The sequence below is a fragment of the Mesonia profundi genome, assembly GCF_031085155.1.
Taxonomy (GTDB): domain Bacteria; phylum Bacteroidota; class Bacteroidia; order Flavobacteriales; family Flavobacteriaceae; genus Mesonia; species Mesonia profundi.
Genome location: NZ_JAVHUL010000009.1, coordinates 1 through 57,671 on the forward strand (window position 1 = coordinate 1; position 57,671 = coordinate 57,671).

The window sequence follows — 57,671 nt, forward strand, 5'->3', positions numbered from 1 at the left end:
ATGAATCTGAGGACATAGAAATCTTTATTTCAAAGTTCCCTAATTTTTAGTTACTCCACAACTTTTTGTGTTGAGCCAAGATTTCTATAGGCAAGATTTCTTTTCAGTTTAATATCGATACTAACTTTACATTACCTAATCACTCCGTTATGGAATAGTTTTCCGAAATTAACCTGTTCAGTTTCTCAATTTCAATTTAGTTTTGAGGCTTCGCTTAATCTAAAAACTAAATTGGAAACAATTGGAAGCATTTCTTTTATTGGCATAGGAATTGTCCTATATACTTTTCGTATGAGTATACGTACCTAAAAGTAAATAAGGATTAAAATTATAAATAGAAGGCTGTCTTTTACTGACAGTTTGACCAAACATAAAACATGGGAAAATCAAATATATTTAGTATGGACAATTTGTCACTGCAAGATATCAATGAAGATGCGGAATTAATTCCGTTAATGACACCAGAAGATGAAGAAGAAATTGATCGCGAGGACTTGCCTCAAGAATTAGCCATACTTCCTTTAAAAAATACGGTTCTTTTTCCGGGAGTAGTGATTCCAATCACTGCGGGAAGAGATAAGTCTATTACTCTAATTAATGATGCCAATAACGGTAACAAAACAATAGGAGTAGTTTCTCAAAAGGATGGCGAAGTAGAGAATCCTGAAGCTAAAGACATTAATAAAGTTGGTGTTGTAGCCAAAATTTTAAGAGTTCTTAAAATGCCCGATGGGAATACTACCGTGATCATTCAAGGGAAAAAGAGATTTCAGATCGAAGAGATTCTTCAGGAGGAGCCTTATTTAAAAGCTAGAATTTCTTCCATTAAAGAAGAGAAACCAGCTAAGGATAATGAAGAGTTTGGTGCGATTGTGGAATCTATTAAAGACTTGTCCCTACAAATTATTAAGGACAGTCCTTCTATTCCTTCAGAAGCATCTTTTGCCATTAAGAATATAGAGAGTCCTTCCTTTTTAATCAATTTTGTTTCCTCTAATATGAGTCTTTCCGTTAAGGAAAAGCAAGAATTATTAGAAATGACCGATTTGAGAAATAGAGCCTTGTCTACCTTAAAATTTATGAATACCGAGTTTCAAAAGCTAGAGCTTAGAAACGATATTCAATCGAAGGTGCAAAGTGATATGAGTCAGCAGCAGCGGGACTATTTTCTTCATCAGCAAATGAAAACTATCCAAGAAGAACTTGGAGGGGTTTCTGCGGAAACGGAAATAGAAGAAATGCGTCAGCTTGCGAAGAAGAAAAAATGGAACACGAAGATTGCGGAACATTTTGATAAGGAACTTAAAAAAATGCAACGCATGAATCCTCAAGTGGCTGAATACTCTATTCAGCGTAATTACTTAGATTTATTTTTAGAATTGCCTTGGGACAAATTCAGTAAGGATAAATTCGATCTAAAAAGGGCTCAGAAGATATTAGATAGAGATCATTATGGGCTGGAGGAAGTAAAGCGTAGAATTATAGAATACCTTGCTGTACTCAAGTTGCGTAATGATATGAAATCGCCTATTCTTTGTTTTTACGGACCTCCAGGAGTAGGGAAAACTTCTTTGGGAAAATCTATTGCGGAAGCTTTAGGAAGAGAGTATGTTCGTATTTCGTTAGGTGGACTTAGAGACGAAGCCGAAATACGAGGTCACCGTAAGACCTATATTGGTGCTATGCCGGGACGAATTATTCAGAGTTTAAAAAAGGCAGGAACAAGTAATCCGGTTTTTGTATTGGATGAAATCGATAAATTAAGCAATAGCCATCAGGGAGATCCCTCTTCGGCGTTGTTAGAAGTATTGGATCCAGAGCAAAACTCTGAGTTTCATGATAATTTCCTAGAAATGGGATTTGATCTTTCTAAAGTAATGTTTGTTGCTACGGCAAATAGCTTGAACACCATTCAACCTGCACTTAGAGATAGAATGGAAATTATTAACATGACGGGTTATACTATTGAAGAAAAAGTAGAAATCGCTAAACGTCATTTATTACCTAAACAAATTACAGAACACGGACTAAAACCTGCTCAAATTAAATTGGGGAAATCTCAACTAACTAAAGTAGTTGAAGGTTATACTAGAGAATCTGGAGTTCGTGGGTTAGAAAAGCAAATTGCAAAAGTGGTGCGTTATGTTGCTAAGAGTATAGCGTTAGAAGAAGAATATAATATAAAAATAAGCAATGAGGATATTGTAGCGATTCTTGGTCCTGCGCGATTAGAAAGAAATAAATACGAAAATAACGAAGTTGCTGGTGTGGTAACGGGTCTTGCTTGGACACGAGTAGGAGGTGATATTTTATTTATTGAATCTATTCTTTCTAAAGGAAAAGGAAATCTTAATGTGACCGGAAATTTAGGGAAGGTGATGAAAGAGTCGGCTACGATAGCAATGGAATACATTAAATCTAATGCGGAAGAGTTTGGAATTGATCCCGATGTTTTTAGTAAGTATAATGTTCATATTCACGTACCAGAAGGAGCTACCCCAAAAGATGGACCTAGTGCTGGTATAACGATGCTGACCTCTTTAGTGTCTTTATTTACGCAACGTAAAGTGAAGAAAAGCTTGGCAATGACGGGTGAAATTACACTCCGTGGGAAGGTATTGCCTGTAGGCGGAATCAAGGAAAAAATACTTGCTGCCAAACGCGCGCATATCAAAGAAATCATTCTTTGTGAAGAGAATAAAAGAGATATTGAAGAAATTAAAGAAGATTACTTGAAAGGTTTGACTTTCCATTATGTTTCAGATATGAAAGATGTGTTGGAAAAAGGACTTACCAAGCAAAAAGTGAGCAACGCTAAAAAACTGTAACCTTCTTCTTTTTAACGCAAAAATAAAACCCCAAGATAATTCTTGGGGTTTTGCTTTTTTTAGTAAAATGGAAGCTTATTTATCTACTTTCATTTTCTCTTTGGTTACTTCTCCGTCTTCCTTCTTTACCTTATACTTTGAGTTTTCGGTCTCAATTTTCTTTTTCTCGATGTTTCCGTCTTCATCTTTTTTGATTTTAACTTCGGTTTCACCGTCTTCAATTTTTATTTTTTCACCATCGTCGCTAACATCTATATCAGCGTCTTTGCTTACTTCCACACCTTCTAAGGTTTTAGTCTCCTTATTCTCATCTCTACAACTTGTAAGAGATACACTTAAGATTGCAGCTACAGCTAGAGTTCTTACTACTTTTTTCATAATATAATAATTTTGGTTTATCCAAAACTACGTGAATAAACTGACTTATAAAAGATTTTAAGTTTTCTATAAGAGTTATTTTAAACTTTTTAGGCTTTGGTTGATGGCTTCAATTTTTGCTTCGGCATCTGCTTGCTTTTGTTTTTCTATAGCCACTACTTTCTCTGGTGCGTTGTCTACAAAGCGTTCATTAGAGAGTTTTTTCGTTACAGATTTTAAGAAACCTTGTTGGTAATTTAATTCCTCGGTGAGTTTCTTAATTTCCTCTTCTACATCAATAGCTCCTATCATAGGAATGAAATACTCATTTGATTTTACACGGTAAGACATACTATTTGCTAGTTGCTCTTCCACGTAAGTGATCTCCTCTATATTTCCTAATTTAGCGATGATGCTATCATAAGAAGTGCTTAGTTTTTCATTATTGATCACACTCATTTGAATGCTATCTTTAAAAGAGATATTTTTTTCTTTTCTGATGGTTCGAACCCCAGAAATGATTTCTTTTACCGTTTCGAAATCTTTAATAAAAGCTTCATCTGCCCAAGTTTGCTTGGGCCATGCTGCAATGATCAAGGCTTCTTCTTTATTCCTCTCGCTTATATTTTGCCAAATCTCTTCAGAAATAAAAGGAACGAAAGGGTGTAAAATCTTTAGGTTATCTTCTAAAAGCGTCACAGCACTTTGGTAGGTAGTAGCATCTATTTTTTCTCCAAAAGGAGGTTTGATCATTTCTAAAAACCAAGAACAAAAATCATCCCACACCAATTTATAGGTGGTCATTAGGGCATCGCTAATTCTATATTTGTTATAATGGTCCTCCAGTTCGGCCAAAGCTTTTTGGAACTTAGCTTGATACCAAGCGGTAGCAGTTTTGCAGTATGCTGGTTGTGGTTTGTCTTGATCTACTTCCCAGTTAAGAATAAGTCGGGAAGCATTAAAGATTTTATTTACAAACCCGCTTCCTTGTTTACATAGATCCTCTTCAAACATCAAATCGTTTCCTGCAGGCGAAGAAAGTAGCATTCCTACTCTTATTCCGTCGGCTCCGTATTTATCAATCAACATTAAAGGATCTGGAGAGTTTCCTAAAGATTTACTCATTTTACGGCGTTGCTTGTCTCTTACAATTCCAGTAAGATAAACGCTGTTAAATGGTTTTTCTCCGCGATATTCGTATCCTGCGATGATCATTCTGGCTACCCAGAAAAATAAAATTTCTGGTGCCGTTACTAAATCATTGGTAGGGTAGTAGTAATTAATTTCCGTATTATCGGGCTCTAAGATCCCGTTAAAAACACTCATAGGCCATAACCAAGAAGAGAACCAAGTATCTAAGGCATCTTCATCCTGAGTTAAATCGGCTAGGCTTAGATTGTCATTATTGGTTTTTGATTTGGCTAGACTTAAAGCTTCTTCTTTGCTTTCAGCCACCACATAATCTTCTTTCCCGTCTCCGTAGTAGTAGGCCGGAATTTGGTGTCCCCACCATAACTGACGAGAAATATTCCAATCCCGAACATTTTCCATCCAATGGCGATAGGTGTTGATAAATTTTTCAGGAACAAGAGCTACCTCTTTATCTAAGACCGCGTCTAAGGCTGGTTGCGCCAATTCTTTCATCTTTAAGAACCATTGATCGCTCAACTTAGGTTCAATAACCGCGCCGGTACGTTCGCTAGTTCCTACTTTATTAATATGGGTTTCGGTTTTGGTTAACACCTGAAGTGTTTCCAATTCCTTTACAATATCTCTACGAGCATCAAACCGATCTTTACCTTCATAATGTAAGCCGTAGCTATTTAGGCTGGCGTCATCATTAAAAATATCAATCACTTCTAATTGATGCTTATCTCCTAAATTCTTATCATTTTCATCGTGTGCCGGAGTTACTTTTAGACAACCGGTACCAAATTCTAGATCTACATACTCGTCTTCTATGATAGGAATCACACGGTTGCAAAGAGGAACAATGGCTTTTTTGCCTTTTAGGTGGGTAAAACGCTCGTCATTTGGATTAATACAAATGGCAGTATCTCCAAAAATGGTTTCGGGTCTGGTGGTAGCAATGCTTAATACGTCATCACTACCTTCAATCGCGTAATTTAAGAAATAGAGTTTTCCTTCTTTTTCTACGTGAATTACTTCCTCATCACTTAGGGTCGTTTTGGCTTTCGGATCCCAGTTCACCATTCTATACCCGCGATATACGTGTCCTTTTTGGTGAAGGTCTACAAAAACTTTAATCACCGATTTAGATAAATCCTCATCCATGGTAAATTTGGTACGTTCCCAGTCACAAGAAGCGCCTAGCTTTTTTAATTGCTCAAGAATAATACCTCCGTGTTTATGAGTCCATTCCCAAGCGTGATCTAAAAACTCTTCTCTGCTGAGATCATTTTTATTAATTCCTTCTTCTTTTAGCTTGTTCACTACTTTAGCTTCGGTAGCAATAGAAGCGTGATCTGTACCCGGTACCCAACATGCATTGTAACCTTTTAGTCTAGCTCTACGAATGAGAACATCTTGTATGGTATTATTAAGCATATGGCCCATATGCAGGACTCCTGTAACGTTAGGAGGAGGAATTACAATGGTATAAGGTTCTTTTTCGTTTACTTCTGAATGGAAATAATCGTTTTCCATCCAGTACGAATACCATTTATCTTCCGTTTCTTTAGCGTTATAGGTAGCAGCAAAAGCCATTTTGGTCTAATTTTTGAATTAAGAATACAAAAGTACTTATATAAACACTATTTTAAAAGATTATAATTTGTTAATATTATTATTTGGTTTAATTGAAAATATCTTTTAATTTGGCCGTAAATTTAAAAATTATGAAAAATCTTATTGTATGTGCAATTGCACTCTTTACTTCCATGGCCGTTAGTGCCCAAGCAGAGATTAAATTTGATCAAGAAACTGTAGATTACGGTACTATTGAATACGGAAGTGATGGCGTTAGATCTTTTACATTTACTAATGTAGGTGATGAGCCTTTAGTTATTAGTGATGTGAAGTCTACGTGTGGCTGTACAGTACCAGAAAAGCCAAAAGATCCTATTGCTCCAGGAAAAACAGGTGTGATTAAAGTAAAATATGACACCAAAAGACCAGGGCCAATTAGAAAGACCATTACCGTTTATGCGAATGTGGAGAGCTCTCAAATTCCTTTAAAGATTAAAGGATATATCAACAAAAAAGATACAAAGAGCGTCTTAGAGAAATAAACGAGACAAAAATTTTGAAAGCCCTTTTTTAAAGGGCTTTTTTTATATCCAATCGTGAAGGAATTTCTTTTATTTTTTGCAAATTTGCGTAAAAATATAATTATGCCTTCAATATCTTCCAAAGGTCTGGCGATGCCAGAATCTCCGATTAGAAAATTAGTTCCTTATGCTGATGAAGCTGCCAAAAAAGGAAAAGAAATATTTTACCTGAATATTGGCCAGCCCGATATTAAAACCCCACAAGTAGCTTTAGATGCCGTTAAGAATAATGATTTAGAAATCGTTTCTTACAGTCACTCTGCAGGTTTCTTAAGCTATCGAGAAAAACTTGCCAAGTATTATCAAAATATAGGATTGCCTATAGAGGTGGAAGATATCATTATCACTACAGGTGGTTCTGAAGCTTTATTATTTGCTATGGGAAGTGTAACCGATCCTGGGGATGAAGTTATTATTCCAGAACCTTTTTATGCTAATTATAACGGATTTGCTACTTCTGCGGGAGTAAAAGTGCTTCCGGTACAAGCAAAATTTGAGGATGGTTTCGCCTTACCTCCAGTATCTGAATTTGAGAAATTAATTACCGATAGAACTAAAGCGATTATTATTTGTAACCCAGGAAATCCTACAGGTTACTTGTATACCAAAGAGGAGATGGATCAGCTTTCTGCTTTAGCGAAAAAGTATGATTTATTTTTAATGGCCGATGAAGTGTATAGAGAATTTGCTTACGAAGGTTTAAAACACCACTCGGTGATGAACCAAGAAGGTTTAGAGGAGAACGCGATTATGATCGATTCTGTTTCTAAACGTTATAGCATGTGTGGCGCTAGAATAGGCTGTATGGTCTCTAAAAACAAGGAGTTGATTGCTACCGCGATGAAATTTGCGCAAGCAAGATTAAGTCCGCCAACCTTTGCTCAAATTGCCAGTGAAGCTGCTTTAGATACGCCGCAATCTTATTTTGATGATGTGATTGAGGAATATGTAGATCGTAGAGATACCTTGATTGAAGGATTAAGAGCTATCGACGGAGTGAAAGTAGCGAAACCAAACGGAGCTTTTTATTGTATCGCAGAATTACCTATTGCTGATGCCGATCATTTTGCAAAATGGTTGTTAGAGAGTTACGATAAAGACGGTAAAACGGTCATGGTAGCTCCGGCTGAAGGTTTTTATTCTACTCCAAAAACGGGAATGAACCAGGTGAGAATCGCTTACGTTTTAGAAAAAGAACACCTTTTGGAAGCCATAGATATATTAAAATCTGCGTTGACAACGTACAATAAGCTTGATGGAGCATCATAAAAATTTTTCTTTAAAAGATTACAATACGTTTGGTATTGATGTTTCTGCCAAGGCATTTGTTTCGGTGAGTAGTGTAGAGGAACTCAAGGAAGTTCTTCAGCAAGTCTATGCTCATGAACTATTTGTTTTGGGTGGAGGAAGCAATATTTTACTTTTAAAAAACATCGATCAAACGATTCTACATATCAACCTAAAGGGGAGAGTCCTAGAGCGGGAAGATGAAAATTATGCCTACGTACGCGCTCAGGCTGGTGAAAACTGGCATGAGTTTGTACGTTGGTGTATTGCTCATAATTTTGGAGGTTTAGAAAACCTATCTTTAATTCCTGGGAATGTAGGGACGAGTCCTATTCAAAATATAGGGGCTTATGGGGTAGAACTCAAAGATTCTTTTGTGAGTTGTGAGGCAATCCATAAGCAAACTTTACAAACCAAAATCTTTACTAAGGAGGAGTGTCATTTTGGGTATCGAAACTCTACTTTCAAGAATGAGAATAAAGATAAGTTTATTATTACGAGTGTCTTATTCCGGTTAACAAAAAAACAGCACCAATTACATACCGGTTATGGTGCTATTTTAGCTGAATTGGAAAAAGAAAACGTTGATAACCCAAGTATTGAAGATGTTTCTGATGCGGTGATTGCTATTCGACAATCCAAACTTCCTAACCCCAAAGAATTAGGGAACAGCGGAAGTTTCTTTAAAAATCCTATTATTCCTAAGCTTGCTTTTGATAAGCTAGTGGAGAAATTTCCGGAGATGCCTTCCTATCCTGTTTCAACAAATGAAATAAAAATTCCTGCGGGTTGGTTAATAGAAAAGACGGGGTTTAAGGGGTGTAGAAGAGAAGATGCTGGTGTACATAAAAATCAAGCTTTAGTACTTGTAAATTATGGTAAAGCAACGGGAGAAGATATTTACAGGCTTGCTCAAGAAATACAAAAGAAGATTTGGGATGTTTTTGATATTCATCTAGAGATGGAAGTTAATGTAATTAAATAAAAAAAAGCAGGTTTTGAATTTTCAAAACCTGCTTTTATCTTTCGTAGCTTACTAATTATTTTCTCATCAATACCGCATCAATAGAATGTACGTACCCATTAGATCCTTTCATATCTGCACCAGTAATGTGTGCTTTGTTTCCTTTGGCATCGGTTAGTACTACTTTTCCATCTTCGATGGTAGCATCTATTTTGCCGTCATTGGCTGTTACCAAAGTATATTTGTTGTTTTCGCTAGATTTGATCAAATCCATCAATTTTGAAGAATCTACAGCACCAGGAATAATATGGTAACTTAATACATCTTCTAATTTTTCCTTATTATCTGGTTTCATTAAACCTTCAACGCTTCCTTTAGGAAGCTTATTAAAAGCATCGTTGGTTGGAGCCAAAACAGTAAAAGGTCCTTCAGACTCTAATTTAGCAACCATTCCGGCCCCTTGTAGAGCAGATACTAGAGTGGTGTGTTTTTCAGAATTCATCGTGACTTGCGATAAATTCATTTCGGTGGTTTCAGTTTCCTTGTCTGCATCTGTAGTTGCATCGTCATTGTTCATGTCGTCTGCATCCATAGTATCATCCATTTCAACTTCATCCATGTCCTTCTTATTCTCCTTTTTCTCGTCTTGACAAGAAGTAAAAGTAAAAATAGACATTAAAGCTAATAGTACTAATTTGTTCAATTTCATAATTATGATTTTTTAGTTGAATATGGAGCTAAGGTATATGTTTAACAAGTATGTATATTTTTTAATCCCCTAAACTTTAGTTAAATAGTGTAAATTTTTTATTAAATAAATGAAGAGCTTTTCTTTGAGCTCGTAATGTTGTATTTTTGTAGTATGAAATTACTTATATTAACAATCGTATTGTTGGCAATCGCCTTCGCGGGAATTGCTATTAAAATTTGGGCAAAAAAAGATGGAGAGTTCGCAGGAACTTGTGCCAGCCAAAGTCCTTTCCTTAATAAAGGAGGAGAGCCTTGTGGTTTTTGTGGTAAAATGCCAGATGAAGCCGAATGTGGTAAAGAAGAAAACTCATAAGTATAAAGATTAATGTTGCAAATTCTATTCATTGCCTTTCTGTGCATTGCAGCGATTAACTTTTTATATTTTTTTTTCTTCGGAATCTTTTTGTTCTCCAAAAAGAAAAAAGTTACTGAGCCAAATCAAAATTGTATCCCCGTTTCTTTGGTTATCTGTGCAAAGAACGAAGCTTCGTCTTTAAGGGAAAATCTACCTTTATTTTTAAACCAATCCTATCCTAATTTTGAGCTTATTTTAGTAAACGATACTTCCTCTGATGAGACTTTAGAAGTGATGGAAGAGTTTCAGAAAAAAGATGCTAGAGTTAAAATTGTTAATGTTCAAAATAATGAACGCTTTTGGGGGAACAAGAAGTATGCACTTACCTTAGGAATAAAAAAAGCTATTCATTCTCATTTAATTTTCACTCAAGTCGATTGTAAGCCAGAAACCAACGAGTGGTTATCACTAATGGCTTCTCAGTTTAGTGTCACCAAAGAATTGGTGTTGGGCTACGGTACTTATGACACCATAAAGAACTCTTTTCTCAATAAAATGATACGCTACGATAGTTTGCTAACAGCTACTCAGTATTTTTCTTATGCCTATTGGGGTTCTGCTTATATGGGCGTAGGGAGAAATTTGGCGTATACCACTTCACTTTTTTATAAGCACAACGGCTTTGTGCCTCATATGGATATTTTATCAGGAGCCGATGATTTATTTGTAAACGCAGCAGCTAACTCAAAAAATGTAGCTTTGGTATTAGAGAAAGAAGGTTTTACGAAGACTGAGCCTACAACGAATTGGAAGGAGTGGTACCTAGAAAAAAGAAGTCAAATTGCTACTGCGAAAAACTATAAATCTAAGGATAGATTTCTTTTAGGTCTTTATTTTACAAGTCAGATTTTATTTTGGTTTCTGGGAGCAGTAATATTAATTGCTGATTTTAGTTTTATATATTGGGTTGCAGCACTTGTTCTTTTTAAAATTATTCTTCAGTATGTAGTGATAGGAAAAGCAACAAAGACTTTAAATGAAAAAGGTCTATTGTGGCTTTTGCCTGTACAAGAAATAGTGTTGCTTGGGACACAATTAAGTGTCTTTGTCCATAATGCCATCTCAAAACCCATACATTGGAAGTAATCATTTGACAGAAATCGAAGAACATATCGCTAAAGCTAAAGTCGGGAATCAAATTTCTTTCCTCTTTTTATTAGACTTTTTTTGGAACGATGTATATAGGTTTCAGCTAAAGAAAACCAATAATGAGTACGAGGCAGAAGAAATTACCATACAAACCTTTAGTCGGGCGTTTGATAAAATTGCCACTTATAATGAAGAGTATAAGTTTAAAACTTGGTTGATCACCATTTCAAAAAACATTCATATCGATTCTAAAAGAGTGAAGTCACTACCTACTATGCGCGTAGACAAGTCACTTGAAAAGAATATCGTAGATGAGACTCCTTCCGTAGAAGATCAATTAATTACCGAGCAAAATTTAATCAGCTTACTGTTTCATATCAAACAACTAAAACCTCATTATCAAGAAGTGATACGCTATCGTTTTTTTGAAGAGATGTCCTACAAAGAAATTGCTGAAGCTCTAGACGAGCCTATTAATAACATCAAAGTGAGGCTTTTGCGCGCTAAAAAATTATTGGCAGAAAGCATTCAAGAACGCGAATAAAGCTTCCCGGTGGTTTAAACCCTTCCAGAGGGTTTTATTGCTCGAGACCGCCTAGAATTTTAAAATATTTTCCTATTCATACCTTGTGAGCCTGTCTAACGACAAAGGCAGACTTGCCGCGAGGTTCTTGATTCTTAAAAAGCAATCAATAAGAAGCGATTTACATTTCTTTTAGATTCAAATTTCTTTATCTTTGTGGTATAAATTTACATCTATGTCTGTTGAAACTCTAGTAAAAGAGAACACAAAACGAACGCCAAAACCTAAATGGTTACGTGTAAAATTGCCTACTGGTAAAAAGTATACCAACCTTAGAAAATTGGTAGATAAGTATGACTTACATACCATTTGTACTTCGGGAAGTTGTCCTAATATGGGCGAATGTTGGAGTGAGGGTACGGCTACCTTTATGATTTTAGGAAATGTGTGTACGCGTAGTTGCGGATTTTGCGGAGTTAAAACCGGTCGTCCAGAAAACGTTGATTGGGATGAGCCCGAAAAAGTGGCGCGCTCCATTAAGTTGATGGAAATTAAACATGCAGTGGTGACCAGTGTAGATCGAGACGATTTAAAAGATATGGGTTCTATCATTTGGCAAGAAACCGTAAAGGCTATTCGAAGAATGAACCCTAATACGACCTTAGAAACTCTTATTCCAGATTTTCAAGGAGTAGAAAAAAATATAGATCGCATTATTGCGGTCAAGCCAGAAGTGGTTTCACATAATATGGAAACGGTAAAACGTCTTACTAGAGAAGTACGTATACAAGCGAAATACGATAGAAGCTTAGCCGTATTAAAGTATTTAAAAGACCAAGGAATAGAAAGAACCAAGTCGGGGATTATGTTGGGTCTTGGGGAGCGAGAAGAGGAAGTAATCCAAACGCTTAAAGATTTGAGAAGTGTAGGTTTAGATATTGTTACCATAGGACAATACCTTCAGCCTAGTAAAAAACATTTACCGGTACAGCAGTTTATCACTCCAGATCAATTTAAAAAATATGAAGAAATTGGTTTAGAGTTAGGCTTTAGACACGTAGAAAGCGGCGCCTTGGTTCGTTCTTCTTATAAAGCTCAAAAGCACTTAACTTAAGCCTAAACTAAAAAATGGCGCATAAAATTAAAATCGGGATTAATGGTTTTGGAAGAATAGGGAGAGGCCTTTTTAGAATTCTATTGAAGCATCCTAACATCGAGGTCGTGGCTATAAATGATTTAGCCGATGCCAAAACTTTGTCGCACTTGCTTAAATACGACAGTATTCACGGAGTTTTACCTGCGGAAGTAAGCCATAAAAGCGATACTATTTTAGTAGATAAGAAAGCTTATAAGCTTCTTAATGCCACAAAGCCTAAAGATATTTCTTGGCCACAAGAGGTAGAGCTCGTAATAGAATCTACCGGTAAGTTTAAAAAACGATCAGAGTTAGAAAGACATCTTAAAAATAATGTAGAACACGTTATTCTTTCGGTGCCACCTATAGACGATGATATAAAAACAATTGTTTTTGGCGTTAATGACCATTTAATTTCGAAAGACGATCGTATAATTTCCAACGCAAGTTGCACCACCAATAATGCAGCTCCCATGCTTAAAGTGGTTCACGATGCTTTTCAAGTTGAGCAAGCGTATATTACAACCGTGCATTCTTATACTTCAGATCAAAGCTTGCATGACCAGCCTCACCGAGACTTACGAAGAGCTCGTGCGGCAGCGCAATCTATTATTCCTACCACCACGGGAGCAGCAAAAGCACTGACAAAAATATTTCCAGATTTAGCCTCGGTAATTGGAGGATGCGGAATTCGAGTTCCTGTGCCTAATGGTTCCTTAACGGACATGACTTTAAATGTAAAGCATAAAACTTCTATAGAAGAGATTAACCAGCTTTTTAAAATTGCTTCGGAAAGTCATTTTAAAGGGGTGTTAGAATATACAGAAGATCCTATTGTCTCGATAGACATTATAGGAAGTCCTTATTCTTGTACTTTTGACGCTCAAATGACTTCTGTCATCGACGGACATTTGGTGAAGTTAATAGGCTGGTACGATAATGAATATGGGTATAGTCATAGAATTATTGACATGATTTTAGCATTGAGGAGTTAAAATTTAATTTCTGAAATTCTCATTCTTATAAATCACAATTCATTTCACAATAAGTAAGCTGTGATTTGATAGTTTAAACTTTCCCAGCAAAACGTATAATTTCCTGATCAAACTCTTCTTTAGCATCTAAAAACACTGTTTTAATAGGAAGATAAAACAGTTTCTCTGGCGGGAAATAATCTTTTAGTCGCATAAAATCTTTTTCGGTAGTGACCAAAAGCGATTCTTTTCTTAAGGTTTCTAATTCCTTTTCGGTAAATAAATGATGATCTGGATAGGAGAAATGCTTCGCGTCCAATCCGTTTTCTTTTAAATGATTTACGAGCGGTTTTGGTTTGGCAATTCCGGTAACGAGATTAAACTCTTTCATCAACTGAATAGGGATTTGCTGCACGCCATTGGTAAAATAATCCTCGTAATAAATGCCAGTAAAAAATAGCTTTTGATGTGCTTTAATGGCCAGAGATTTGCTGATTTTGTTCTTTTCTTCTTCAGAAATAGTTAGAGGACATTTGGTTACAATAACCACATCGGCGCGATTGGCACCAAAAGCAGGCTCTCTTAAATTTCCTGCGGGTAAAATCATGTCTTTGGGGTACAGCTCATGGTAAGCGGTAAGCAAGATAGAAAACCCCGCTTTTACCTTTCTATGTTGGTAAGCATCGTCTAAAAGAATCACTTCAGGAGGGGTTTCTAAGCTTCTTAATGCTTTAATTCCGTTTTGTCTGTCTTCATCTACCGCGACCAAGACTTCGGGGAATTTACGCTTAAATTGAAGAGGTTCATCTCCCACCTCCTTAGCTTCATTCTTAACGTCTAACAGTAAAAAACCTTTTGTTTTTCTTTTGTAGCCTCGGCTTAAAGTACCCACTTGGTAGTTAGGTTTCAGCAAATCTATGAGGTATTCAATCATAGGAGATTTTCCCGTACCTCCCATACTTAAATTCCCTACCGTAATGACTGGGAAATCGTAAGAAGCCGATGCTAAAATTCCCCAATCAAAAAACTTGTTGCGTAAGCCTACAATAATTCCGTAAAGAATAGAAAAAGGAAAGAGTAATTTTCTTAGTATTTGCATAAGACGAAGGTATAATTTTTATATTTACCTTCTAAAGAAATTTTTATGAACGTAAAAGAGATTACTCAAAGTCTGGAGCAATTAGCGCCGCTCGCTTATGCGGAAGATTTTGATAACGTAGGCCTTTTAGTAGGAGATGATCAGCAAGAAGTAAGCGGAGTTCTGGTAAGTCTGGATTGTCTAGAAGTTACGGTAGCCGAAGCCATAGAGAAGAACTGCAACCTGATTGTTGCTTTTCATCCCATTATCTTTGGAGGTTTAAAATCTCTCACGGGGAAATCTTACGTAGAACGGGTGGTGATTAAAGCCATACAAAACGATATTGCCATTTATGCCATTCATACCGCTTTAGACAATTGCTTTAAAGGCGTTAATGATATGATTTGCGAGCAACTCAACTTAACGAATCGGCAGGTTTTAATTCCGCAAATCAACACGATTAAAAAGCTGACTACCTATGTACCTAGAAAAGATGCAGACAAAGTATTAGAGGCCTTATTTAAAGCAGGAGCAGGCAATATTGGTAACTATGAACATTGCAGCTTTGCTTTGGAAGGAAAAGGCAGCTTTTTGCCTAATGAAGAAGCCAATCCTGTAGTAGGTAAAAAAGGAGAATTGCAAATAGAAGAAGAAAAGCAATTGCATGTTACTTTTGGGAAGCACGTACAGCATCAGGTTTTAGCTGCTTTAAAAGCGAGTCACCCTTATGAAGAAGTAGCCTATGAACTTACCAGTTTAGAGAATACAAATCAGCATATAGGCATAGGAATGATAGGAGAATTGGAAAGTGGAATGGAAGAAAAAACCTTTTTAAAACACATCAAGGAAGTTTTTAAAACGGGAGCTGTGAGGCATTCTCATGTACTAGGAAAAGAAATTAAGAAAGTTGCGGTGTTAGGAGGAAGTGGAGCCTTTGCAATTTCGGCTGCCAAAGCGGCGGGAGCAGACGTTTTTATCACTGCCGACTTAAAATACCATGATTTTTTTAAGGCTGAAAATAAAATTCTTTTAGCCGATATAGGACATTATGAAAGTGAACAGTACACAAAAAACTTATTACATTCTTATCTTACGAAAAAATTCCCTAATTTTGCAATCGTTTTATCACAAAAAAATACCAACCCAATTCAATATAGTTGATTATGGCAAAGAAAAAAGAGGTTACCGTAGAGGAAAAGCTTAGAGCATTATACGATTTGCAATTAATAGATGCTCGTATTGATGAAATTAGAAATGTACGAGGCGAGTTACCTCTAGAAGTGGAAGATTTAGAAGATGAAGTAGCTGGACTCAATAAAAGACTAGAGAAACTAAGTGCAGATCTAGAAAAAGTAGATGTAGATATTAAGGGAAAGAAAATCTTAATTGAAGAGTCTAACGGCTTAATTAAAAAATATACGGAGCAGCAAAAGAACGTTCGTAACAACCGTGAGTTTAATGCGATCTCTAAAGAAATTGAATTTCAAGAACTAGAAATTGAGTTGGCAGAAAAGCACATCAAAGAATTCTATGCTCAAATTGAACAAAAGAAGGAAGTGATTGAAACGACCAAAGAGAAGATGGAACAAAGACAGTCTCACTTAGGTCATAAGCAAAGTGAACTGAACGAGATTTTAGAAGAAACAGAAAAAGAAGAAAAAGCGCTAATCAAAAAATCTGATGAATTCAAAAAAGACATCGAAGAGCGTTTGGTAAAAGCGTATACTAGAATTAGAGATAATGTGAAGAATGGATTAGCGGTAGTGCCGATTGAAAGAGGTGCTTCTGGAGGGTCTTTCTTTACTATTCCACCACAAATACAAATGGAAATTGCTGGACGTAAAAAAGTAATTACCGATGAGCACAGTGGAAGAATCTTGGTAGATCAAGAATTAGCGGAAGAAGAAAAATTAAAAATGCAAGCTTTATTTTCTAAGATGTAAGTTGTAGATACTTTATATCAAAGCCTCTCTGTTTTCAGAGAGGCTTTTTTTATTAACATAATATTGAGAACTCTTTTTTCTTCTTTCTCGTAAATTTATAGCAACAAAACCTTAAGGCTATGAGAAAATTAATGTTCATATGTTTACTCGCGATGAGTGTATTCGCTTGTCAAAACGATAAAAAATCCTCTTCAGAAGAGTTTGAAAGGGTGGAAGCTGCAAAAGAAGGAGTAAATGTTAGTATACAAGATCAGGACCTTGAGAGAGAGGAGGTAGTGAAGGGAGAAGACGTTTCTTCTCAATTAGAGAATGATCGCCCTGGGCCTTCTGCCCGATGGAGCGGAGAATTTATTAAAACCAACGCACTTAACACCGATGGAGCTTGCAGCTGTAATTGTTTAAGTATCGACTTTAATGCTACCAGAACGCTTTGTTTAGATGAAAAATCTGGGATAGATATTCAAGTCAATTATGTACTTAAAGAAAACCTCGTTCAAGTAATTTACCTTAACGGAAAAGGAAATATAGACGATAAAAATCCAATTCCTTGGTCAGACTTTGACAAAAATAGCGTTGTAGCAGAGATTTCTACGGCCAACAATCAAATGCAACTAGACTGGAAAGGTTTTACCATAGATAACAAATTAGCAACTGATTATGCCATTTTAGGAAAGAAAACCCTAGAAGGAAATTATAAAAGAAAATAAGTTATGAAGTTATTTATAGTGGCTTTTGCAAGTGTATTCTTGATGAATTGCCAAAATCACAATGCCCAAGAAAAAAAGAATGAACAACTCACTACTGCGACTCCGGTGGAGGTCAACACAACCGAGCAAGGCTATGAAAAAGCTTATTTTGCAAGTGGATGTTTTTGGTGCGTAGAAGCAGTTTATGAAAGTGTTGAAGGAGTAAAAGAATCGGTTTCTGGCTATGCTGGCGGACATACTAAAAACCCAACTTACGAAGATAGCAATACGGGTAGAACAGGACATGCAGAAGCGGTAGAGATTATTTACAATCCTAAGCAAGTAAGTTTTTCGACCTTGGTAGATGTGTATTTTGGATCTCAAAATGTAACGCAGCAAAACGGACAAGGCCCTGATAGAGGTTCACAATACCGTTCTATTATCTTTTATCAAAATGCGAAGCAAAAAGAAGTGATAGAGACTAAAATAGGAGCCTTACAAAAAGAGTATAAAGATCCCATTGCCGCGGAAGTGATGCCATTTCAAAAATTTTGGGAAGCCGAAGACTATCATCAAGACTATAAGAAAAATAATCCTAATAATTCTTACATTAGAAATGTATCCAATCCAAGATTTGAGCGATTTAAAGCTAAATTTCCTGAGCTTTTAAAATAAAATTTAAAAGAATTTAATGCTTAATGGGTAGGATGTCGATTCCCCATTATTGGCTTTGATTGCATTGATAATTGGAAATACAAAAGCGACAATCCCTACAACTGCCAGGACTAAAAAGCCTAACCCAAATAAGAAAATTAAAGGAACGCTAAGAATAGCGTATATGAATATACTAATTCTAAAATTGATAATTTGTTTTCCTTGTTCATCCATTTCAAGAACATTCTCTTTTTGGGTAGCCCAAATAATTAGTGGAACAATCAGACCTCCAATCCCGGTTATGTAATCTAATAATTGACTTAGGTGAGTCAGCATTAAAAGCTGACGGTCTTCTCGTTTTTCAGTTATAATTTCCATAATAGATGATTTTAGTGGTCTATATGTAAGACGATTAAAAGCATCTATTGTTACACTAATTTTTCTTGATTTCACTTTAGTTTTCAAGTTTTTTTTTGCTAACTGCTAATTGCGAAGCGGCCAGCCCGAACGTGCCTTTTCGGCACGGGTGGGTCTTTAGTCTTAATAGGTCCCGAGTATTTTTTTATTTAAACTGCTTCAGGTTTATTATCTTTGCCGCATGATTTTAGAAGACACTATTGTAGCCTTAGCGAGTGCCCCAGGAAGTGGAGCCATTGCACTCATCCGCGTTTCTGGTCCAGATGCCATTCATTTTACAGCACCTGTTTTTGAAGCTAGAAATAAAGTGAGTTTAAATGATCAAGCTTCACATACTTTGCAGTTAGGATTCATTAAAAAAGACCAGCGCATTATAGATGAAAGCTTGGTTTCTGTTTTTAGAGGAACCCGTTCTTACACGGGAGAACCTACCGTAGAAATCTCTTGCCATGGGAGTCCGTTTATTCAACAAGAAATCATCAACCTTTTACTTCAGCAAGGCTGTAGAGCTGCGCAAGCAGGAGAATTTACGCTGCGTGCTTTCCTTAACGGAAAAATGGAACTGAGTCAGGCGGAAGCGGTAGCCGATTTAATTGCGAGTGATAATGCTGCCAGCCATCAATTGGCGATGCAACAAATGCGTGGAGGCTTTGCGACCGAAATTAAAAATTTACGCCAAGAGCTGCTTAATTTTGCTTCTTTAATTGAATTGGAGCTCGATTTCTCTGAAGAAGACGTTGAGTTTGCCAATCGGGATCAATTTCAAGCCCTTATTTTAAAAATCCAAAAAACACTTTCTCGGCTTATCGATTCTTTCGCCGTAGGAAACGTGCTTAAAAACGGAATCCCGGTTGCTATTGTAGGAGAGCCCAATGTAGGAAAATCTACGCTTTTAAACTCTCTACTCAATGAAGACCGCGCGATTGTAAGTGCGATTGCAGGAACGACGAGAGATACCATTGAAGATGAGATTTCTATAGGAGGAATAGGTTTCCGGTTTATAGATACGGCCGGAATCAGGGAAACCAACGATGAAATTGAAGGTCTGGGAATAAAAAAAACCTTCCAGAAAATGGAACAAGCACAAATTGTGGTGTATTTATTTGATGCACAAAAAGTAAAGAATGAAAATTTGAGCTTGCAACAGATTAGAACTGAAGTTGAAAAAATTAAGAATCAATTTCCGGGGAAACCGCTATTGATCATCGCCAATAAAACCGATGTCTTAGATGAGAGTTTAAAAGTAGAATTCTCTCAAGCATTACCCGAAGTATTATTGCTTTCTGCCAAAGAAAAAGAAGGTGTAGAGTTGCTGGAAGAAAAGCTATTGCAATTTGTAAATACAGGAGCTTTAAAAAGCAATGATGCCATCGTCACCAACTCTAGGCATTATGACGCCTTGCTCAAAGCACAACAGGAGATCAACAACGTACAAGAAGGCTTAAATATGGGCTTAACAGGCGATTTGCTAGCCATAGACATTAGAGAGGCTCTGTATCACTTTGGTAGCATCTCTGGCGAGGTAAGTCCAGATGATTTGTTGGGGAATATATTTGCTAATTTCTGCATTGGAAAGTAAATAAGATAGGCTTTTTGAAAAAAACCTATCTTATTTATGCTTAGCGCAGTCGAAGTATCTCAAGGTAGGGTTTTAGCTCCAATAATCTACCCGCTTTCATTTATAGCATTTTAAGTGGATAGTCTTGGGGAGGTAAATAAGGACTAATTTCTTTTAAGCATGAGGGGGCCTAAGAATGTTTTGTAAAAAATGAATCAAAGAAAAAGCGATAGCCTAACTCTCCATTTTTTACCGAATCAAGAGAGTATTCTAAAGGCTTTTTCAATTTTAGCAGGATGTAAATCCTTATGGTTTGTGGCTATAGCTCCTATTAAAGCATCTTCTCTAAAGAACCATATACAAGACGAAACCAGGACCAAGCAATTAGAAGCTAGGGAAGGGGTAATAAAGCTTTGCGCTGCTAGTGGCGAAGAAAAGGGAGTGACATTTATTTTAAAGACCTCTTCTATAAGAGGGGTATACGTATCTTTTGCGTAGGTAGATATCAGGTAACATACTTCAGCACGGTGTGTTTTTTCGGGCCATTTCAATTGTGTTTTAGGGTTAAATACCTCGGTTTCAAGTTTTATTTCTTGCGTAGGTGTAAGCGAACAATGTATACCTAAGCTACAATAATCGGTATATAGACTAGAAAGGTTAAACTCAAATCCATCCAACAAAGAGATTTCACCCTGCCACAAATCTTTTTTTCCTTTCGGAATTTCGGTATTACTCAGCATAGCTTGGTAAACCGTTTTTCGAAACCGATTAAACATTTGATGATCGTAATAAGTGAGAAATAACCGTCGTAAAGTCATAGAAAGACATTTGGTAGTACTAGAAGCGGTTCCAAAATCAGAGGATGATAGTTTGGTTTGCTTGGTTTGTTTTACTCCGTTTTTCCCAGGCTTCATTTGTACAATGGTTTTCCCATTTACTTGTCTAAAGACTAAATCTCCCAATCCGCCAATGAATCGATTATGCTTATCTAATTGCGCCATAGTATCTATAGGTATTTTAGTAATGAAACTCCTAGTTAATTCTAAATAAAACAACAGTCAAGTCATAACTAATACAAATAATATCCACGATTTAAGTGGAAAATGTGGTTCCACTGTGGTTAGAGTGTGGACTCAGTATGGTTTAGGTACGACGTGTCTATGAGAGAGCTATTATTTAACTCGGCCTTAACCTCAAATGTAGGTGGAATATACACTAATTATTCTAAAGCTGCAATAAATAATGGTCTAACTGTCTTAATCACTGCTGTTTATGAGGTAGGTCATACTGCCTAAATAAACAAAGCTTTAGGAGATGAAGTGCAAGCGTTATTAGTCAAAAGAAGTCGGGGGAGGGGTATACCAACAGATGAAGAATATTAAGAAATTTAAAAGAATACTCTTGTTTTTTTATAGAGGTTGATACACAATACTTACGAGATGATTTTTAGTATTGGTTTTAACTTGGGTAGGCTTACAAGCATATTTCCAATGTTTTTGAAGAAGATGAACTGAAGCGAGAAGCAAGTGTTCGGAAATTCCGAACAGTTTAATTCGAAGGTGCTTGAAACCTTGAGTGTAATATCTACTTCTTTAACCTTGGTGCAATCACTTCAGTAGGTTACAGCGTAAAGTCTCCATAAGTATCCAGTTCCGTATTTGAGCTACCAAAACTTTAAAAGAATACCTAACTTGTTCGAGTATCAAGCTTTCGTGCCCACAGCAAAAGTTGTAAGCTTCACGAGTGGCAAGATGTTCGACAATAAGAGGTTACAGGCTTGCGGAAATCATGAAGCATTAGTCTTTCTTTATTTGTTTCGGTTGTTTTTAATCCCGTTTTATTATTCGAATAATCATCATGATGATTTGGGTAAACCATTGAAAATTCAGGTTTTATCAGGTTTATTCATTACTTTTAGAAGTAGACTAACCTTTAAAACTTATTATCATGAAAAAAATTACTTTACTATTTCTAGTATTTTTAATTAGTTCTTTGGGGTATTCCCAAGGAATTACTTATAAAAAGGGAGTCGTTTTAAGAACAAATAACGAACAGAGTAAGAGCCTCTTACAAACTTCCAGATCGATGACTACTGTTGATTGTGGCCAAGAAACCTTAAGTAATGATTTTGAAACCAGTTTGGGGTCGTTGAAAAATTATATTATTGCAAATGACTTTGTTGTAGAGGAAGAAATGGGCGTTTTTTCTTTAGAATCAATCACTTTTCACGCCTTTGTAGAGCCTGGAGGGACTATTACAGATGTGGATTTTATTTTTTATGAAGATTCAGGGAATGGTCCCGACAATTTAATAACAAGTCTAATAGATATGGAAGCTACTTCAGTAGAAGTGGTGGGAGAATATGAGGATGAAGATGGAATAAATGACGTAGTTGAGGTTTATGTTGAATTAGATGAACCGCTTACTTTTGAATCTGAAGAAGACGGAGCCGTTTATTGGCTGGGCGTGCAAATCCCTAATTACGGAGGAAGTAGTATTGGCTTTGAGTTGATATCAGAACTTGAAACCCCCACTGGAACCTTTGTTTTTTTAGCTGGAGGCTGGCATGGAGTTGAAGATTTATTTGGAGTTATTCGCGATGGTGTGATGACGCTCTCCGGAACTTGCTCTGCTTCAGATGAATGTTCAGAAGTTAGTGCAGGTATTTTGGAAGGTCCTGAAAGTGTCTGTGCGCTTGCTGAGTTTATGATTTCTCCCTTAAATGCTACTACTGGAGTTTCTGGAGTGGAGTATACTTGGGAACAATCGCCAATTGACGAAGAGAATTGGACGGTGATTGAAGATGCAACATCTTTAAACTTGACCATGGAACAAGGAATCGATGCACCCACTCAGTTTCGTTTTATCATTGCATGTGAATTTGGAAATACGGATACTAGCGAAGCTATTGTTGTAAACTTAAATTCAGCTGAAGAATGTTATTGCGCACCCGAATATACGCTGGGGTGTGATGATGGTGATGCGATAAATCAAGTAATGATAGAAGATGAAATGGGTGAAGTTATTTTTCAAAATGACTCAAACTGCAGCGAAACAGGTTATACGGATTATACTCAAGACCTAAAAGCACCTGTATTAGAGCAAGGAGATACCTATAGCATGAAGCTTACTTCTGAATCAGAAGTTGCAGAAGAAGATGATATTAGAATATGGTTGGACTTTAATCAAGATGGTGTTTTTGCAGAAGAGGAAGAAATAGGAAACACCGCTGGGGGAGGCTTAGATACAGAAGGAGAATTTAACTTTCAATTTACCATCCCAGAAGATCTAGATCTCGGTATATATCGAATTCGAGCTCGTATGGCATGGCTTGGGGGAGATGATATTGAACCTTGTATTAATAAATCTTATGGAGAAGCCGAAGATTATGCGGTCGAAATTATTGAAAATTTAACTGTTGAAAGTTCTGTATTCAACCAGCTTAACTTTTATCCGAATCCCGTTGAAAATCAATTGAACCTAAGAGCGGAAACCCCAATAGAAAATCTAAAAGTTTACACTATTCTAGGTCAGGAAGTTTTACAGAAATCTCCAAATACTTTGGAAGCCCAACTGCAAACGCAAAACTTATCCACAGGTATATACTTGATTAATGTAACCTTACAAGGAATTGAAAAATCCTATAAAATAATTAAAAAGTAAATTTTTGAATGAAAGAAGTTACTTTTTAGGCAGATTAAAATTAAGAAAAGCCGTTCGAGAGAATGGCTTTTCTTGTATATGAATAGTAACCAATCGCTTTTTCTTTCCTTTGATAAAAAAGCAGGTAGGAAATAAAACTAAAGAAATAGTAGAATCGTTTCTGATGATATCATTTTTACACAACCACTTCCCAATAGCTTTCCGCAAGTAATTGGACAGCGGCCTCCATCTCTTGTGGATTAAGATGTGCAAAACCCAGTCTTAACGAAGTCATTTTTCGGTTTTGGTAAAGGCAGATACTCGGAATTAGAAGTCCTTTTTCTTTTGCTTTCTCCTGTAAATGCGTCAATGAAAAGAAATTGGTAAATTGAATCCAAAATGCCAAGCCTGAAGACGGAATCGTAACTGTGATTTGGTCTTTGAAGTGGTGGTGAAGCAAATGTGAAAAACCTTCTTTGCGTTCGGCAACTACTTTTTTAGACTTTCTTTGGTACCGATGAATGTCTCCTTGGTGGATGAGTTCTCCCAGTGCTTTTTCCATCATGACATCGGGTTTGCCTAAAATATTCAGGTATTTAGTGGCTTCTTGCAGCAGGTCTTTTGGAGCAATCAAAAAATTCATTTGAAAACCGGGATTCAAAAACCTTCCGAAACTCCCCACATAGAGAACGCGTTTCCCGTTGTTTTTGCTAAACAGGGAGTCTTTTTTGTTTTTGACCGATGAAAATTCAACATCGGTATTATCTTCTATGATAATGAAGTCGTAGGCTTCAGCTAAAGCTATTAATTGCGTTTTACGTTTTTCAGAAAGAGCGACTGTTGTGGGATATTGACAGTTGGTATTGATATAAACCAATCGTATTTCCCCAGGTTTAAAATGGGTTTCAATATAATCGATGTCCATTCCGTTCGCATCTACCGGAATCGTTTTCATTTGGGCTCCCGCTTGATTAAAAATCATATTGGGTAGAAAGTAGCTTAATTCTTCTACCAAAACCAGATCCCCTGTATGGATGAGTAAGCGGGATAAGATAGAAAGTACCTGCTCAAAGCCCGCCACAGGCAATAAAAAGTTTTTAGAAAGATGAAAACCTCTAGTTAGATTGAGGTAATAGCTCAATTGATCCCTAAAAAATAGATTCCCGCCAGTGGGATTTGGTAATGTTTCAGCTTGTTTTTTTCTTTTTAAGACGGAGGCGTAAAAACGAACTAACTCTTCTGATTTAATAATCCGATCATCTGGAGTTCCATCTGTAAAGTAAAGTTTCTCTGGGCGCTCTTCTATAGGTGTATCCAAAATGAATTCTTTTCTAAACTGAAAAGGAGCCTTTTCTGGCGGTTGTTGGAAAGCTTTGGTTTTTTCGACTTCCCCCGGAGAAAGCTCGGGGTTTTTTACAAAAGTCCCTCTGTTAGGGAGCGTTTTTACCCAGCCTTGTTCTTGTAATTCTGCCAAAGCAGCAACAATGGTTTTCCGGTGAACCTGTAGCTCTTCAGCAATTTTTCTACTGCCTGGTAATCGGTCATCATTCTCTAAAATACTGTGTTTGACTGCATTAATAAACTGATAGACGATTTGCATATAAATCGCCTCTTTTTTTCGACGATCTATTTTTATGAAGGATTGAAAATGAATTTTAACTGGACTACTCATTATTTACATTTCGGACTACCAAAGCTACTATTTTTATCTAAATATTTGCATCGCATTATTCAATAGTATCGTTTAAGAAAAATATATATGAAAAAAGTATTAGCTATTTTAGGACTCATAGCTGCCATCCCTAGCTTCGCACAGCAACAGGATAGCCTTCCCAATCTAAAGATGGAGAACAATCAGTTGGAGGAAGTTATTATTCAGGGAAACCGATTGCAAACCCCTTTTAATCAAGTGAACCGAGATATACAGGTGATAACACAAAAGCAAATTGAGGCGCTTCCTGCAAAATCCCTCAACGAGGTCTTGTCTTTTGTTGGGGGTGTAGATATTCGACAGCGTGGACCGTTTGGAACACAGACTGATATTTCTATTGATGGCGGAACTTCTGAGCAAACTTTAGTATTGCTCAATGGCGTTAAGATGATTGATGCGCAAACTGCCCACAATATGATGAATATTCCTGTGCCTTTAAGTGCCATCGATCATATTGAAGTGCTTAGAGGTGCCGCAGCCCGAGTTTATGGCATCAATGCCCTTACCGGGGCGATTAATATTGTGACCAAAAAAGAAAAAAAATCTTCCGTAACGGCAACTATTCAGGGGGGAAGTTCCTTTAAAAATAAGGACGAAGGTGACGGCTCAGGAATTTATGGGGGAGGATCAGCCGAGGTTACGGGAATTTTCGGATCGGAAAAGCAAAGTCAGCTTTTCTCCGTTTCTCAAAGCAATTCCAACGGCCAACGTTACAATTCGGCTTCAAAAAGTACGCGTCTTTTTTATAACGGAAATTATGATTTCAATAGCAATCACAGTATTCAGGCTATGGCGGGTTATGCCCGAAGCCGTTTTGGCGCCAATGGCTTTTACGCTGCTCCAGGAGATATAAATTCCGAAGAAATTGTTGAGTCTTCCGTTTTCAGTATTTCTTCAATACATGAGTTTGGAAACTTTACAATTTCTCCTAGAATCAGTGATCGCTATGGGGAAGACGACTACCGTTATTTTAAGGATGATTTAAGCAAAGGACGATCGTTGCACTATACCAATGCGTTAATGCTAGAATTGAATACGAGTCTTAAAACAGGAATAGGAACTTTTGGTTTTGGCTGGGAATCGCGGTTAGAAAAAATTAATAGCTCCAATATAGGTAAACATGATCGCGATAATCATGGCGCTTATGCGGAATTAAAAAGTAGCTTGGGAGAGAAAATAAGAGGAACGCTAGGTGTTTATGCCAACTACAATACTGATTTTGGTTGGCAGGCATATCCTGGACTTGATTTGGCTTATCTTCTTAATGTGCATTGGAAAATTTCTACAAGCATAGGTTCTAGTCAGCGAATCCCTTCTTTTACAGATTTATACCTAGACCAACGTCCGGGGAATATAGGGAATGCCTCCCTTCAACCCGAAAACGCCTGGTCTTACGAAGGGAATATTCAGTATAAAAAAGGAAGCCTACAACTTAAAACAGGATATTTTTATCGTACAATAGCTGACTTTATTGATTGGGTGAGGCCTGATCCTTCAGTACCTTATTCGCCCATTAATTTTGGGAAAAATAACATGCAGGGTGTTTATGGGAGAGTGCAACAAGATTTTGATTTAGGCGAGGAACACACTTTTGGGTATCAAGTGAGTTATAATTATTTAAATCCTACTTTAGAGACTTCAGGAGAAACCCAGTCTAAATATACTTTAGAGTCTTTAAAGCATCAGTTTATTGCGGGAATTCATTACCAAATCAACGATTTTTCTTTTCAGCTGAAAAACAGGTGGTTAAAGCGTGAACTTGCTAGTGCTTATAATCTTACAGATGTTCGTGTTAATTACCAGTGCCAAGATTTCGTTTTATATACAGAAGTCACCAATCTGTTTGATGCTGAATACAAAGAAGCAGGTGCCGTACCTATGCCTACCCGCTGGTTTGGATTGGGAGTGAAATACCAATGGAATGAACAGTAAAGGCAGTTTTTGAAAATCAAATCACTTCAATTCTGAGTTTACTCTCCCAAAAGTAAAAATACACTTGTCCGTTCGAGATCACATTTAAAAATTTTGAAAGCAATGATATTGACGTTCGATAACTTGCTGTCAGATCGAGTGAATTTTTTCGTAGCGACAGCCAAGAAAATAATTTGCTCGCCTGAACGGAACGGGCAGGCATTGAGTTCCTTAGTATTAACAAAGCTTCTCGATAAAGCCTACTCAGAAAATTTACGAAATCAAGATTTCTTATTTTCTAATTTGCTCCACTCGAAGTGACATGATCTTTTTCAAAATAGACTCAGCTTTTAAAATCCGGAAGACTAATTATTAAAACAATAAATTTATGAACCATTCCAAAAAATGGACACGAGAAGAAGTTGTCGCTTTATACAACAAGCCGATGATGGAGTTACTGTATGAAGCTGCCAGCATTCATAGGAAATACCACGATCCCAACAAAGTGCAAGTATCGACTTTGGTCTCTATAAAAACAGGAGGTTGCCCCGAAGATTGTGGCTATTGCCCACAAGCCGCTCGCTACCATACCCAAGTTGAAGCAGAAGGACTAATGGGAATTGATAAAGTTAAAGCTCAGGCGCTACGGGCAAAAGCTTCCGGGAGTTCAAGAATTTGTATGGGAGCAGCTTGGCGCAACGTTAAAGATGGCCCAGAATTTGACCAGGTTTTAGAAATGGTACGCTCCCTCAATAAGATGGATATGGAAGTGTGTTGTACGTTGGGAATGATTACCGAAAATCAGGCACAGCGACTTTCAGAAGCTGGTTTATATGCCTACAATCATAATATTGACTCTTCCGAAGAATATTACGAAGAAATAATATCGACTAGAGGCTATAAAGACCGACTCCAAACGATTGAAAATGTGCGCAAAACCAACGTAACGGTTTGTAGTGGAGGCATTATTGGAATGGGCGAGTGCATAGAAGATCGTGCTGATATGCTGATGACTTTGGCGTCGATGAGCCCACAACCCGAGTCCGTACCCATTAATGCTCTTGTTCCTGTTGAAGGAACGCCTAAAGAGGAAATGCAACCGATCTCCATTTGGGAAATGGTCCGTATGATTGCCACGGCAAGAATCGTTTTGCCCGAGACACAAGTCCGTTTATCGGCAGGACGTACCCGTATGAGTCGAGAAGGCCAAGCCTTATGCTTTTTTGCCGGCGCCAATTCGATATTTGCCGGCGATAAATTACTCACAACGCCCAATCCCGATATCCATGAAGATATGAAGCTTTTCGAGGAGCTAGGTTTAGTTCCGCAGCAAGCTTTTGAAAAACATCCACAACCCAAAACAACAGAAGCTAAAAATGCACAGTATCACGCCTTAGGAGAAAAGCCCAAATGGTCTCGTCCAGAGCACAAGATCCAGGATAATTTGGATGCACAACACCAAAGAAAAAAATGATAAAACACTTTATGAAAAGGGGTATTTAAAATAATAAGGTTTGGATTTCTTTTGAAGTTCGACTTTTTTTCCTGTTAAATTGAATGAAATTTCACAATTGCGAGAGCGAGCAGTTTCTAGTTTGCCATTTCAGTAAAAAATGAAAGTTTATAAGTGGCAATAACTCGTTTGGAAGAAAGAGTAACTGTTCTGTATTCTTTGAACGTTCAAAAGAAGAGTTCACTATATTTGTTCGGCACAATCATTAAAAATGCGCATACATGATTCCTAACAACAAGCTTTTAATCTTACTATTTATAACACTGGTAACGCTAAGCATAAAAGCACAGGATTGTCAAAGTCTTGACACTGTGTTTGCTCCTAAAGAAAGAGAACAAATTTCTGGCGAAACTATGGGTCAGAAACTGGAAAGTCTCCTCTTTTGGTCCCAGGACGAAAAGGAACGGCGTTTCCCGATGATGCAAGCTATTTTTCCGAGTCATCGCGTGCAGGTCGGAAAAACAGTTGATGAACTCGACCAAGGTCAATTGATCACTCCGCAATGGAAAGATGACAGAAGCTTGGATTCGTATATGAAAGTTAATCATATTAAAGGCGTTCTCGTTTTGCAAAACGACTCCATAAGACTGGAAAAGTACGCAGCCGGCGTCGATCAAGAAAGCCTTTGGACTTCGTTTTCCATGGCAAAATCGGTTTCGTCCATGCTGCTGGGCGTCGCCTTAAAAGAGGGCGCTATTGAAAGTTTAGACGATGTTTTACAAAAATATATTCCGGAGTTAAAAGGCCACGATTACGGAAAAGTGACCGTGCGTCAATTACTCACCATGACTTCTGGTATTGCCTGGAACGAAGATTACGAAGATCCCAATGCCGATGTGGCACAAATGTACCAGAACCCTTGTGAAAATAGCGAGTCTCATATTTTAACCTATATGAAATCACTAAAATTTGCACACGAACCCGGAACCCATTGGAATTATAGTACTGGGGAAACCGATTTAGTTGGAATTTTGATACAAAAAGCGACAGGAAAAAGCTTAGCCGATTACCTTTCTGAAAAGATTTGGCAACCTTGGGGAATGAAACACTGTGCGTATTGGTTGGCTGATGAGTGTAGCAATTTAAATATTGGTGGAAGTGGTCTTTCGGCTACGCTAAGAGATTACGCGCGCTTGGGAACGCTCATGTTAAATGAGGGGAGACTCGGCGATCAAAATCTCCTTGCCGAGGAGTATTTGGAGAAAGCCACCTCGCTTTTGTATGAAACTAACGATCAAGGCGGGGGATATGGATATTTGTGGTGGCGTTTTAAAAACGGAAGCTACGCTGCTATCGGTATTTTTGGTCAGATGCTTTACGTTGATCCGCATAAAGATCTTGTGATTGCCCAAATCGCAGCCTGGCCCAAAGCCAGTTCAGCTAAGCTCACCGAAAGTCGGCAAGCTTTTATCGAAGCGGTTCAACGGGAAATAGACTAAAGAAAAAAATCAGGTGATTCTTATCTCTCTTATATAAAACGGGTAAGTAATCGAGTTTTTGGAGTATAGAGATTTCTCTTCTATAGCATATTTATATAAAAAGTTGAGAATACAAGTTTTGCTTTATCGGGTAAGACTCATCAATCGGCCTTAACATATATTTTATTGAATTCACGTTTCATTTCGATGGTTCCTAGCAAGACTATTTCAGCTCCTTTGGGAAGTATGGTATCTGGTGATAATCGCGTTAGGACTTCAGATTTTTCTTTTAGGGCAATGACAGACAGTCCTGTTTTAGCACCTATACCAGATTCTGCGAGAGACTTTCCTTCTAAGGACTGTGGTATCCGGATAATAAATAAGGTAATCCCCTCGCCGAGAACGGTTAGTTCTTGACCTTTAGAAATAGATAAAACTGCTTCAGACCCTAAGTTGGAATAGCTCAATACAAAATTGGCACCTGCCTTATGAATAATATCAATATTTCGGGCTTCAGATATACGGCTCACTATTCTCAATTCCTTGTTCAACTGGCGGCAGTAGGAGGCGAGGTAAATATTCATGGTGTCATCATGGGTAGAAAGTAATACTGAAGGAGCTTCCATAATTCCAGCTCTTTTTAATAGCTTATAATCTGAGGCGTCTCCTACGAATACCTGATTGCAAAAAGGGCTTACTTTTTTACACACCTCTGGATCTTTGTCTACTACATTCACCAAAACGCCATTTTTATACAAAGATTCTGCAGCTGCCGATCCTACGCTGCCGGCTCCAATCAACAATACTGGATTAGGATTTACATTGTAATCGTGAAAGATTTCATCAATGTTATGAAGCTGTTTTTTATTTCCTATGATGACTAGAACGCTATCGTGTGTCAATTTTTCATGACCAGTTATAGGCTGCAATCTACCTCGCTCCCATATTCCGACAATACTGATCCCGAAATCTTGTCTTAAGTTCGTCTCCCGAATGATTTTAGAAACCAAGGGGGTATTGTGAATGGGTAATTCGGCGATCAATAGGTCTTCATATTGCCCTATGGGCTGAGATTTTGCATGTTGTGCGTTTACCCTGTTGGCCAATTGCTCGCCTAGCCATTTTTTTAAAGGCAGCACATGGTCGGCTCCGCTTAGTTGCTGTACATCTACTGAGTCAATATCGGCGGCTATGGCAATAATGGGAATCGTGGGAGCAATTTCCCGTATAGTGAGAATGATCTTGGTATTTACAATGTCACCCCTATTGACCAAAATCAGTTTTGCATCCTTAATATTAGCAAGGCTAAAGGTTTCCTTGTTATCCAATTCTCCAAATAGTACAGGAACCTGATTATCATAATTTTTAAGCGCCTTTTCTAGATCGTTTTCAATAACGTAATACGGGGTGCCTTCCTGTTTAAATCGTTCGGTAAGATCTCTTGCTATAACATCATAAGAACATATCAAGATGTGATTTTTTGTTCCGGTAGGGGTTTGTCGAGGGACCTTATTTTTATTTTTTGACTCTAAGAGAGGTACATAAAAATGTCTGATAAAAGCAAACGGCAAAACAATCAATAACATAAAGATACCAGAAAGTAATACCACGATGCTGAAAGCACGGCCGAGATCGGAAGCGAAGGTGATATCTCCGAAACCAAGGGTACTCATTACAGTAAGTGTCCAGTAAAAACCGGTGACCCAAGAATGATCTTGACCTTCAATCCCCATGATAAGATGGAAAAGAATAGAAAAAATTATAATGACAGCTCCTAAAAGAGCCAAATATTTAAGTAGTATTTTGGAGTTTTTTTTAAAGTCTCTGTCATCCATATAATAGGCTAACTGACTACCGACAAATTTCATGAGCTGTATTTTAAATAGGTTTAGGATTTCGTTATTTTAAATCCTCAATCTATACAATTTATGTCATGTTATTCGTATTTCAAGGATAAGATTTCAACGATGACTTGCTAAAGAAGGGATAGTACCAATTAAACATTCAAATCTTGCATAAAATTCATTTCTTTTATGTTTCCTTGTTGTTGTAGAATCGAACCGTTCCCAGTACTCAAGATGCTTAAATTTTCTTCCTAAAAAAAAACTAAAAATACTTCAATTTTTTAATGCCGTATTAAAAAGCTTAATTGGTATTATCCATAATTCAGAATAAGATAAGTTACATAAAATGTAAATAAATAACCGTATGTGTTATTTGTAGCATCTATTTGTATAGATTAAATACTTTCATAAGTGCATGTAATTTCATTTAAAAAGCTTAAGGCATATTCTTCGAAAGAGACCAATGCGAAGACTGCCTTGCGAGATTGGTTTAAAGTAACCAAGAAGGCTGAATGGGAAAACTTCTCGGACTTAAGAAACACTTTTAATTCAGCCGACAATGTTGGACACGATAGGTACGTATTCAATGTAAAAGAAAACCACTATAGAATTGTAGCCATCGTTTTATTTAAAGTAAAAAGGGTTTATATACGTTGGATTGGCAACCACAATGATTATAATAGAATAAAAAATATAGATACATTATAATATCATGGAAACTGTAACACATAAAGCATTCGTTAAAGCTAATATCCGCTTAGAAAAGCTTCTTAAGGAGGTAGATAATGACACTTCTGAAGATGCTCCCCTAATGATAGAGCTTTTGGAAGTAAGTGATATTATAGAGCAATACGAGGAAGCCCATTACCCAATCGGATTGCCTACCCTTACGGAAATGATAGAGTTGCGTATGTTTGAAATGAACTTAAAAAGAAAGGATTTAGCTGTTTTGTTAAATACAAATTCTTCTAGAATTAGCGATTACTTAAACGGAAAAAGAGAAATCACTTTGAGCGTAGCCAAGGCTTTGCATCAAAAATTGAATATTGATATTATTCTTCAATGAGCAATTCATAAAAGTAGGAATGAAGTTTAACATCACCATGACTTTATAAGTTATCATTTAATCTCTCATTGAGGGTTTAACCCGTCCAAACGGCACGGGTGGATTCCCCGAGATTCTTGATTTAAATCAAGAACTCATTCCAAAACTACCCCAAACTCTATTTTTCCTAACAAATAAAGATTGTGATCAATAATTAAAATATCATTGGCTTCACTGAGTTTTTGAAGTATCGCATACAATAAATCAATATCTGCATAATGCAGTCCGGTGCTGGGTTCATCTAAAATATACAGCGCTCCGGTCGTTTGTTCCTGTAACCAATTCAACAATAATAAGCGTTGCTTCTCTCCAGAAGAAAGGGATTGTACGGGCTGATCTAAACTGAGATGTGCCAACCCGATTTCATCCAACTGATTTAAAAAGGCTAAGGTTTTAGCGGGTACTTTAGCGGCTTCTAACCATACTTTTAATTCTGTGATATTTAAAGCAAGTACCTCCGCGATATTTTTCGACTGTACTTTAGGTGCCAATACCTGCGGCTGATAGCGTTGCCCTTTACACACTTCACATTTTTCAATCACATTAGCGGCTACATCCAAACTGGTTTCCAAATAGCCTTTTCCTTTACAGTTTGAGCACTGACTGCTCTTCGTTTTATAGGAAAAGTCCTTGGCCTTTAAGCTGGTTTCAGTAGCAAAAATTTTACTGATGTCCTTCAGTAAATTCAAATAAGATACTAATAACGTACTCGCATGAGATCGTAGTATTTTAGGTTCAAAATACTGCGCTCCTGTGTAGCTCTTCGGAAAAATTATGCTCTCACAGTTTACAGGCTGATCCGTTTGAATACTCGGAATCAAGATGTCTTTCACTAAGGTAGTTTTTCCTATGCCAGATTTACCGGTTAGAGCGGTGATTCCCCCAACAGGTACTTCTAATGCATCTTTCACTAAGCTGTGTTTGGCTAGCTTCCGAATGCCAATAGACTCTTTACCCTTTTTAAACTCCAACGTTTGGGTTGGCGTTTTTAAAAATGGATGACAATCGGCTTGTTTTAAAAAATCCTGAGGCTTGCCTTCATACGTAATATAACCTCCCAACTTACCTGCTTGAGGTCCGAGTTGAACCAACTGATCCCCTGCCAGGATAATTTCCTTATTGTGCTCGATCACGATGACCGTATTTCCTTTTTCAATAAGCTCTTTAAGAATTTGGATCAAGTCCGGAATATTGTCATTCGATAAGCCAGCAGAAGGCTCGTCTAATAAATAAGTAACCCCCTTAAGCGGACTATTCAATTGTTTGATGAGCTCCACGCGTTGATTTTCTCCCCCAGAAAGCGTAGGTGATTTTCGGTTGAGTTGCAAATGATCAATGTGCAATTGCTTCGCTCTTTGGATGGTATTGATTAAATGAGGCTGAATTTTGGCTATGAGTTTTTGATCCATCTCTTCTCGATGGTCAGTAGCAGCAAGCCACTTTTCCAAAGCTTTAAAATCCATGGATTTTATGTTATGAATAGATTTGCCTGCGATTTTAAAAGCTAATCGCTCTGGCTTTAATCCACTGCCTTCACAATGGCTGCATTCGCTATAGGAAAAGAGGGCGGTAAGCTGCTTGATGTTTTTATTCTTTCGAGTCTTAAAATATTCGTCTTGCAAATAATGAAAGAGGCCTTCCCACTTCATACGCAAGGCTTGCGTTCGTTCCCTTGTTTTCGTTTTGTACAGCCAGTTGGCTTTCCATATTTTTTCACCCGTTCCCTGCAGTAAAATTTCTTTTTGTAAGTCGCTTAGTTCTTTAAAAGGAGTTTTCAGTGTAAATCCATAGTCTTCTCCTACTTTTTGTAAAACCGCCATATGCTTACCTGCCGGGTCTCCATAATATCCCACGGCTTTGTTATGCGCAAAGAGTCCGCTGGCGATGCTTTTATCAGCATCCAAAACTAGTTTATTGAGATTGGGGAGTAGTTCTTGCCCCAAGCCTTGACAGACTGCACATTTTCCCAATTCATGATTATTAGAAAAATGGCTGGCCGATAATTCCTCTCCTTCATATTGCGCCTTTCTGGAAAAAGCAAAGCGCAAGATTTTATCAATTCCTGTTTGCTTTGCAATATCTGTGCGTTGCGAGTAATTTTTTTGTTTACGGGTGATGCAAATCGTAGGGGTGAGGCCTTGAATATAATTGACATCAAACTGAAAATTCACGCCTACTCTAGATTGCTGATAACTTGAAAACTGCTTGGTCATTTCTTGTAATCCAAAGCCGTGCAAGGTATCAATCACCAACGAGGATTTCCCAGAACCTGAAATGCCGGTGACTACCGTTAACTGATGTTTGGGCAGATTTAAGTAGAGGTCTTTAAGCGCATGCGTGCGTGCGCCTTGAATGGAAATAGTATCACGCTGCTGTACAGCTTCTTCTTTGATCTCAATAGGTTGAACCTCCAGTGCATTGTCTACGAACGTATCACATGTAGATTGAAAAAGAGAATGGTTCTCAAAGCAAATAATGCCTGCCGTTTGTTGTTTCAGTTGCTGCAAGGCATTCAACAGCTGCTTCACATTTTGTCGATGCAATCCTATACTGGGTTCTTCCAGTAAAAGTAGTGTTGTTTTCGATTTCTTGGCAAAATGCTTGGTGAGCTTAATACGTTGCGCCTCTCCACCAGATAAGGTGTTGGAAGGCTGTCCTAATTTAATATAACCCAGCCCCAGCTGCAGCATTAAAGACAGTATTTCCTTGATTTTCTTTTCTTCGGAAAAGAAATCATAAGCTTCCTCTATGCTCAGGGTATAGATTTCTGCAATATTTTTATCTTTCCAATGCACGCGAAGTACTTCCGGCTTAAAACGTTTGCCATTACATGTAGGGCAAATCTGGTTGATTGTACCCAGCGCACTCATAGATAAAGTAATGACGCCAGCCCCTTCGCAGGCTTCACATCGTCCAGTTTTGTTGTTAAAGGAAAAAGCACCCTTTCCTAATTTTAAAGTTTTCGCCTTTGGCGTTTTCGCGAGTAGGTCACGTATTTTATTGGCTAAGCCCACATAGGTCGCGGGATTACTTCGAGGCGTTTTCCCTATGGGTTGATCGTTTACCGTGAGGAGATTCAAGTCTTCCTTCTTACAAAAGCGGTTGATGTTTTTGAGCAGTTGAGAAGTCTTTCTATTCACGACAGTCAACTCTTTTATTTTAGGTTGAAAATTTTCTGCCGACACTTTTTTAGGCTTGTTTTTGGTCGGCTTATCATTCTTGGCTGCTTTCAGTGCCGCTAGCGTTGGGCTATTTGTATTTTTTGCTTTTAAAAAGTTGGTGATGGAACCGTTAAAAACCACTTCACCACCATGGAGTCCTGCTTCTGGACCTAATTCTACAATCCAATCTGCAGCTTGGATGAAATCTAAATCATGTTCTACCACCATGACGGTATTCCCTCTGCGAATGAGTCGGTTGAGAATATGAAGTAAATACTTTTGGTAGGCTACAGACAAACCGATGGAGGGTTCATCAAATACGTACAAGATACCTTGTAGCTTACTGTTTACCTGGTTAATGAGTTTGATGCGTTGTCCATCCCCAGATGAAATTTCCATACTTGGGGTACTGAGTTGGTATTTCTCCATTCCCAGTTGAATTAAATCGAACAATTGGGTGCAGATTTTATCGACCAATACTTTTTCACCGGCGGTTAATTCTAGAGACTTTAGTCGGTTGTATAATTCGTTTAAGGAAAGTTCCATCCAAGCTTGAAAATTGAGTTCTTTCCATTTATATTTTAAATGTTCCGCTTTAATGCGTCCGCCTTTACAACTCGGGCAAATTTTGGAGCTGGCGAATTTAAGGATATTCGGATTCCGATCGCGTCTTAAAATGTCCTGCATAATTGGAAGCATTCCCTTATAAAACCCTTCTTCCCGGGGCTTTGCTTTAATTCCTTCCCAACGAAGTCGGGACTCCAAGCCGTGTTTCCCATAAAAAACTTTGAGGCGGTTACTTCCATTTAAAACCACCTCTTGTTGTTCAGGGGTGAGTTCCTTCCAAGGGATATCCACCGTAAAACCGTGCGCTTTACACACCTTGTTTAATTCTTCAACGGTTACTTGCGAATAAACAATATAGCCATTGGGTAGGGTAGTGGTGATCGCGCCTTCCCGAAGGGTCTTATTTTTATCGCCAATTAACTTGTTGAGGTCAATATATTCTGCTTCTCCAATTCCGCGACAGACGGCACATGCTCCTCTCGGATGATTGAATGAAAAGAGGGACTTGCTCATCGTTTCAGCAGCTGAATAGCGCGCAAATAAAATACGGAAAACCGCTGCCAATTCAGAGAGTGTACCAAAAGTAGTTTTGATAGACTGGAAACGTTTTGATTGCTCCACTTTGATTACAGGCGGAAGGTCTTGTATATCGTCCACTTCAGCAGTAGGGATTACTTGGCCGTTTTGTTGATTATAGGCAGGAAGGCTCTCTAAAAAGTAGCGGTAACCTTCATTGGCGATAACATCCATGGCTAGAGAGGATTTCCCAGAGCCCGATAAACCCGTCACCACTATCAATTGATTTTCAGGAAGACGTAAATCAATGTTTTTGAGATTGTTTTGATGGGCGTTACGAATGTGCATATAGAGGAATTATTTAAAGAAATAAATATAGGAAGATTATCACTCTTGTCCACTACAAAGAGAAAAGACCGCTTTTCTATAAGACGTAAGGTTTTTTTAATCGCTTGTTTGTGAGTGTTATAGAGAAATAAAAGGCAGTCAACATTTTAATTATACAAAGTATATAAAAATTATTTATTTAAGTCGTCACGCATTCGAAATACATATAATCTACTGATAATTAAAAGTTCAAATTAAATGTGGATTTTTAAGCTGAATTATGGAAGATTATAACAGTATAAAATGCAAAATCCTGCAAGATCAATAAAGACTTTGCAGGATTAAATCCAATTATTTTTTTAAGTGGTTTAATAACTTGACGTAGGTTAATGTTAACCTAGACTAGCGTCCGTTTAATCCCTCCAGAGGGTTTGCCCCGAGGTTCTTGATTAAAGTTCAAATCCTTTCAGTTCGAATGATTTTTCGTAGAAAATTGCATCGAGAACAGGCTCTAGAACGAAAATAGCTGTTCTCATCACGAAATTTGTTTAAATTTTCATTCGAACTGACACGATTTTCTTAGGTGGAATTCAGGTTGTTTGTTCCCTTCCGCAGATCTTTACAAATGAAGTATTTTTAAACGCTTCTATTCTGCAGAAAGTTGTTTCCCAGATTTTTCTCGATTAATGTTTCTTACTCCTGTGGTGCCACCACCAGCAAGACTCATATCTACCGGTTGGTTGGTTTTCCATGCGCCACGTGTAAAATCTGGTACATCGATGGAGTTAGATTTATTGGCAATAGACCATTCGCTAAGGGAGGTGATGCTACTCCAAGATGCGGCATCATAAACATCCATATCCATCGGGAGTCCGTTTCTTAAACAGTCGATGAGGCGCCAATCCATAATAAAGTCCATGCCGCCATGACCACCAACTTTTTTGGCCATTTCCCCTACGCGTTTTAAAATTTCGGGTGTATATTTTTTTTCCAATTCTTTCATCTTATCGGCGTCAGCTACATCGTGCCCAAAAGCAATATGTTTTAAGGGCCATTTTTGAGCAAAGCATTCGGTTCCGCTAAGCATATGAATTCTAGAATAAGGCCTTGGGGAAGTCACATCGTGCTGTAGCATAATGGTTCGACCTTTATGGGTTCTAATCAACTGGATGTCCATATTACCACGAAGATCCCAGTCTTTGAATTGTTCGAAAACAGGATTTTCTTTAGCTAATTTTTTTATGTTTTTAGAGAAGTTGAAATCATCTGACATCATAGCCGTGAGGTACTCCATTTTATCGCCGCGGTTAATATTCATGGCTTGGCAAATAGGACCTAAGCCGTGGGTAGGATAAACATTGGCATGCCGCTTATTTTCTTTCATTCTCCAGAAATCTGTATAGGCTCCATCTACCATTTTATCGTCTTCTGGCTCTCTTAGCATCCAATAATCGAGGTTGTGAATATAAGCACCTTCTCCGTGAATAAGATCTCCAAAAACGCCTTGACGAACCATATTTAACGTAAGTAATTCAAAAAAATCGTAACAACAGTTTTCGAGGATCACGCAGTGCTTTTTGGTGCGTTCTGAAGTTTCTACAATCTGCCAACATTCCTCTATGGTTCTAGCGGTAGAGACTTCTACCGCGGCATGTTTATCGTTTTCCATGGCTTCTAAGGCAATAGGAATATGCCATTCCCACGAAGTCACGATATAAACTAAATCGACCAAATCACTCTGACACATTTCTTTAAAAGCGGTTTCGCTATTGGTAAATTCTGCTGCTTTGGGCAAACCAGCTTCCTGAAGAATTTTCTGTCCGCCATCTACTGCTGCCTGGCGTTTATCGCAAAGCGCCGTTATTTCAACACCATCAATAAACGTCATTCTTTCTACGGCTCCCGCACCTCTGTCGCCAATTCCAACAATCCCAATTCTCACGGTATCTAATGCTGGAGCGGCATAACCACTCATATTAAAATGCATCTCGGGTTGATGGTTCGCGGCGGCTTTGATTTTGGCAAATCTTTCTTCGCTTCCGCAGGAGGTTAGGAGTGATCCAGAGGCTAATGCTCCAGAGGCGAGGGTCATATTTTTTAAAAAGGATCTACGGTTACTCATAAAATTTATTTTTAAAATGGGGTGATGACGAATTTAAATAAAAACATGTGATAAACCTATTTCATACTTGTTCAAAGCCCTCCTATTTCACGCTAAATGCGGAAAGAATAAAAATACAAGCAAATTCTAAAAATTGATTATTGCTCTATACATGCACGAGCTGTCTGTCCGCCCGGATGATACGTTCGGACGGGCCGACAAAAGCAGGCTTGCTTCTAGATTCTTGATTTTTAATAAAATTTTAGTATGTTTATGGGACTACTTCAGAAATAAGATTTTCTTAGTTGACTAAACGCAATGATTAGGGATACTTCTTTCTACAATTCAACTAAAATTCAAACCCTAAACTCCCATTATTTTATGTTAAAGTCATTTGTTGTAAGTGTACTTTTATTAATTCCTTTATTGGGATTCGCACAGATAAACGATAGTCTGGCGAAACCTATGATATCCTTAGACAAGACAAAGCTCTTAAAAAATATAGATATCACCTTTGATATGCGAATGGGACTTCGGGCGTATACGTTTAGAGGAGGAGATCATTATTACAATGGAGTACAGTTTCAAAATGGACATACCGCGCTTGGGATTTCTGGAAAAGTACACGAAAAGGTAGATTTTAAATTTAGAAATAGGTTTAATAAAGGTAGCAATGTGCAAAGCTTAGATCAGTTAGGGAGCAATATTGAATTGGCTTATATAAACGTGGAAGCTAGCCCAGGTCTTCAGGTTTTACTGGGGAAAATGAATGCGTTTTATGGCGGTTATGAGTATGAATTTAGCGCCATGGATGTGCTGGAATATAATGATATTCATAGCAATGCACTGGCTTATGTTACCGGAGCCGGAATAATGTTTAAAGCTTTTGAAAGTCAAAAATTTGGACTGCAGGTATTAAACTCGCGTACCCAACATTATGATGATCTTTACGGAAATGTGGTTGCCGAAGGTATCCAAGAACCCGATTGGCCTGTAGCGGTTGTGGGAAACTGGCGGGGAAGCTTTTTTGGTGGAAAAATAGAAACTATTTATAGTATGAGTTATTCCAATCAAGTAAAAGAGAAAGGAACCTATTTTTTTACGTTAGGACATAAATACCAAAACAAAAACCTGAAGCTAATGTATGACTTTGATTACAGCTATGAGCAGGTTGATACGAAGGGGGTGATGACTAGTATTCTTGGGGGAGAAAGCGTAGCTGAGAATGTGACGTATGTTGAAAACTGGTTAAGAGCAGAATACCGTTTCAGCTCAAAATTTAAAGGCTTATTAAGCCTTATGACCAGTAGTGCTTATGGAGATATTCCCAACGGAGATGATCATTTGAGAACGAGTTATGGCGCGATTCCCACCGTGTATTACAGTCCGTTTAAAGACCTAGACCTTCGGTTTTACTTAGCTTATATTGGCCGATATTATGATTATTCAGGTTATGCTATAGAAAACCTCAATGCTTCAAATTATAATAAAAATGAAGTAAGAATTGGCTTTATAGCTCCGCTTTGGTTATTATAAGAGGGCAACATCATTCTAATCAAAACTCATTATCTGAGCACAATTTTTTAAGAGTAAAAAAGGTCAGACTTTAAAAAGTCCAACCTTTCTGATTTTTAACTTAACACTTTATGGGATTAAGTTAGAGTTAAACCTACAGATTCTGCGGGCTTTAGATTTCTTGCTCTACCGCTTCAGCCTTTTCTAAGACATTAAACTTCTCTAACTGTTCTTCTTCTCCTGTAAAATAAGGAAACACGTCTAGAATTGGAGATTCTGTGATAGAAGGAATTGTATAATCTCCCATGGTTTCTGCCATCGCCGTGGTAGTATTTTCAAATGCCTCTTTTACATCATTGGCTTGCACCAACAGGTAGATATTTGTCTTTTTCTCCTTTCCACTTTCCTCATCCAAAGCTACTAAAGAAACCTTTGCTTTGAACCATCGATCAGAATTTTCGAAGGGATGTACTTCAGAGAAGTTAGCCACTTTTATATTCATAATTCTAAAATCTTCACTGGTGTAGGCCTTAATCTCTTCGCTAATTCTAGCTTCCGCTTCCGTATACGATACCGCATCCAAAAGATAGGTGTCTGTAGTTATTTTTTGCTCTCCCGTGTCGTGTGTTTTTTTGTATTTCACCTTACATTCATACCATGTTGCGCTCATATCTATTTTTTTAGGATGTCAAAAATAGGATTTATAATATACCTGCTCTTCCAAATGCGGAATAGATATTCACAATTTTTTTTTCTTCATTTGACGACTCCTTTATGCTTGTTTTAAGCTGAATTTGATTAAGAATTAGCTGCGGAAGTAGTTCTTCCTTGCCTTAAATAATCCTTCTTCTTCTGAAGCTTTCTTATATAATTTTGAGACTTTTTCGATTTATTTTTTCGATCTGGATTATAGGAAACGAAAATCACTCCGGCAATAACCAAGACTGCTGCCATAGGTTTTTCCCAGCTAAACACATCTTGCCCCAATAGAATCGCCACCACCGATGCTACAATGGGTTGAAAGTTCATATAAATACTTGCCGTGGTAGCCTTTATATATTTTAAGCCCATAGGCATTAGTAAAAATCCCAGGGCTGTAATAAATACCAAACAAAAGATGAGAAGGAGGTAGCTATTTAGGGTGGCTTCCGCAGTAAAAATAGTTTGTTTTGGAAGCGCTGAGATTTCAAAAGGAAATAACATCATGGCCGAAAATAAAAAGGACCATTTGATAATAGTGATCGGTTTATATTTTACAGAAACGTCTTTGGTAACAATCATATAGATCCCATAACTTAAGGCCGCCAGAAAAGACAGCATAATTCCGAATTTATTATTACTGGCCATAGCACTAGAGCCGCCAGTTAGAATAATTAAGGCCGCGCCGCCTATGCTTAAGGCAACTCCTAAGATTTTATTTTTGGTGAAGATTTCTTTCAGAAAGAGTAAGGACATTAATAAAACCAGAATAGGGGTTAGGGCCATAATCAGAGAGAAATAAACCGGTGTGGTATATTGTAGTGCTGTGGCGAATAAAAGCTGCGTGGCCACAAAGCCAAAGAATCCTCCCACCGCGATGATGAGAAGATCTCTTTTTGAAACCTTTTCTTTTTTTACAAATGCTCCAATGCTCCAAAATATAATTGCGCCTACAGCTAATCGCATAAAGGTGTAGGAGGAGGGAGTTACCCAATGGTCTATAAGTTTTTTAGTAATTGGAATGCTTAAACCAAAAATAATATTTGCTGAAATGATAGCTAAATGTCCTTGCAGTTGCTTACTCATAAAAGACGATTTTAAAATTTTAAAAAGAAGTTTCCTTTGAGAAAATCAATAATGACTAGAGATCTAGATGATTTAGAATACGGGTCTTATAATCCATTTCATCCAAATGATCTTCAACGATTTTCAATTGTTTTAATAATTCTTGATTGTCGTTCATCATTTCCTTTAAGGCTTCCACACCCGCGTCCCAATAAATATGCAACTCTGGGATTTCTTTTTTTGCTTTTTCTGAAAGCTGAAGTTGAGATTTTCGCTTATCCTTTTGGTCTTTTACCGACGAGATATAGCCTTTGTCTTTCATTTTTGTGGTGAGTTTTACAATGGCAGGGTGGGAGAGTCCCAAGGCTTCTGCTATTTCGGTTACGGTGAGTTGTTCGTGCTTTTCAAGCAGCAAAAATACCATATGCCAATTGGGTTCAATCGTTAGATCTCTCTCCTTATAAAACTCCCTGGTTTGATGCACAAAAGCATCGTTTAATCGCTTCAGCCGAGCTGTTAAACCAGGGTATCCCATGGCCACTAAAAAATCATTATCCATAAACTACGTAATTGGTTACGCAAACATACGAAATATAAGTAATGGGTTACGTAGTTTTGTGATTTCGTTAATAAATTCTTCGGAAATGAGTTCTTTAGGAAGTTGAGTGATGCGTTTTCAGTAGGGAGGAACTTCAAGGTTTTGTGACTTTTGCTTGCTAAAATCCTCTTTGAAAATAGTTAAAGGAAATAGAACCTGAAGTTTCTTTACTTCGGAATAAAATTTTACAAAATTTAATTTATATCTATTCTAAAGGAAATTTTAGATATCTTCATGGTTTAAACTCGTTTAAATTTTTTCCATTGGCTAAAAAATTGCTCTTTTATGCCCATTTTTTGTCTTTTTATCTTTCCATAGCGATGCTATGCAAATCAAAAAAGCTTTCAAATAATCAAAAATTTGCTAATTTTCACTACGAAGCAAAAAGTTTAAATGAGTTCAATATCTTAAAAACCAATCTACCATGAAACTAAAGAAAAAATTACTCGCGCTTTCTTCGGCACTCGGACTCTTACTTTTGATTCTAGGACTATTTGCTTTCAAAGCTGACTTAAATTCAGACAAAGGCTATGTGGTGCCCAATGGTCCTTGGGAAAATCTTAAAGTACTTCCTCAAGATATTTCGAAAGACAGTCTGGAATTTCTTATGAATAACTATGCGACTTCGCTGGGCGTAAAATGTAAGCATTGCCACGCTGTTAGTAAAAAGGATCCAACCAAACTAGATTTTCCTAGTGATGCTAAAATGGAAAAGGAAATTGGACGTGGAATGATTAAAATGACGAATGAGATTAACGCTACTTATTTTCAGCCTCATTTTCCAGATCCAAAACCAGAACAGGTAAGTGTGGTCAATTGTGTATTGTGTCACCGCGGAACCACCAATCCAGAAAAGTACTTAGCACAAATGGGAGCTATGTATAAAACCTACGATCCCGATAGAGACAACAGAAAAGAAAAATTTCAAGAAGAAATGGGAAAATAAGAATCCGTTATTTTTTAAGATTAAAGACATTAAAAACATTTGATGATGATACAAACAGTAAAAGAATATAATGCAATCGTTGAACGTGTTGATTCCCTTTTAGAAAATTCAGATAACATTGAAAATAAGGAGGCAAAGGCTTATATTGAATTAAATTTACTGTCAGATCTTGTGGCAGATTATGAAGAACGTACCTACCCTGTAAATAAACCTTCACTTGTGGAAGTGATTAAATTACGGATGGCAGAAATGAATTTAAATCAAAAACGCTTATCAGAACTTTTGGGCGTAAGCCTGCCTGACCGTTAGGTAGGTACTTCGCGTATTAGCGAATATTTAAGTGGTAAAAGTGAACCGCCTTTAAAAATAGCTCGAGAGATAAGCGTAAAACTAAATATTGAAGCTGCCATTGTCTTGGGAGTTTAGCTAGCAATTCTTCCTATTAAAAATAATAATTATCTTAAACACAAACCTCTTTACATGCAAAGAGGTTTTACTTTTTGAAAAATATTCAATTTCACTTATTTTAACTATATTTAGGAGCTTCTAATACGCAAGCTTTTGGTTAAAAAATTACTCTTTTTATTCTTATTTACACAAATTCTCTGTGTTTCTGCACAAGAGCCAGAAGAAAGTGATACGCTCTACATCAATTATTTAGGGCAAGAGAAAGGCTTGCTTCAACTCAACTCCAAAGCGATTGTCATCGATAGCTTGGGGTTTCTATGGGTAGGCACCGAAGATGGCCTGCATAAGTTTGATGGCTACGGGTTTAGTCCGCATGTTCACGATCCTAATGATGATAACTCTATTAAAGATGATCATATTAGAGGCTTACTTGCTTTAAAAGACACGATTTTTATCGCTTCCAATTCAGAAGGGATTTTAGGATATCAACTTTCTCAAGAGAAGTATTTTTCTATTCCTATTTCTAAACATTTATTGGATGAAAAAATAGCCTATAATGCGTTTTTGCTAGATAAAAGTAAGGTTCTCTTCAGCCTAAAAAATAATTTTGTCATTTACGACTTAGTTTCTAGAAAAGCTCAAGTCTATCAACTTCCTAAAAAAAATAAGGAAACTTTCATCCAGTCGGTGGTAAGACTAGAGAATGAGAAGTACTTACTGGGAACTTCAGAAAGTGGTTTGTTGCAATTCAATCTGCAAGAAAAAAACCTCGAGGTATTTCCCCTTTTTCAGGATACGAATGTAAAGAGCTTGCTGCAGATTGAGAACCGGTTATTTGTAGGAACAAAAGATGGTTTTTCTATTGTTTCTCCTGAGAATAAGATAGAAAAAGAAGTGTCGATTCCTGAGGTGAAATGTTTTTATCACTTTTCTGAAAACGAGTTATTGATAGGCACAGAAACCGGACTCTATACCTACCACCTAACAAGTGAGAAAGCAAAAAAACTGATTTTAAAAACGGATACCAAGAAGATTTACGGGAATGTAGGTATTAATGATATTATAGGCGATGATAAAGGAAACTTGTGGATGGGTACCGAAGGGGAAGGGGTGATTTACTACAATCAATATCAGAAGAAATTTAATACTTTAAAAATCAGGTTAAAGGAATATCCTAACCATGAAAATATAAGTCCGTTCCAATTTTTGGCTCAGGATGATGATTTATGGATTGGAACAGAGCTGGGAATGGTTAAATACACAGAGGCAACGCAAGAATTTAAATTGTATGAGCAAGCAAAAAAGAATCTCATTTATACCATCCGTAAAGATAAAGAAGGTCGCATTTGGGCGGGAGGATTCGATGCGGGGCTTCTGAAATATAATCCCGAAACTGATTCTTTTCAGCAATATCTACATGATAAAAATAATAGGAAGTCCATTTCTAATAATGATGTGATTGAAATCATCCCAATCGATAGTCAGACGTTATGGGTATGCACATGGACGGGAGGAATCAATGAATTTAATATGGAAACGGAAGCGTTTAAGCCTTTATTAATTAAGGGCCAAGTGTTAAATAGAGCAAGGATTGCCTATCAAGATTCCCAAGGCTTTTATTGGTTGGGAACTGATGAAGGTCTCTTTAAGTTAAAAGGAAAAAAGCTAATGGCCATCTTTTCTAAAGAGCAAGAGGGAGATAAAAGGCTTATCAATGATCGAATTTTTGCCATCACAGAAGATAATAACCAAAATATTTGGGTGGGAACTGCTGCAGGAATTTCTATGATTCAGAAAGGTGAAAAATCTATGGCTCATTACGGAAAGCAAAAAGGTCTCCCCAATGATTTTATCTACAGCTTAATGGTAGATGATGAAAATCAATTGTGGATGGGAACCAATTATGGCGTCTCCGTTTTTAATCAGGAAACGAAAAGCTTTAGAAACTTTACGGAAAAAGACGGACTCCAAAACAACGAGTTTAACGGAAAAGCTGGCTATGAAGATGAAAATGGAAATTTTTACCTTGGCGGAATGCGAGGTATTAATATTTTTAACCCTAAGGATATTGAAGAAAACCCTTATTTACCCGATGTCTATATTCATCAAATAGATTTGTTTAATCAACCCATTAAAGCCAATGAACTCTATGAAGATCATCTTTTCTTTAAAAGTAAGGAGAACGTATTAACGCTTAATTATACCAGCCTGAACTTTTTAAATCCCGAAAAAATAAATTATAAATATATCTTAGAAGGCTTTGATAAAGATTGGCGAAGTGTAACCCAAGAAAAGAGCACCACCTACACCAATTTACCTCCGGGAGAATACATCTTTAGAGTGACTTCTACCAATGATGTGGGGAAATGGAGTGAAAACTGCGATGAGTTAAAAATAACCATTGTCCCGCCTTGGTATCAAACAACTTGGTTTAAGATTCTTGGGATTGTAGTGATTATTTTATTGTTGATGCTGTTTTATTACACCAAAACAAGAAAGCTGAAAAAGGATAAATTAGTCTTAGAAGATAGGGTAAGAGAGCGGACCTTGAGCTTAAAAAACTCTAATTCAAAATTACAAATCTCTTATGCAGATCTAGAAGAGAAGAATAACAACATTCAGTTTTTAATGAAAGAACTAGATCATCGCGTGAAAAATAACCTTCAAATTGTTTCTAGTTTTTTGAATATTCAGGCGAATAGTGTGACAAGTGATAAAGCTAAAGAAATACTTTTTGTGGCAAAAAATAGAATCTCTTCTATTTCCATTATTCAAGACTTATTATCTAATGAACACGAAGAGTTTATTCTTCCTGATTTCATTAAAAAATTTACCGAAAAAATTCTAACTTTATTGGGAAATGAATCCGAAAGAAAGTTTATGGTTATATATGAGTTAGAGGAGAACACTCCTGCTGTTTCCATAAATAGTGTATTGATTGGACTTATCTTAAACGAACTAATTACGAACGTGTATAAATATGCCTTTCCCTCTTATGAAGATAAAAATAAGGTAATCATAGATTGTCAATTTAAAGGTGCTAGTATTCAGCTAAAGGTAAAAGATAATGGAAAAGGTTTCTCTACAAAAGATAAGTCTTCTTCTTCGTTAGGTTTAGAAATTGTAGGTGAAATGGTAGATCAATTAAACGGAAGTATAGACATAAAGTCATCAAATGGAGTTCAAATTCTAATTCTTATACCAATTTAAATTCGCAATGTCGTATTAAGAAATTGAATTATTTTATGCTTAATTGAAATTAAAAATGAGTAGTATAGGCTTTGTCCTGTCTGCCGACAGGTAGGTACGCTAATAAATTTTAGTAAAGAGTAAACATAAAGAAAACGATTTAATTGCGACATTATCTGTTTAATTTAGTAATAACCCTTATAACTAACTATGACCAAACGTATTTTATTTATAGAAGACGAATTTTTAATCGCAAAAGACATTCAGCTTTTGTTACAAAAAAATGAAAAATATCAAGTGGATGTTGCGAAAACTCCTCGTAAAGCCTTGGAGTTATATCAAGCTCATGAGTATCATTTAATCATATCAGATATTAATTTGCAATGTGAGAAAGATGGGATTGAAGTCGTAAAAGGTTTAAAAGAGATACGAACGCTCCCTGTAATTTATTTGACTGCGTATAAAGAAGCGTCTTTTTTAGAACGCGCCAAAGAAACGATGCCATTTGCCTACTTGTTAAAACCTTTTCAAGAGGAACAATTAAAAGTGACGATTCAATTATCGCTATTAAACTATCAAAATACGATAGAAGGAAAGCAAGAAGATATTGAAAATACCAAGAAAATAGAAAACCTAACGACTAGAGAAAAAGAGGTCTTGATTACTTTAGCTACTGGGAAAACGAGTAAAGAAATTGCCGATACCTTATGTGTTTCTTACCATACCGTAGAAAAGCACAAGAAAAACATTAAAGAAAAACTAGGTTTTCATACCATAGGCGAATTGGTGAAATTTACTTTTTCTTCTAAATTATATAAAGTCTATTAGTACTTGGCCGTTTTGTTTTGTTGATTGGTTTGTTTTAAAAATTCTCTGAGATCGTTATTTGACGTTTTTAAATCCGCTTGACGGAGATACATCATATGTCCGCTATGATACGTCTTAAACTGCATTCTGTCTTTTAACTGTCCGCTTGGATCAATTTGACTCATCGAATATTTGGAGTGAAAATACGTGGTAGCACCGTCAAAATAACCCGTTTGGAAAAGAATATTTAAGTAAGGATTTTCTGCCATCGCTTTTCTCAATTGCTCACGGGTGTTATTGCCGCGGTTATCCCAAGGATGTACGGGCCCAAACATATTGTATTTTAAATCGGTTTTAAAGTTGAGGTGCTCTCGCATATAATAGTTAATGGCTGGCGTAAAAGAATGCAACCACGAAGTAAGCTCTGGACTGTAATCTGGGCGGTTTCCAGCTAATTTTCTATCGATTCCTAGGTAGCGAGAATCTAATCTACCAATGGTATTCCCCGATTTATCTCTGAGCAACTCTTTCCAAAAAACCGATGAAGGAAGGTCTAAATTATGTTGAAGAATCACTTTTTTAGAGATACCAGTATAAGTGGCCATTTGCGTGGCCATTTTTTCCTTTTCGGAAGCCGAGAGAAGAGAACCTTTGGCTAAAGCCGGAAGTAATACATCTAAAGCATAGGTTTCTATTTGAGGTAAAATGTTCTCTAATTCTTTCTGCTGAAACTCTGGAGATAAAGCTTTATGGTACCAAGCTGCGGCTGTAAAATAAGGTAAGAATAGGGAAGAGGATAAGGCGGTGTCTGCATCGAAGCTAAGGTAATCTGCCGGGGACACTAAAATAACGCCGTTAAGGTACATCCATTGTTGCTCTTGTAATGCGAGGGCAAGACCAGAAACTCGGGTTCCGCCATAGCTTTCTCCAATAAGGTATTTCGGCGAAAGCCAAAGATTGTTTCTGCTTACAAAATTCTCTAACCAAGCCGCTAGGTATTTGATATCTGCATTAATCCCAAAAAACAAGTCTCTGTTGGGCTCTTTATCATCTACTTTTAAGGTTCTTGAATATCCTGTATTTACCGGGTTGACATATAAAATATCGGCTACATCTAAAATGGAGTGGGGGTTATCTTTTAAACCATAAGGTTGCACGGGATAACCTTCATCGCTAATATTTAAAATTTTAGGTCCGGTATAAGCGATATGCATCCAAGCCGACGCAGAACCAGGACCACCATTAAAAGAAATGACTAAAGGTCTTTTCCCGTCTTCTTTCTGATTCTTTTTCTTATATAAAGTATAGTGCAATGTGGCCATTGCTTTATTGTCGCTGTTCCAAACAGGTTGCATCCCGGTCGTTGCTGTGTAATCTAAGCTAGAACCATTGATTTTAGCAGTATGCTGTGTAGTTATAGTGGTGTCAATAGGAATCTTGATCTCTTGAGCGAAAGTTGTAAAGGAGAAAAGAATGAATAAAAGAGCAAAGGTTTTGAGATGCATAATGCGATAGGTTTGAAGTTTAAAAACCTTAAAAATAATCAATTATAAATAGTTAAAAGGATGCAAATTGATATATTATTAACGCTTGTAAAAATTACAAGTCCTACCTTATCGATCAACCTAAACCAAAAACTATGTCATTACTTACTATTATTTTAAATATTTTATTACCACCATTGGCTGTATTTTTAAAACACGGCTTAGGAACTGAGTTTCTTATCAGTTTACTTTTAACTCTTGTGGGATGGTTACCAGGTGTGATTTACGCCTTTTATGTAAATAGCTAATCCTCATACAGGATTCAATTGAAGGAATTCCGTCTGTACCCAAACAGGCGGTTTTTTTTATACTATATTTCAATCATCAGGCTATTAAGAATCAAGTCTGATGTCTTTTAATGCCTGCACCAATGGAATGGGTGAGTAGGTCTTATATCTTAGTCGGACACGACTATTTCTCAATCTTCTTTACGCTTTATGTGCTCTATATTCTTTCGAATCTTGTAGATGTTCTTTTTTTGCTCTTGATTGTCACTAGCCATATCATCTATATAGCTATAGATTTGGTTGACTGCAATTTTATTCTTCCTAATTTGATCTCTCAGTTCTACTTTTTCAAACATTTCAAAAGCAACTCTTTTTAAAAGAGGTTTTAATTTTTCTGAAAGCGAATCCATATGTTTTTTTAACACATAACCCGATGTTCCCGCAAGAATCGTATTCTCTGCCACGGCTTCATCTTCTATAGACCCAGTGATAAAAATAAAGGGAATACTTTCATCTGTTTCTTTGGTGATATGTAGAATGTCTAAGCCTGTACAAGTGGGTAAGTCATAGTCTGAGAGCACTACATCTGGAATAAAATCCTGAAGTGCTTGCGTCGTATTTTCCAGATTATCGACTATTTTTAACTCAAAATTTTCTATAATTTTTTGGAGATGAAGCTTAATCAATTCAGCATCCTCTTTAGCACCTTCCACCATTAAAATTCTTAGCTTGGTAGTAATCATAAATCCAATCTTGTTAAAGATAATATTCGATAGAAAACAGTAGTATCCTGCGCAAAGGTAGTGAAGAAAGTCTTTTTATGCGCTACAATTATTGATCACTCTTATATGTTGAAGAAGATAAATGTTTTCTTACTTCGCTTTTAGTTTAAAGTAAAACGTACTACCTACGCCCACTTGAGATTCTACCCAAAGGCTTCCTTTATGTAAGGCTACAATTTTTTCTACGTGGGCTAAGCCTACACCGGTTCCTTCATATTTCTCTTGTGTAGGAACACGGTTAAAAATGGTAAAGATATTCTTTTGATCTTCTTGTGAAATACCAATCCCGTTATCCATAATGGAGAAGATGTAGTAATTTCCTTCCTTAAAGGCAGAGATTCTAATTTCGGGTTCTTTGTCTTTTGCTTTGTACTTAAGAGAATTGCTAATTAAATTTTGAAACAACAAACGGAGTTCTACCTCATAACCTTTGATTTTCGGAAGATTTCCTGCAAAAATTTTGGCGTGCGTTTCTTTAATTCTTTTCCCTAAATCATATTTAACAATTTCAACAATTTCTTGGGTGTCTACCCATTGTTTTTTAGTGCCTCTTCCTATTCTAGAATGTTCTAATAAGGCTTTTATTTGTTGCGAAAGCCTATCAGATGCTTGGTCGATATAAGAGATGTATTCTCGGCCTTTATCATCTAACCGGTCTCCGTATATTTTTCCTAGAATATCGCTACCAAATTTAATGGTAGATAAGGGTTCTTGTAAATCGTGAGAACAAATGGACACGAATTGCTCTAAATCTTTATTGGCACGCTCTAAATCTGCCTTTTGCTTGTTTAGCTTCTTCTGAGCCTCTTTTAATTCAGAAACATCTACACACGTAAAACGATTGCTTATTCCGTTTCCATGTTCATCCAGCTCCACCGTAGAACTCATCATGATAGGAATAATAAGCCCATCTTTGGTAAGCATTTCTAGTTCAATATTTTTTAATTCTCCTTTTTCTTGAAAGACCTTCCCCAGTTTTAATGCTTTTAATTGTGCCTCATCTTCATAAAGATCATACATATTAGACCCAATAATCTCTTCTTTAGAATCATAGCCTAAACGTTCTATCGCTTCTAAATTACACTGAACGATTTTGGAGGTTTTAGGGTTGACACTAAAGTGCATCACAGGATCTTCTTCGTAAAAAGACTTGAATCTTTTTTCGCTTGCCACTAACTTATCTTTAGCATCTTGCAGGGATTCAATATCTACAAAAGTAATTACGATGCCTTCTGGAATATCATGAGAGTTGATAAATGCAGAAATACGTTGTAAGTAGTTTTTTCCTTCTTTAGAGACAATATTTCTTTGCATGGTCTTCCCGGTTTTAAGCACTTTCTTACACCGGTTAATCAAAGTGTTTCTTCTATGAAGACCAAAACTAGTCGTGAAGTTATCAATAGGTCTTCCCACATCTGAATTGATAAGACTAAAATGCTTCTGAATTGCCGGCGTAAATTTTCTTATTTTTAAATCCTTGTCGAGAAAAATAGTACCTATTTCGGTACTCTCTAAAAGATTATTCATATCCGCGTTAAGCTCGGCCAAGTCTTCCATTTTTTGAACATTCTCGGCATTAACGGTATTTATCTCTTCATTTACGCTTTGTAGTTCTTCATTGGTACTTTGCAGCTCTTCATTGGAAGCTAAAAGTTCTTCATTCGCAGATTGTAATTCTTCATTGCTGGTTTCAATCTCTTCAAGCGAAGTTCTTAACTCTTCTTTAGTTTTGTTTAATTCTGCTTCTAACTCATGGATATAATCTTTGTGTCTGCTCGAAGTGGTAAGGGTAGAGGCTTTATCAAATTTAGAGTAATCTACTTTTTTCTCTATCAGAGTAATGGTAAAATTAAGCTCTGAATCTAATTCGTTTTCACGGAAGGGTTTTACGAAAATATTGAGCGCTTTTTTCTCTTCATTGTCATGATAGAAAGCATTCTTATACACAATCTCTTGATGCGTTTTAGCAGCTTTACGTACACTCGATAAAATGATTGGTTTTAACTCATCCCCAAGCATGTCTAATAGGTTAACCGAAAAACCTTGAGTAGGTAAGTTAGCGTATTTTCTAAATTCGCCTATGGCTTGTAAAATATTATAGTCTTCATCTATAAAAACGCTTGCGCTTCCAAAATGATCTAAGACCGTTTGATTAAAGTTTTCTAAGAACCTTCTTTTTCTAGTATTCATTCTATTTGGCCTTTCTTGAACTCGTTGTTTTTTTAAAGGGTGAATTTGATTGGTAGAAGCCTTTAAGGTTTCGGTTTTTAGTCTTCGTCTAGGGGAGGTGTTTCTAAATATTTTCCACTTGCGGTTGATGGCTTCAAAATTCTCCCGATGTGTTTGAATGCTTTCACTGGTTCCTAAGACTAAAATCCCATCTTCTTCAAGTCCGTAATGAAGAACATTTAAAGCTTTTTGCTGAATACTTGGCTGAAAATAAATCAGTAAGTTTCTACATAAAACCATGTTCATATTGCTAAAAGGCGGATTCTTAATGATATTGTGTTTAGAGAAAATAATCATTTTGCGAAGTTTCTCTATGACTTGATATCCGCTAGGAGTCGTAGAAAAATATTTTTGGAGCAAAAAAGGTTCTATTTCTGCAACACTGCTTTCGTTATAGGTGGCGTTGCTGCCTATGTTAAGGTGATCTTCGGCAATATCTGTAGCGAAAATTTTAACCTCTATATTTTTTTCTTGATTTTCTAACTCTTCCTGGATAAGTATGGCTAGAGAGTAAGCTTCTTCTCCTGTGCTGCAAGCCACGTCCCAAATTTTCAGGGTTTCTCCTTCGTCAATTTTTGCAACTAACTCAGGAATTACCTGCTCTCTCAATACTTCCCATACTTCAGTATCTCTAAAAAATTTCGTAACTCCTATTAGAAACTCTCGTGCTAAACAATTGATTTCTTTCTCATCAGACTTTAAAAGAGTGAAATAGGCATCAAAAGAAGCGCATTTGCATACGTGTATTCTACGCAATAATCTTCTAGACAGCGTAGAGTATTTATATTCCGTAAAGTCTAAACCAATGCTTTGGTCTACTATATGTAGAATTTTAGACATGATAGCTTTATTGTAACTAACCTCTGTATCTTTATTTAATTGGAGAGATTGAGAGGCTCTGATAAAGCTCTTAATTTCGTCGCCCATATCTTCTACGGGCAAAATATAATCGACTAAGCCAGTTCTAATAGCACTTTTAGGCATACCGTCAAACTTAGACTGGGTAGGCTCTTGTACCATCACCACTCCATTGTTTTCTTTTATAGCCTTAATACCGCTTGTCCCATCACTACCAGTTCCGCTTAAGATAATGGCTATGGCCTTTTCTTTTTTATAGGGAGCTAAAGACTCTAAAAAAATATCTATAAGTAAATTTAATTTTTGATTTTTAGGTTTTTCCAATAGACGGAATCTTCCTTCCTCTAAAATTAAATTATTTGCAGGAGGAATTAAATAAATATGACCTGGTAAAATTTCAGAATTATCTTCAATTCTCTTAATCTTAAGCGAGGTGGATTTTGCAAGAAGCTCTGCCATCATACTTTTGTAATCTGGCGATAAATGTTGAATAACGATATAGCTATTGCGATCGTTTTTATGTAGATTATTAAAAAACATTTTTAGAGCCTCAAGGCCCCCTGCGCTTGCGCCAATAGCAATAATATGTTGATTTAAAGCCAAACTATTTTTTATCATGGTAGAGACAATAATATAAGGTGGGTAAAATTACTAAATCTTGACAATTCAATGATAATTAAAATACGTATAAAAGTACCAAATAAGTATACTTTTATGAAGCGTATACTTACTGCTTAGGGATATGTGTATTTACTAAGTTAATGTATTCTTTTTTAGCTTGCTCAGGAGTCAAGTTTTTTACCTGAAAAATAGCATTCATCTTAAAGGCCGAAATAAGTTGTTCATCATCTGGGTTGGCTAGATTGTAGAACGTAGAATCATTAGTAGCTCTTTTATAGTAGGCATAAAAATGAAGCATTAAGTCGGGAGGAAAACGAAGTTCAGTATGAGTAGCTCTTTCATAAGCTTCCTGAAACTCTTTCTCTAGTTGTGCAGTTTTATCAGTCATAGCTTAGTTTTTGGCAATGATGCTTACTCCCCCTTTTACTTTCTGATTCAGTTTTACGTTGAGTTTTGTTTTTAAAGGAAGGTATAAATCTACACGAGAACCAAATTTAATAAATCCGCTATCCTCACCTTGTTTAGCTTTATCACCAACTTTAGCATAATTTACAATCCGTTTTGCTAAGGCTCCGGCTACTTGTCTGTATAAAATTTCTCCAAATTGGTTACTCTTAACCACTACGGTGGTTCGTTCGTTTTCTTCACTTGACTTAGGGTGCCAAGCCACTAAATATTTTCCTGCGTGATATTTACTGTAGGTAACAATTCCGTTAACGGGATATCGAGTTACGTGCACATTAATAGGGGACATAAATACAGAAACCTGTAACCTTTTTTCATTAAAGTATTCTTTTTCAAAAACCTCTTCAATCACTACTACCTTTCCGTCTACAGGAGATACGATGCTAGAATCACTGACCACTGTTTTTCTCTTCGGATTTCTGAAAAACTGAACGATAAGCAAGAAAAAAACAGCTGTGACTATTAAGATTGTGCTTTGTAGCCATAGGGGATTAATAAAGTTATAGCTTATCATATTAATGATTATAAAAGCTAATAATGAAAACCCTAATATTCTATAACCTTCTTTATGAAACATAATTATATAAAAAGTAAATAAGTATAAACAAAAGTACCTGCAAACAGCACACTATCCAAGCGATCTAGTAACCCTCCATGTCCTGGCATAATTGCACCGCTATCTTTAACGTTTGCTTGCCTTTTTAGTTTAGATTGAATTAAGTCACCATAAGTCCCAAAAATACTTACCAATATGCTAAGTACAATCCATTCTCCGTAGGTAAAAATAGGAATATAAAGTGAAATTACATAACCCGCTGCAATGCTAAAAAATAACCCCCCTAAGAAACCTTCTATTGTTTTATTGGGAGAAACTCTTTCAAAGAGTTTGTTTTTGCCAAAGTTCTTTCCTACTAAATAAGCAAAAGTATCATTAACCCAAATAAGAATAAAGATCGCAATGAGCAGTTCTGGTTGGTATTCATCATTCTTATCAAAAGGGATGAGTGTTATAAATATAAAAGAAGCAATGAGGTAAAAGATGACCACAATGTATTTCTTTTCTTGAAAAAGCGGAATTTTTCTTATGATAATAAGATCCCTTAATAGCAGAACCTTTACCAATAAAGTGAGTACTAAAAGAATATTTAATGCGTAAATATTAAGCTTGAAGATACTGAAAAAAGCAAAAAAACCAATCAGTAAAGCGTAAGAAAGATAACTGTTTAGTTGAAGCAGTTTTTGAAGTTCATGAACGCAAATAAGTCCGAAGATTAGAAATAAACCCCAAAAGGTGAATTTAGATACGAGAACGGCCGCAATTAATATAACAATGTATAAGGCCCCAGATAAAGTCCTCGTTAAGGTTTCTTTCATACTATAAGTCTTCTAATAGCAGCAAATATAAATTTTTAGAAGGACTACCATAGCTCATAAAATCACTTTCTTTTTTATCTTCAAAAGTTTTAATGGTAGTAATATTAGAAGGAATCTTATTCTTGCTTTTATTCTTTATACCTCTTAAGCCTTCTCCTATGGTGTCTATAAGCTGACTTGTAGCTGCGAGAATGATGAAATCATGAGGCAATTCATTTAATTTTTTTTCTCCTATCTGATTCGAAGAAATTAATAAGGCACCCGTATTCGCAATTAAGTATTCGCAAGTAGAGAGAAAGAAATTTGAAGTTGAACTTTTATTAAATTCTAATCCAAAATCTTTAAAAGTATCTTTTAAATTTTCATCAAAGCAGCAAACGGGAGAGCCCTCTTCATTGTTCCAATCATTTTCTTTAAGAATAGAGTAGAAGGTATCTAACATCTCTTCTTTATTGCTACAATACAAGAATTTACCTCCATTCTTTTTAAAATTGACCATAAAATTCTCGTCCGTAGGTAATTTCTCCTCGGGCATGAACTTGCTTTGGTCTTTTTGATTAGGATTCTCCTCTTTTTCTGATTTAAATTTGAATCCTAAAAGTTTACTAAATATACTCATATTCAGTGGGTGGGGTAAATA

The 57,671-nt window shown here is 36.7% G+C and carries 46 protein-coding genes; 26 read left to right on the forward strand and 20 right to left on the reverse strand.

Going from position 1 to position 57,671, the window contains the following annotated elements:
* Positions 1–377 precede the first annotated feature (377 nt).
* Positions 378–2,828 (forward strand): endopeptidase La, encoded by a 2,451-nt coding sequence (gene lon, locus RBU60_RS04815; protein WP_308863554.1) that lies wholly within the window; start codon positions 378–380, stop codon positions 2,826–2,828.
* Between the two features lie 75 nt (positions 2,829–2,903).
* Here the strand turns inward: lon and RBU60_RS04820 are convergent, their stop codons facing one another.
* Complete coding sequence (locus RBU60_RS04820; protein ID WP_308863555.1) at positions 2,904–3,206, reverse strand: hypothetical protein; 303 nt, start codon at positions 3,204–3,206, stop codon at positions 2,904–2,906.
* 75 nt (positions 3,207–3,281) lie between these two features.
* Positions 3,282–5,912: a valine--tRNA ligase gene (locus RBU60_RS04825; RefSeq protein WP_308863556.1), complete on the reverse strand. Its 2,631-nt coding sequence runs from the start codon at positions 5,910–5,912 to the stop codon at positions 3,282–3,284.
* 131 nt (positions 5,913–6,043) lie between these two features.
* Between RBU60_RS04825 and RBU60_RS04830 the strand changes: the two genes are divergently transcribed.
* The 3 genes from RBU60_RS04830 to murB all read left to right on the forward strand — a co-directional run bounded on the left by RBU60_RS04830 (position 6,044) and on the right by murB (position 8,747).
* A complete protein-coding gene (locus RBU60_RS04830) occupies positions 6,044–6,436 on the forward strand; it encodes a DUF1573 domain-containing protein (protein WP_308863557.1) in 393 nt (130 codons plus the stop codon).
* Between the two features lie 102 nt (positions 6,437–6,538).
* The gene (locus tag RBU60_RS04835; protein ID WP_308863558.1) at positions 6,539–7,744 is read left to right on the forward strand and encodes a pyridoxal phosphate-dependent aminotransferase; all 1,206 of its coding nucleotides are present in this window, start codon (positions 6,539–6,541) and stop codon (positions 7,742–7,744) included.
* Positions 7,731–8,747 carry a UDP-N-acetylmuramate dehydrogenase gene (murB, locus tag RBU60_RS04840; protein WP_308863559.1) on the forward strand — a complete coding sequence of 339 codons (1,017 nt, stop codon included), beginning with the start codon at positions 7,731–7,733 and terminating at the stop codon, positions 8,745–8,747. The genes RBU60_RS04835 and murB overlap by 14 nt, the downstream gene beginning before the upstream one ends.
* 55 nt (positions 8,748–8,802) lie before the next feature.
* On the opposite strand, the gene RBU60_RS04845 is transcribed toward murB, so the two are convergent.
* On the reverse strand, positions 8,803–9,435 hold the full coding sequence (locus RBU60_RS04845; protein WP_308863560.1) for a fasciclin domain-containing protein: 633 nt from the start codon (positions 9,433–9,435) through the stop codon (positions 8,803–8,805).
* 153 nt (positions 9,436–9,588) lie between these two features.
* Between RBU60_RS04845 and RBU60_RS04850 the strand changes: the two genes are divergently transcribed.
* The 5 genes from RBU60_RS04850 (at position 9,589) to gap (ending at position 13,573) form a co-directional block, all read left to right on the forward strand.
* A complete protein-coding gene (locus tag RBU60_RS04850; RefSeq protein ID WP_308863561.1) occupies positions 9,589–9,789 on the forward strand; it encodes a membrane or secreted protein in 201 nt (66 codons plus the stop codon).
* Between the two features lie 147 nt (positions 9,790–9,936).
* Positions 9,937–10,917, forward strand: a complete 981-nt coding sequence (locus tag RBU60_RS04855; RefSeq protein ID WP_308863562.1) for a glycosyltransferase — start codon at positions 9,937–9,939, stop codon at positions 10,915–10,917.
* Complete coding sequence (locus RBU60_RS04860; RefSeq protein WP_308863563.1) at positions 10,886–11,464, forward strand: RNA polymerase sigma factor; 579 nt, start codon at positions 10,886–10,888, stop codon at positions 11,462–11,464. Before RBU60_RS04855 ends, RBU60_RS04860 begins: the two co-directional genes overlap by 32 nt.
* Positions 11,465–11,678: 214 nt before the next feature.
* Positions 11,679–12,557 carry a lipoyl synthase gene (gene lipA, locus RBU60_RS04865; RefSeq protein ID WP_308863564.1) on the forward strand — a complete coding sequence of 293 codons (879 nt, stop codon included), beginning with the start codon at positions 11,679–11,681 and terminating at the stop codon, positions 12,555–12,557.
* A 14-nt stretch (positions 12,558–12,571) separates the two neighbouring features.
* Positions 12,572–13,573 carry a type I glyceraldehyde-3-phosphate dehydrogenase gene (gene gap / locus RBU60_RS04870; RefSeq protein ID WP_308863565.1) on the forward strand — a complete coding sequence of 334 codons (1,002 nt, stop codon included), beginning with the start codon at positions 12,572–12,574 and terminating at the stop codon, positions 13,571–13,573.
* A gap of 73 nt (positions 13,574–13,646) precedes the next feature.
* Here the strand turns inward: gap and lpxK are convergent, their stop codons facing one another.
* Positions 13,647–14,651: a tetraacyldisaccharide 4'-kinase gene (lpxK, locus tag RBU60_RS04875; RefSeq protein ID WP_308863566.1), complete on the reverse strand. Its 1,005-nt coding sequence runs from the start codon at positions 14,649–14,651 to the stop codon at positions 13,647–13,649.
* 45 nt (positions 14,652–14,696) lie between these two features.
* Here lpxK and RBU60_RS04880 point away from each other — a divergent pair, with 45 nt between their 5' ends.
* The 4 genes from RBU60_RS04880 (at position 14,697) to msrA (ending at position 17,934) form a co-directional block, all read left to right on the forward strand.
* Positions 14,697–15,791 (forward strand): Nif3-like dinuclear metal center hexameric protein, encoded by a 1,095-nt coding sequence (locus tag RBU60_RS04880; protein WP_308863567.1) that lies wholly within the window; start codon positions 14,697–14,699, stop codon positions 15,789–15,791.
* 2 nt (positions 15,792–15,793) lie between these two features.
* A complete protein-coding gene (locus RBU60_RS04885) occupies positions 15,794–16,573 on the forward strand; it encodes a zinc ribbon domain-containing protein (RefSeq protein WP_308863568.1) in 780 nt (259 codons plus the stop codon).
* A 119-nt stretch (positions 16,574–16,692) separates the two neighbouring features.
* Positions 16,693–17,280, forward strand: a complete 588-nt coding sequence (locus RBU60_RS04890; protein ID WP_308863569.1) for a hypothetical protein — start codon at positions 16,693–16,695, stop codon at positions 17,278–17,280.
* Positions 17,281–17,283: 3 nt separating this feature from the next.
* Positions 17,284–17,934 (forward strand): peptide-methionine (S)-S-oxide reductase MsrA, encoded by a 651-nt coding sequence (msrA, locus tag RBU60_RS04895; RefSeq protein WP_308863570.1) that lies wholly within the window; start codon positions 17,284–17,286, stop codon positions 17,932–17,934.
* A gap of 3 nt (positions 17,935–17,937) precedes the next feature.
* Here the strand turns inward: msrA and RBU60_RS04900 are convergent, their stop codons facing one another.
* Positions 17,938–18,291 carry a DUF4870 domain-containing protein gene (locus tag RBU60_RS04900; protein WP_308863571.1) on the reverse strand — a complete coding sequence of 118 codons (354 nt, stop codon included), beginning with the start codon at positions 18,289–18,291 and terminating at the stop codon, positions 17,938–17,940.
* Between the two features lie 220 nt (positions 18,292–18,511).
* Between RBU60_RS04900 and mnmE the strand changes: the two genes are divergently transcribed.
* Complete coding sequence (gene mnmE / locus RBU60_RS04905) at positions 18,512–19,909, forward strand: tRNA uridine-5-carboxymethylaminomethyl(34) synthesis GTPase MnmE (RefSeq protein ID WP_308863573.1); 1,398 nt, start codon at positions 18,512–18,514, stop codon at positions 19,907–19,909.
* A gap of 236 nt (positions 19,910–20,145) precedes the next feature.
* Here mnmE and RBU60_RS04910 read toward each other — a convergent pair whose 3' ends face one another.
* A complete protein-coding gene (locus tag RBU60_RS04910) occupies positions 20,146–20,889 on the reverse strand; it encodes a hypothetical protein (RefSeq protein WP_308863574.1) in 744 nt (247 codons plus the stop codon).
* A 946-nt stretch (positions 20,890–21,835) separates the two neighbouring features.
* Here RBU60_RS04910 and RBU60_RS04915 point away from each other — a divergent pair.
* On the forward strand, positions 21,836–23,551 hold the full coding sequence (locus RBU60_RS04915) for a GEVED domain-containing protein (protein ID WP_308863575.1): 1,716 nt from the start codon (positions 21,836–21,838) through the stop codon (positions 23,549–23,551).
* 175 nt (positions 23,552–23,726) lie between these two features.
* Here the strand turns inward: RBU60_RS04915 and RBU60_RS04920 are convergent, their stop codons facing one another.
* A complete protein-coding gene (locus RBU60_RS04920) occupies positions 23,727–25,202 on the reverse strand; it encodes an aminotransferase-like domain-containing protein (protein ID WP_308863577.1) in 1,476 nt (491 codons plus the stop codon).
* An 87-nt stretch (positions 25,203–25,289) separates the two neighbouring features.
* Between RBU60_RS04920 and RBU60_RS04925 the strand changes: the two genes are divergently transcribed.
* From RBU60_RS04925 to RBU60_RS04935, 3 genes are all read left to right on the forward strand, one after another.
* Positions 25,290–27,173 (forward strand): TonB-dependent receptor plug domain-containing protein, encoded by a 1,884-nt coding sequence (locus tag RBU60_RS04925; protein ID WP_308863579.1) that lies wholly within the window; start codon positions 25,290–25,292, stop codon positions 27,171–27,173.
* Between the two features lie 367 nt (positions 27,174–27,540).
* Positions 27,541–28,626, forward strand: coding sequence for a biotin synthase BioB (gene bioB, locus RBU60_RS04930; RefSeq protein ID WP_308863580.1), 1,086 nt, complete (start codon positions 27,541–27,543; stop codon positions 28,624–28,626).
* Between the two features lie 260 nt (positions 28,627–28,886).
* Positions 28,887–30,104, forward strand: a complete 1,218-nt coding sequence (locus tag RBU60_RS04935) for a serine hydrolase domain-containing protein (protein ID WP_308863581.1) — start codon at positions 28,887–28,889, stop codon at positions 30,102–30,104.
* A gap of 140 nt (positions 30,105–30,244) precedes the next feature.
* On the opposite strand, the gene RBU60_RS04940 is transcribed toward RBU60_RS04935, so the two are convergent.
* Positions 30,245–31,951 carry a potassium channel family protein gene (locus tag RBU60_RS04940; RefSeq protein ID WP_308863582.1) on the reverse strand — a complete coding sequence of 569 codons (1,707 nt, stop codon included), beginning with the start codon at positions 31,949–31,951 and terminating at the stop codon, positions 30,245–30,247.
* A 387-nt stretch (positions 31,952–32,338) separates the two neighbouring features.
* Here RBU60_RS04940 and RBU60_RS04945 point away from each other — a divergent pair, with 387 nt between their 5' ends.
* Both RBU60_RS04945 and RBU60_RS04950 read left to right on the forward strand, forming a co-directional pair.
* Entirely contained in the window at positions 32,339–32,635 is a 297-nt protein-coding gene (locus tag RBU60_RS04945) for a type II toxin-antitoxin system HigB family toxin (RefSeq protein WP_308863583.1), read from the forward strand.
* A gap of 4 nt (positions 32,636–32,639) precedes the next feature.
* Positions 32,640–32,993: a helix-turn-helix domain-containing protein gene (locus RBU60_RS04950; protein ID WP_308863585.1), complete on the forward strand. Its 354-nt coding sequence runs from the start codon at positions 32,640–32,642 to the stop codon at positions 32,991–32,993.
* Between the two features lie 134 nt (positions 32,994–33,127).
* Here the strand turns inward: RBU60_RS04950 and RBU60_RS04955 are convergent, their stop codons facing one another.
* Together RBU60_RS04955 and RBU60_RS04960 are read right to left on the reverse strand one after the other, a co-directional pair.
* Complete coding sequence (locus tag RBU60_RS04955; RefSeq protein ID WP_308863586.1) at positions 33,128–37,624, reverse strand: excinuclease ABC subunit UvrA; 4,497 nt, start codon at positions 37,622–37,624, stop codon at positions 33,128–33,130.
* 625 nt (positions 37,625–38,249) lie between these two features.
* Positions 38,250–39,725: a Gfo/Idh/MocA family protein gene (locus tag RBU60_RS04960; RefSeq protein WP_308863587.1), complete on the reverse strand. Its 1,476-nt coding sequence runs from the start codon at positions 39,723–39,725 to the stop codon at positions 38,250–38,252.
* 360 nt (positions 39,726–40,085) lie between these two features.
* Here RBU60_RS04960 and RBU60_RS04965 point away from each other — a divergent pair, with 360 nt between their 5' ends.
* The gene (locus RBU60_RS04965; protein ID WP_308863588.1) at positions 40,086–41,240 is read left to right on the forward strand and encodes a porin; all 1,155 of its coding nucleotides are present in this window, start codon (positions 40,086–40,088) and stop codon (positions 41,238–41,240) included.
* Positions 41,241–41,391: 151 nt separating this feature from the next.
* Here RBU60_RS04965 and RBU60_RS04970 read toward each other — a convergent pair whose 3' ends face one another.
* From RBU60_RS04970 to RBU60_RS04980, 3 genes are all read right to left on the reverse strand, one after another.
* Complete coding sequence (locus RBU60_RS04970) at positions 41,392–41,889, reverse strand: DUF4494 domain-containing protein (RefSeq protein WP_308863589.1); 498 nt, start codon at positions 41,887–41,889, stop codon at positions 41,392–41,394.
* Positions 41,890–42,017: 128 nt separating this feature from the next.
* Entirely contained in the window at positions 42,018–43,004 is a 987-nt protein-coding gene (locus tag RBU60_RS04975; protein WP_308863590.1) for a DMT family transporter, read from the reverse strand.
* 55 nt (positions 43,005–43,059) lie between these two features.
* On the reverse strand, positions 43,060–43,542 hold the full coding sequence (locus RBU60_RS04980; RefSeq protein ID WP_308863591.1) for a MarR family winged helix-turn-helix transcriptional regulator: 483 nt from the start codon (positions 43,540–43,542) through the stop codon (positions 43,060–43,062).
* Between the two features lie 463 nt (positions 43,543–44,005).
* Here RBU60_RS04980 and RBU60_RS04985 point away from each other — a divergent pair, with 463 nt between their 5' ends.
* From RBU60_RS04985 to RBU60_RS05000, 4 genes are all read left to right on the forward strand, one after another.
* A complete protein-coding gene (locus RBU60_RS04985; RefSeq protein WP_308863593.1) occupies positions 44,006–44,527 on the forward strand; it encodes a c-type cytochrome in 522 nt (173 codons plus the stop codon).
* Positions 44,528–44,569: 42 nt separating this feature from the next.
* Positions 44,570–44,836 carry an XRE family transcriptional regulator gene (locus RBU60_RS04990; RefSeq protein WP_308863594.1) on the forward strand — a complete coding sequence of 89 codons (267 nt, stop codon included), beginning with the start codon at positions 44,570–44,572 and terminating at the stop codon, positions 44,834–44,836.
* Positions 44,837–45,088: 252 nt separating this feature from the next.
* On the forward strand, positions 45,089–48,145 hold the full coding sequence (locus tag RBU60_RS04995; RefSeq protein ID WP_308863595.1) for a ligand-binding sensor domain-containing protein: 3,057 nt from the start codon (positions 45,089–45,091) through the stop codon (positions 48,143–48,145).
* 189 nt (positions 48,146–48,334) lie between these two features.
* The gene (locus tag RBU60_RS05000; RefSeq protein WP_308863596.1) at positions 48,335–48,952 is read left to right on the forward strand and encodes a DNA-binding response regulator; all 618 of its coding nucleotides are present in this window, start codon (positions 48,335–48,337) and stop codon (positions 48,950–48,952) included.
* Here the strand turns inward: RBU60_RS05000 and RBU60_RS05005 are convergent.
* Positions 48,949–50,436 (reverse strand): S10 family peptidase, encoded by a 1,488-nt coding sequence (locus RBU60_RS05005; protein WP_308863597.1) that lies wholly within the window; start codon positions 50,434–50,436, stop codon positions 48,949–48,951. The genes RBU60_RS05000 and RBU60_RS05005 overlap by 4 nt on opposite strands.
* 134 nt (positions 50,437–50,570) lie before the next feature.
* Between RBU60_RS05005 and RBU60_RS05010 the strand changes: the two genes are divergently transcribed.
* On the forward strand, positions 50,571–50,723 hold the full coding sequence (locus RBU60_RS05010; RefSeq protein ID WP_308863598.1) for a YqaE/Pmp3 family membrane protein: 153 nt from the start codon (positions 50,571–50,573) through the stop codon (positions 50,721–50,723).
* A gap of 170 nt (positions 50,724–50,893) precedes the next feature.
* On the opposite strand, the gene RBU60_RS05015 is transcribed toward RBU60_RS05010, so the two are convergent.
* The 6 genes from RBU60_RS05015 to RBU60_RS05040 all read right to left on the reverse strand — a co-directional run bounded on the left by RBU60_RS05015 (position 50,894) and on the right by RBU60_RS05040 (position 57,650).
* Positions 50,894–51,445 carry a response regulator gene (locus RBU60_RS05015; RefSeq protein ID WP_308863599.1) on the reverse strand — a complete coding sequence of 184 codons (552 nt, stop codon included), beginning with the start codon at positions 51,443–51,445 and terminating at the stop codon, positions 50,894–50,896.
* 129 nt (positions 51,446–51,574) lie between these two features.
* Positions 51,575–55,174 (reverse strand): CheR family methyltransferase, encoded by a 3,600-nt coding sequence (locus RBU60_RS05020; protein WP_308863600.1) that lies wholly within the window; start codon positions 55,172–55,174, stop codon positions 51,575–51,577.
* Between the two features lie 124 nt (positions 55,175–55,298).
* A complete protein-coding gene (locus RBU60_RS05025) occupies positions 55,299–55,580 on the reverse strand; it encodes an acyl-CoA-binding protein (protein ID WP_308863601.1) in 282 nt (93 codons plus the stop codon).
* 3 nt (positions 55,581–55,583) lie between these two features.
* Positions 55,584–56,234 carry a phosphatidylserine decarboxylase family protein gene (locus RBU60_RS05030; protein ID WP_308863602.1) on the reverse strand — a complete coding sequence of 217 codons (651 nt, stop codon included), beginning with the start codon at positions 56,232–56,234 and terminating at the stop codon, positions 55,584–55,586.
* A 2-nt stretch (positions 56,235–56,236) separates the two neighbouring features.
* On the reverse strand, positions 56,237–57,031 hold the full coding sequence (locus RBU60_RS05035) for a phosphatidate cytidylyltransferase (protein ID WP_308863603.1): 795 nt from the start codon (positions 57,029–57,031) through the stop codon (positions 56,237–56,239).
* Position 57,032: 1 nt separating this feature from the next.
* Entirely contained in the window at positions 57,033–57,650 is a 618-nt protein-coding gene (locus RBU60_RS05040; RefSeq protein ID WP_308863604.1) for an LUD domain-containing protein, read from the reverse strand.
* Between the last annotated feature and the right edge of the window lie 21 nt (positions 57,651–57,671).

Excerpts from the sequence above, each read along its gene's own strand:
- RBU60_RS04830 (WP_308863557.1), top strand. The coding sequence starts at position 6,044 with ATGAAAAATCTTATTGTATGTGCAATTGCACTCTTTACTTCCATGGCC.
- RBU60_RS04950 (WP_308863585.1), top strand. The coding sequence starts at position 32,640 with ATGGAAACTGTAACACATAAAGCATTCGTTAAAGCTAATATCCGCTTA.
- RBU60_RS04900 (WP_308863571.1), bottom strand. The coding sequence starts at position 18,291 with ATGGAAATTATAACTGAAAAACGAGAAGACCGTCAGCTTTTAATGCTG.
- msrA (WP_308863570.1), top strand. The coding sequence starts at position 17,284 with ATGAAGTTATTTATAGTGGCTTTTGCAAGTGTATTCTTGATGAATTGC.
- mnmE (WP_308863573.1), top strand. The coding sequence starts at position 18,512 with ATGATTTTAGAAGACACTATTGTAGCCTTAGCGAGTGCCCCAGGAAGT.
- RBU60_RS04860 (WP_308863563.1), top strand. The coding sequence starts at position 10,886 with ATGCCATCTCAAAACCCATACATTGGAAGTAATCATTTGACAGAAATC.
- RBU60_RS05025 (WP_308863601.1), bottom strand. The coding sequence starts at position 55,580 with ATGACTGATAAAACTGCACAACTAGAGAAAGAGTTTCAGGAAGCTTAT.
- bioB (WP_308863580.1), top strand. The coding sequence starts at position 27,541 with ATGAACCATTCCAAAAAATGGACACGAGAAGAAGTTGTCGCTTTATAC.
- RBU60_RS04910 (WP_308863574.1), bottom strand. The coding sequence starts at position 20,889 with ATGGCGCAATTAGATAAGCATAATCGATTCATTGGCGGATTGGGAGAT.
- lon (WP_308863554.1), top strand. The coding sequence starts at position 378 with ATGGGAAAATCAAATATATTTAGTATGGACAATTTGTCACTGCAAGAT.
- RBU60_RS04835 (WP_308863558.1), top strand. The coding sequence starts at position 6,539 with ATGCCTTCAATATCTTCCAAAGGTCTGGCGATGCCAGAATCTCCGATT.
- RBU60_RS04880 (WP_308863567.1), top strand. The coding sequence starts at position 14,697 with ATGAACGTAAAAGAGATTACTCAAAGTCTGGAGCAATTAGCGCCGCTC.
- RBU60_RS05005 (WP_308863597.1), bottom strand. The coding sequence starts at position 50,436 with ATGCATCTCAAAACCTTTGCTCTTTTATTCATTCTTTTCTCCTTTACA.
- RBU60_RS04965 (WP_308863588.1), top strand. The coding sequence starts at position 40,086 with ATGTTAAAGTCATTTGTTGTAAGTGTACTTTTATTAATTCCTTTATTG.
- RBU60_RS04955 (WP_308863586.1), bottom strand. The coding sequence starts at position 37,624 with ATGCACATTCGTAACGCCCATCAAAACAATCTCAAAAACATTGATTTA.
- RBU60_RS04985 (WP_308863593.1), top strand. The coding sequence starts at position 44,006 with ATGAAACTAAAGAAAAAATTACTCGCGCTTTCTTCGGCACTCGGACTC.
- RBU60_RS04935 (WP_308863581.1), top strand. The coding sequence starts at position 28,887 with ATGATTCCTAACAACAAGCTTTTAATCTTACTATTTATAACACTGGTA.
- RBU60_RS04980 (WP_308863591.1), bottom strand. The coding sequence starts at position 43,542 with ATGGATAATGATTTTTTAGTGGCCATGGGATACCCTGGTTTAACAGCT.
- RBU60_RS05030 (WP_308863602.1), bottom strand. The coding sequence starts at position 56,234 with ATGTTTCATAAAGAAGGTTATAGAATATTAGGGTTTTCATTATTAGCT.
- lipA (WP_308863564.1), top strand. The coding sequence starts at position 11,679 with ATGTCTGTTGAAACTCTAGTAAAAGAGAACACAAAACGAACGCCAAAA.
- RBU60_RS04970 (WP_308863589.1), bottom strand. The coding sequence starts at position 41,889 with ATGAGCGCAACATGGTATGAATGTAAGGTGAAATACAAAAAAACACAC.
- RBU60_RS04960 (WP_308863587.1), bottom strand. The coding sequence starts at position 39,725 with ATGAGTAACCGTAGATCCTTTTTAAAAAATATGACCCTCGCCTCTGGA.
- RBU60_RS04920 (WP_308863577.1), bottom strand. The coding sequence starts at position 25,202 with ATGAGTAGTCCAGTTAAAATTCATTTTCAATCCTTCATAAAAATAGAT.
- RBU60_RS04975 (WP_308863590.1), bottom strand. The coding sequence starts at position 43,004 with ATGAGTAAGCAACTGCAAGGACATTTAGCTATCATTTCAGCAAATATT.
- RBU60_RS05035 (WP_308863603.1), bottom strand. The coding sequence starts at position 57,031 with ATGAAAGAAACCTTAACGAGGACTTTATCTGGGGCCTTATACATTGTT.
- RBU60_RS05040 (WP_308863604.1), bottom strand. The coding sequence starts at position 57,650 with ATGAGTATATTTAGTAAACTTTTAGGATTCAAATTTAAATCAGAAAAA.
- RBU60_RS04845 (WP_308863560.1), bottom strand. The coding sequence starts at position 9,435 with ATGAAATTGAACAAATTAGTACTATTAGCTTTAATGTCTATTTTTACT.
- RBU60_RS04990 (WP_308863594.1), top strand. The coding sequence starts at position 44,570 with ATGATGATACAAACAGTAAAAGAATATAATGCAATCGTTGAACGTGTT.
- RBU60_RS04915 (WP_308863575.1), top strand. The coding sequence starts at position 21,836 with ATGAAAAAAATTACTTTACTATTTCTAGTATTTTTAATTAGTTCTTTG.
- RBU60_RS04940 (WP_308863582.1), bottom strand. The coding sequence starts at position 31,951 with ATGAAATTTGTCGGTAGTCAGTTAGCCTATTATATGGATGACAGAGAC.
- RBU60_RS05010 (WP_308863598.1), top strand. The coding sequence starts at position 50,571 with ATGTCATTACTTACTATTATTTTAAATATTTTATTACCACCATTGGCT.
- RBU60_RS04890 (WP_308863569.1), top strand. The coding sequence starts at position 16,693 with ATGAGAAAATTAATGTTCATATGTTTACTCGCGATGAGTGTATTCGCT.
- RBU60_RS04925 (WP_308863579.1), top strand. The coding sequence starts at position 25,290 with ATGAAAAAAGTATTAGCTATTTTAGGACTCATAGCTGCCATCCCTAGC.
- RBU60_RS04820 (WP_308863555.1), bottom strand. The coding sequence starts at position 3,206 with ATGAAAAAAGTAGTAAGAACTCTAGCTGTAGCTGCAATCTTAAGTGTA.
- murB (WP_308863559.1), top strand. The coding sequence starts at position 7,731 with ATGGAGCATCATAAAAATTTTTCTTTAAAAGATTACAATACGTTTGGT.
- RBU60_RS05015 (WP_308863599.1), bottom strand. The coding sequence starts at position 51,445 with ATGATTACTACCAAGCTAAGAATTTTAATGGTGGAAGGTGCTAAAGAG.
- lpxK (WP_308863566.1), bottom strand. The coding sequence starts at position 14,651 with ATGCAAATACTAAGAAAATTACTCTTTCCTTTTTCTATTCTTTACGGA.
- RBU60_RS04885 (WP_308863568.1), top strand. The coding sequence starts at position 15,794 with ATGGCAAAGAAAAAAGAGGTTACCGTAGAGGAAAAGCTTAGAGCATTA.
- RBU60_RS04850 (WP_308863561.1), top strand. The coding sequence starts at position 9,589 with ATGAAATTACTTATATTAACAATCGTATTGTTGGCAATCGCCTTCGCG.
- RBU60_RS05000 (WP_308863596.1), top strand. The coding sequence starts at position 48,335 with ATGACCAAACGTATTTTATTTATAGAAGACGAATTTTTAATCGCAAAA.
- gap (WP_308863565.1), top strand. The coding sequence starts at position 12,572 with ATGGCGCATAAAATTAAAATCGGGATTAATGGTTTTGGAAGAATAGGG.
- RBU60_RS04825 (WP_308863556.1), bottom strand. The coding sequence starts at position 5,912 with ATGGCTTTTGCTGCTACCTATAACGCTAAAGAAACGGAAGATAAATGG.